Raw genomic sequence first — 57,671 nt, forward strand, 5'->3', positions numbered from 1 at the left:
CTAGATGAGATCAATACCAATAGTAATACTGAGCTAACGATTGCTCAAAGGTTGAATGTAAAAGGAACTTTACAACTGGGACATGATGAGACACATACCAAAAATGTAAGAGTGAATGGAGACGTTTTTGTAGATGGTACAATTGAAAAAGGTGCTTTTACTAAAAATGCAAGATTGTATCAGAAGTTGCCTTTGCTGCATAATTCAGGTAAGGGAACAGGAAACATTGATGTGTTGACCTACAAATATTTTGGTGCTGATTATGATACAGCCTATTTAAAGGTAGATCAGCAAAGCATACAAACTGAAGAACACTTTTTTATTAAGTCTGATAATAAAGTGGTTGCTGATATTCTAGAAAATACTAATGTGAGTGTGGGAAAACATTTCGCCCTGACAGGAAGTGCTATCAATTGGTTAGACCCAGATGCACAAGCAGAAGTAAATATTTACGGAGATATAACGGCGTTGAATGTCAACTTATTAACGCTTAATACTGATACCAGTAAACCAAGCGTATTGCGTTTAAAGTCTGGAGGACAGTTATCTGTTGACCAAGTGAATCAGCAAAGTCAGACAACATTGAATGGTGCAGCTACCTTTACTTTTGAAATAGAAAACGGAGGAATGTTTAATACCTCAAGTGCTACATTACATCCTTCAACGATTGTGGGGTATGATCCGAACTTTATTTTTACAGAGAGCAGTAATGCTAGATTAATTGACGATATCAGCTTGGATATCGCTCAACCAAGAGTCTTTTTACCAGAACGCTCGAATATGTTGCATATAGAAAATATAACAGATTCCTCAATGGATATCTTCTTATATGATATGAACGGACAATTGGTGTTCTCTAAAGAAGGGATTGATAATTCCCAGAAAATACCATTACAAATGAATAAGGGTATCTATCTGATCAGGTATACACACGATGACCAAGAGAAGGTAGTGAAGGTGTTACTGTAAAAAGAAAATGGATATAGAGGTCTTCTTCGGAAGGCCTTTTTTTTATATACTATTGTAAATGAGTGGAATAGGCAATTGAAATATGTAATTAATGGACTTTAAACTTATTGATGAATAATTAAAAGCGATTCGAAATTATGGTAGTTGGTTTAAAATCTGTTCAAAAGAGGTTGACTAACTAACTCAATAGACTCACTGTGATATACTTAGCCAAAATCCTTTTATACATTTGAAACACCAGCAATTATTACTGACAAGCTGTTCAAGGAACACATTCTTCAAATGTTTAAATCATAGTGAGTCATGAAACGAAATTTTATACTATTACTTATTTTTCTTTCAACTTGTGCAAATCTTACTTTTGCTCAAAAGAAAATCAAGAAGGTACCCAAGGCCAAAGACGAACAGATCAAGGGATGGATCGATGATTATTCGGGTTTTATTACGTTGTCTTTGGAACAGCGTACAGCTATCTACGATTTATACAAAGACCGATATCTAAAGAAAGACAGCATCCATAATAAAGTAAAAAATGATGAGTCGTTATCATTGAATGAAAAGGTGCAATTGAAGAAAAGAGTAGATAAAGCAATTGATGCTAAATTATTTGATCTTCTTTCAGTAGAGGATTACCTCAACATCAAGTGTTATCATCAGGTGGTTACCCGTTTAGTCAAGATAGAATTTATTGCCCCATTAAGCGAGGTACAACGCCAACGCCTAATGATGGCAATGAGAGAAATGCGTTTTAAGAACGTTATTTTAGTAAATACCTACGGAAACAGTTCAGCTTCTGCAAAGCATCAAATGGAAGAAAATAGAGCCATATGTTCAGCGGTAGAAAAAGATATATTTACAGAGGAAATGTACAATCATCTCTACAAACTGAATTTCTTAACAGTGGTGGATTGGTCAAAAAGAAATACACATTCCGATGAAGAAGAAATGTCCAACCTTTTGGATGGTTATAACTTGCTAGAACCAACCAAAAACCTTAATTAATCCCGTTTTTAGGTGATTTTGAAAGGATTTCAACCTTTCTGAATAGCTTTTAAACCCTACTACTTTAGAATATTTTCTACCTTAGTTTTATCAAAAAACGCAACAAACAGAATGAAATGAAAACATTATTCGCACTACTATTAACAGCATTATTATCTCTTCCTGTAGCGGCCCAGGAGTGGATGTATAAACCGATGAAAGAAATTTCGAATACTGGCTTTGAAAAACAAGCTGGACCCATAAAACCTATTTCAACTTTTCCGGGAAAAGGTAAAAAAGGAGTTGAAGGTTGGTATGTAAAGTTCTCGAGTTCGTTTGTAAAAGAGTCGTTGAAAGTAACCAACAAAGAAGCATTTAAAGGTGATTATTCATTACAAGCAAAAACAAACGGACAGGCAAAAGAACTATACAAGGGTTTATTAACGCATAATCCAATAAAAGTAAAAAGCCCTGGGAGATACAGAGTGTCCTTTTGGATGAAGTCATCTGATCCTAATGCAAGGGTTAAAATCAATGTTTTGTTGTCGAAAGATGAAAATGGACAAGTCACCAAAAAGAACAACCAAGGCAAGCCTTTTACTTTAGTGGATGCAAAGCCAAAAGCGGTAGATTATAAGTTAGGCGCTGATTGGAAAATGATTTCAAGACAGGTAGTCCTTACAAAAAAAGACATCGAAGCTGGTTATGAATACATTAATCCAGCATTATTATTAGGAGAAACACCTAACGTAACGTATTACATTGACGAATTTAATGTTGAATATGTAATGAAAAAACAAGCGAAGTAGAACCACTACTTTAATTACATTAATTATATACAGTCGGATAGAGCATTTACTTTTTAGAGATAAGATAAATATGAACTCAAAATTTTTTCAATACCTTTTAATTACCTCAATTATTGGTCTATGGGGTTGTTCAAAACTTCCTCATCAGGAGAAACAAAAAAGACCAAATATTATTTTCATCATGAGTGATGACCACGCCACTCAGGGTATCAGTGCATATGGAGGAATGTTGGCAGAAGCCTTTCCTGATCTAACTCCGAATATTGACCGTTTGGCCAAAGAAGGAATGATTATGAGAAATACGTTTTGTACCAATGCCATTTGTGGCCCTTCAAGAGCTGCAATTTTAACTGGTAAATTTTCACATGTGAATGGATTCTTTAAGAATGAGAAAGGTGGAGATTTTGATGGTTCACAACAGACATTCCCGAAATTATTACAGAATGCAGGTTACCAAACAGCAGTCGTTGGTAAGTGGCATTTAGGTTCAGCACCAACAGGTTTCGATTACTCGAAAGTAATGTTAAACCATGGTGGACAAGGTACTTATTTCAATACAGTATACTTAGAAAATGGTCAAGATACCGTACAGGAAAACCGTTACCATTCAACTCGTCAAGTTTGGGAAGATGCGAAGAAATGGTTAGAGAATGGTAGAGATAAAGAAAAGCCGTTTATGTTGATGTATCAATTTAAAGCACCTCATAGACCTTGGCAACCAGACCCTGAGTTTGCTCACGCTTTTGATAAAGTGAAAATTCCTGAGCCAGAGACTTTTCATGACAATTACGAAGGACGTCAGGCGGCAGAAGATGCTTGGCAAAGAATTGATAGAAACTTAAACAGAGAAGATTTAAAAGTACATCCTCAACAAGAAGGTTTATCAAAAAATGAACTTAAGAAATGGTACAACGCAGGAAATAACAATGATGTGATATGGACGCCAGACCAAGAGTTACAAGGTAAAGCACTTAAAGAATGGAAGTACCAAAAGTATATGCAAGATTACCTTGGTTGTGTAAAAGGAGTGGATCATTACATTGGTAAAATGTTAGATTATTTAGATCAAAATGACTTAGCAGAAAATACGATCGTTATTTACACTTCAGACCAAGGATTCTATTTAGGTGAGCATGGGTGGTTTGATAAGCGTTTTATGTATGAAGAATCATTGCGTATGCCGTTCTTAATTAGATACCCGAACCATATCGCACCAAATACTGAATCGGATAAAATTACCATGAACGTTGACTTTGCACCCACTATCTTAGATTATGCAGGTGTTGAAGTTCCAGAAGATATTCAAGGTGAATCTTTCAAAGATATTGCAGAAGGAAACGAAAATGTAGAATGGAGAGATGCTATGTACTACCATTATTACGAGTTTCCTTGGTGGCACCATGTTCAACCACATTACGGTGTAAGAACAGACCGCTACAAGTTAATTCACTTCTACTATAACCCTGAAGTAGCAAAAGGAAAAGTGCAAAACGAATGGGAGTTATTTGACCTTAAAGAAGATCCGAATGAGTTAAACAACTTATATGGTGAAGCAGGTTATGAAGAATTAACGGCATCATTACAAGATAAAATGTTGGAACTTCAGAGAGAATACAAAGAAGACAACATGCAAGAAATGATGTATAAAACAGACGCCAGAATAAAAAGAAAATACAAGAAAGGATTTTAAGAGAGAAAATAATGTGGACTACTTAAAGTTATTATTATTCATCGAAAGCCTACAGCAATATTGTTGTAGGTTTTTTATAGAAATTAATTCAAGAATTTAATTAGAGTCTCTTCTAATAAGGTTATATTCAGTACATAAATTAAAACATAAACTACCCCTTGTAGTTGTATTAAAAATAAATGTAACCTTATCCTAAATAGACCCTACATACTATGAAAAAAGCCATTTGGAACGGAACAGTTTTAGCTGAAAGTAATGATACCATCGAAGTAGAAGGAAATGCTTATTTTCCTCCTTCCTCAATTAAGAAAGAGTATTTTACTGAAACATCTACCAATACGACCTGCCCTTGGAAAGGAACGGCATCCTATTATACTATCGAGATTGATGGTCAGAAAAATGTAGACGCTGCATGGTTCTACAAACAACCAAGTGCCAAAGCCAGTCAGATAAAAGATTACGTCGCCTTTTGGAAAGGTGTAGAAGTGGTATAGTCCATCTCACTAGAGCTACATTTGTAGCTCTTTCTTTATTAGAAATTCTTCTTGGTTTGTGATTGATGTTAAGTGTAGTATCATTTTTCTTAAAAAGTGAAATACCCCACTGTTCTAAGTGTTAAACGCAGTGTCACTTAGAACTATACCATTGAATAAGTTTCCTAACTTATTACTATTGATCCCTAACATTGATCATAATAGAAAAGTCGATTTTTTTAAACTGGTATTAAACGTGGTTTTACCTTAGACTTCAACAGCAAAAAGTACTTACCGAAGACTAAAAGAATTACTCTAAACTTTGTTATTTAATAAATTTTGGAATAACAAAGAACACCGTATTCGAAGAAGCAATAAACATTTTAATATTAACGGTAGAAAGCTATCTTTATGTAATACAAATAAACTAATACTCGGTGTTGACTGATTAATAAAGCAAACTTCTATCATGATAAAATATTATCTCCCTCTGTTCTTTGTACTTCTAGTATTTGGCTGTACTCCAAGTAGTGGTGTATACGAATCTCAAGTGACACCTACTACGACCTATCAGATAGGATATGGTCTTGGTGAGTATAATGTCACAAACAATTTAAGCAGCTTGGAAATCGAAGAAGATATTGTATCTGTCTTAACGGTTTCTCACTTCAGTGAACATTATGCTTATGGTGAAAGGAAGGTTCTTATTTTAAGAACAAACACAAGAGGAAGAGTGGTATGGTCTAAGTTACTTTCTGTGGCCTCAAAAGGTGGGTTAACTGCCTACAAATTGTTATCTAGCTCGGATGGATCTTTTATTGTATTAGGTTCGACTAATGATGGGGCTGTAGTGATCAAACTTTCTACAGAAGGTCAGGTTATTTCAACCAGACAATTTGAGAGAGATGGAAATGATTGGTACTCTTTCTACGACATTCAAGATTTAAATGATGAATTTATATTAATAGGCAGTTATGGATTCCATTATAACCGTCAACCATTTATAGCCTCATTAGATGCTGAATTAATACCTGTCTCTTTAGGTAAATTAGGCACAAGTTATACTCATATAGCTACTCAGTCTAATTCAATCTTTCTTACCAAAATTCAGAATAATAATGAAATTCATCTTATTAAAGTGAATGATCAGCAAGAACCTATATGGAAGAAAGGGTTTGAGTTTAACAGAGCTATGGATGGATTAAGAAAAGTGGTGGTAACTGATAATTATATTTACATTGTTGGTTATGGCAACCATTTAAATGCCACTTATTTATTTGTTTTAGATCATACTGGAAAAGTATTGAATGGTCTTGGTCTTGAACATCCCTATGGAGATTTGATTGCGGATCAGAATTCAGACAATGTTTTATTATTAATAGGAGGGAAAAATGGAGGAAGTAAGCTCTTTAAAGTTTCACCGGATCTCCAATTTATAGATGAGAAATATATAGCTCGACTTACGGGTAAGCATGGTGATGGTATCACAGGAAAACTTAATTTTGGTGCTAAAACTTTAAATTATCAAACGGACCGCACTAATCAAGATCCACTCTTTGGAAACCGAGGGTTTCATATTGCAAGAATCATAAAAGGGGATTGGTATTCTAACTGTGAGATTTACCAAAACGATGGTGATATTACCAGATATGAATTGGATGTCAAATCTTCTGATTTAGAGTTAAACCATTCTTTTGAAATTGTAGAAGAGTCGAGCCAAAGCATCCTTATACAAGAAGATTCTTTAGATATTAACTTACATACTATTTGTGATTAAATATGTTGGTGTTGTGGGGATTCCTTTTCTATCTGATTCTAATTTCTGATGATGTCATCTATATTATTCAACCAATTATTAAAGTATGGTATTTCGTATAGAACACTAGGTTCATGTATACTTATAGTAGAATTATTATCAGAGAATTTTCCACAAATTACTCTTAGTTTATCTTTGTATATATCAGCCAATAATACGTCTCTATTTAGAGATAGGTTTATAGTTTCTTGTCCTTGATTATCGAAGGTATAGATACTGTTGTTTTTATAACCTATAAATACATTTTTATCTTTTATGTATTTTATATAATCAATAGCATTTACCTTATTGAGGAACTGTAATGAAAACTCATTTTGTTGCATTTGGAAGAAAAAGGTATTTTCTTGGTTGCTTACTACAAAGTATTTATCATCATAATATAATACTTCAAGTTCATCTTCTTTCTGAGTAAAGGGTAGCTTTATTTCTGCGATCGTAGTATCTTCTATATGATATTCCCAATCTTTTATTTCAGTAACAAAATCGGATATCTTTTTATTTTGTAATCTATACAACTTTAATGTATTACTATTAATCTTTTCTATATAGTAATTTTTATTGTTATGCAGTTCTATTGTAGTAATTTCTGGTAATAAAGATTTTTTTTCAAAATCTATTGTAAATAAAACATCATAGTACCTGAAATAATAATTGTCGTTCTTTTTATAAAGATGTAACTCATATTCATTGATCCAATTGGGTTGTGGGAATTTAACTTGAAGATGGTAGTTTTTGATTTTTTGAAAAATACTATCTCTTAAAGAGCAAGAAAATATCAACTGTAAATTTTCCGAGTTGTATACATCGAGTATAGAATCTTTTTCATAAATAAAGAAATGGTCATCATCTATATTTCTAAAAATTGGATCTTTATACTTATCACCTAATGATAGTCTTTTGTGGTTTTGTAGATTATAAATTCCCAAAGAGAAAAACACAGAGCCCTCTTCATCTGACGGGTTAATCACTTCATTGTAATATGAAATATTATTTTCTATTGTTGTATTCAATAAATTCATTTCTATTGAATCATTATTGTGGATATTATAAGTTGATACTTCCCAAGATTTATTAGTTATACTTATTAAACTATCATTAATAACATCACGAATGACAAAGAACTTATTAATATTTATAGGTTTATAATTAAAATGTTTTTTAAGCTTATTTGATAATGTAAAAAGATTCTTTTCGGTAGTGTCAAATTTATTAATCTTAGAATCATTGTTGAAAGATAAATATGGGTTATTATCTTCACTTTGTGTATTAATAAAAGTGTATTCTAGAGTATTTTCTTTATTAGTTATCGAAGTTTTTTTATTCAAATATGTATAGTTTAAGTCTATATCATACATCATGAATTCAATGATGTTTTCTTTAGGCTTAAATAAATGCTTCTTTATTTTGTTGAAGGTGTAGAGAGAGAGGTCTCCATTATATAAAATATCACAGGGTAATAATGGATACTTATAATCATACTCTGGTTTTATTGATAAAGTTGAAGTTTGTGTGATGAAAGTACTATCGTACCAAGACATTGACGGTGGAATAACTTTGATAGAATCAATTTCTACCCATTGATTATTATTTTTTTGAATGATTTTTTTTGTCAAATTATTGACAATGATAAAACTAGAAGAGTCTAATTTATACAAGTTGGCGTGGATATAACTTTCATCGTCTTTATAGAGATCCCATTTACCAAAATCATGTAAAATATTCCCTTTGTTATCGATTTCAAACACATAATTAGAGCTATCATTATTAATAAATGTTGACAGAATAAAGTTATTACCATCTACCTTTTCCAAACTATTGTAAGTTGATGAATAATCTTTTAAAATTTTTTCGTCAAAGATCTTAATTAGATCTCCTTTAGTGTTATACAACCTTATTCTATTCTCTAGTTGTCCAAATGTAGAGTCATAGTTTTTGACACCAAATACTAAAAATTGTTCCTCATTAATAAATTCTATTTGCCTTCTGGCCTTCTGTAGTTCATTATCTCTATACCAAAGTGGATCCGTTTGTATAAAAGCATTTTTGAAAGTGAGGTTTTCATCAAGAGTAGAGATAAAAAAGTACTTATAAAATATAGCTATTGTATTCCCCTTTGGACTAATTTTAAAATCTAAACCGACTTCTGGTAATCTGATAGATTTTATTTCATCACCATTTGAATTGTAATGAGTTATGATATTTCCAGTTAGTACGTAAAAAGTATCATCATTTGGACTTTTTATCATTTTCACAAAATCCTGTGTTTGCTTTCTTAATAAGATATCTTGATTATCGATAGTCTTAATACAAATATCATTTTTGTGGGCGATAGCAACGGTATTTTCATTTAAAAGTAAAAAATCAAGAGGATAAGGTGAATCATTAACTATATTTAAATGGTTTGGTTGATATTTACTTTCGATAATTCCACTAATATTTTTTAAGCGGATTTTGTCTTTTATAAGTAATATGTCTTCTTCTTCTATTGCTAAATGAAAAACATCATCTAAGATAGAATCATAATTGAAATTATATTCATCCATTTCTTCTGAAGAAAAAACCTCTTTCTCTGTGATAGTATTTATAACACTGCCATAATAAGTTTTATAATACTTTGATTTGAACTGCTGAATATTATCACTTTCTATTTCTTTTCCAGTTGTATTATAAGTTTCGTATTTATATAATCCTTGGTATAATGTCTTGATTTTTAAATGATTATTTGAGTCAATATATATTCTCTCAATGTAATCATTTGGTGCTTCCTTGATTTCTGTAATTAGTTTATCGTTATGGTAGTATTTATAGTTATCGTTTAAGGAGTCATAGAATAATACAGTAGATTCGTCTTTGGATATATCATTCAATCTATAATTTTTAGGTACATCATAATTTCCGATCTTTTTTAGGTTATCATCAAAGGCAATAAGTTTCCCTTGTAATTCTATAAAAATCTTGTCCTCCAAAAAATAGATATTCCATATTGGTTCATATTCTTTCAACTTAGTTTGATATGAACTTAAAATCTTTCCATAAAAATCAAGTTTTAGGATTTTAGTATCTTGTTGAGCAATGATAATTCTTTTCTGAAAGTCTACTTTTAGAATAGAATTAATTTTAATATCTAAAGATTCAGATTCCATAATTTCCACCTCTTCTAGTGGTATTGGAGCTTCACTTAAGATCTCTTCTAAATAAAATGAATCTTGCTCTAGCAACATCTTATAATAGAGTTCGTGTGTACTGTAATTAGTACTATCAAGATGGCTTGATGCAATGATCTTTTTAAATGCTTTTGTATAATTTTTATTATCATAAGCCTTTATCGCATCTTGCGTCAATAAAAGACTTTTAGCTTCTCTTTCTCTACGTTCTGCCTTTTCTTTTAACTCTTTCTCTTCTAATAATTTATTGACTAAAGTTGAGTTGTCCTGACTTTTTATACCACCGATGATAAACTCACTACCAGGTTGGTTATTACCAAAGAAACCATACATCGATTCTGTAATATTTAGTTGTGCCTGCTGATGTAACCAAGAAAGAGTAATCGGTAGTCCATTGGGATCACCACTTTCTAGAGCATCTAATAGGATATAACAAAAAGGAGAATGTTTCTCTTCGTAACCATCAGGAACTGGTTCAAGGGCACCTGAAGTGAGAAATAATCTTGAGGTTTTAGCTAATTTCTGATTAGCGTAACTTTGTGAACTTTTACCCTCATAAACTTTATTAGCGGATCTATAGGTGGCTACTTTGGTATTGAAAGTTCCACCAAAACAAACATCCAAGATTAGCCCAACATGTTTTGAAGGTAAAGCGTTCAATATTGCATTCAATTGATGATAACCTAAATACGTACTTCTCGCAAAATCTTCTGTATAGGGTTTAGAATCTTTGAATACCAAAAAACCATCATCATAGATGCTTTTATCATAATCTCCATGTCCAGCGATAAACACTAAAAAACGATCACTACTTTTTAGTTTTTGATGATAGGATATAATGGACTTTAAGGCTTCGTTTTTTGTCGGTGATAAGAGTATTTCTGTTTCAAAATTATATTTGACTTCAAGAATTTCTTTCATACTCTTAGCATCATACTCTGCATTTTTTAAATCTGACCACATGGGTTTTCCATCGTATCGATCAGACCCAATAACCAAGGCATACTTTTTACTTTGAACACTTTTGTCCAATTGATTTGTTTGCTTTACTACTAAACCTCTTGAATTTTCAGTTGTTGCTTGTCCAAAAAGTAAAAATGACAAAAAAGTAAAGAGTACTGTTAGGAAGCTAGAGATGTTTTTCATCAGGTAAATTTGGCATGTTTATCATATAAAGAAACATATTATTATTACCATTTTCAAAATTAAATCTTGTTAGTAGATATAGTATTTCTTAACCTATCAAGTTAACTAGTCTTTAATCAGTCAACGCTATATACTTTTAATGTTTATGGAGGAAAGCTATCTTTAGATATGAAAAATTATGAGGAGCAATTGCTTGGTATTAGTGCTAAGGAATTACCTAAACCAATGAGTATACTTCCTTATCAAGAACTAATAACATTAACTTCAATTCAGTCGTCCAAGGATTATGAGATAGAGTTTATTAAACTATCGGAGAAGTTACCTTTTAAGATATCGAAACTCCCGACTTTTGGTGGTTATAGTGAAGATTGGTTTAATGTTGAAGTGAATGGTTTTAAACATCAATTACAATATTGTGAGAGAGGTTCATTGGATATTCTAAAAGACTGTCAAAATCAATTGGAGCTGTTTTTTGAAATATTAAATGCTGTGATCCCTAGCTTCACATCGAGTGCAATTGAGATTGCCAATACTCTGGATGTAATAAAAGATCAAAGGTTACTGATCTGGTTAAGAATGAGTTCGAAAATTTATTTTATGTATCAGGTAAATCACTTTTTTGGAAAAAGTATGCTCACTCAAAATGTAACATGGATGTGTCAAGAATTGGTGCGTATGGGTGTTTTTGAAACAGAAAAGCAAGCTTTTAATAGTAAAGAACATATCATCAAAGGCCTTTGTCTTTGTGGAACACCTAACGATATGGCAGAATCCCTTTATCATGAACTAAAGTACTCGTAACTTTAAGGGCAAGCTATTTTTGATAATCGATGAACTAAGAAATCTGATATATAAAATCTGAACTTCGATATACTGATTACAAAAAAATACAATCTTAAGAATACCATAAAGCAAACAAAAAAGGATGAAAGAATATTTAAAAATTACTGGTCAAGAAGGATTGATCTACTTCAAAGAATTAAGAATCTCTGATATCATGATCACACCGACTTCAGCGGGGCAATTTCGCTTTGATTTAGATATAAAAACGTATGATGGACAATACCCAGAAGCTGAAATAACAGAATTTGAAAAGGAAATGGGTTTAGAAATCAATACTAATATTTCATATGTATGGCTAACAATAGAAAATAAACCTTTAGCAAAGGAAGAGGTATCATCGATTAGAAATTTTGATTTCGAAATTAAGAACGGAGGAGACGAAGATAGTGGGGAAGGTTTAGCTTTTGCCTATTTTGGGTAGGGAATCGAACTCTATAATAACAAGGTGAAGATTAGAGAGATCGAGAATGAACTTTGGCTTAACTGGACGGCCACTTCAGATGATGTTAATTTCTATGATGAAAGGGCAAAACCTACACAATATGAATTTAATGTAAGAGTTAACTTGCTTGAACTTACTAAAGAAGAAGACATCTCCACCAGATGGAAGAAGTTAACAAACAAAGGTGAGGTTTATTTTAAAGTCCTAAGAGATATGAGGAACGGACGATTATTTAATAACGATAAACGTATCTACGCTCCACTAGGAAGAGAAAGGACCTATTATGATGCGATTACGGCATGGAAGGAAGTACCGAGACTAATGTCTGAAAATGATTTTGAATTCAAGTTTTAGGAAGCGCATTCAATGAGCTTTATGCAAATCCACAGTCGGTGATATTTGAAGTAAATAGAATGTCAGTATTTGTATAGTTAATACTATTAACTCATGAAAAATTAATCACTAATGGCATCAATAATAAATTGATATTGAGCATCGTATAATTCAGTTAGCATTGGGAAGTTGTCATAATCTAAATAGAATTTCTCTTTTTTACCAGTCTCATTATGAGTATATATAAGTTCTAACCTTCTCAAGACTTTCCCCGAATTATAATTAATTATCTTATTGTTAAAAGTGAAGTTTTCGATAGGTAAAACTCTTAGTGTATTTCTATACTTTTTAAAAGGGGGTATTGTCTTATATAAGTACATATAGATTTTACCGTCTGCAATTTTAAACTTTGTGATTTTGTGATTATCAAATTTCACATCAGATATCAATGCTAATATGAATACGATTGACATTGTAGATAAAAATACCCTCCAAAATAAGGCATAATAAATATTTAATCCTGATACTATATAAAACCAGAAAGTTATTGGGACAACCATACCAAATGTGACTGCAATAGATATGTATCTATTGGTTCTTTGATCGTCAATATATTTCAAAAATAATGATCTTGGCATTTTAACTTCCATACTAGGTTTTCTTTTTTGATAGCAAATTGAGTTCTGTACTATCAAATATATTTTGAGAGTAAGATCAGGTCAAGTATTGCGATTTTTGATGTAAATAGAGTGTCTATATATGTATAGTTAATACTATTATCTCATGACAAATCAATCTTTAATCACAAATAGCATCACCTGAATCAGTTAGCATTTGGAAATTGTCATAGTCTAAATAAAATTCTCATACTGGTTGTAGTGTTAGGTGCAAGCGTCATTTCAAACTATAAAATGGATGAAATACGAATCTTTTAAATAAATATGCATATTATTTGTGTGTTGTAATAAGTTCCAGACTTATACATTAGTTAGTTCTTAGTGACGACTTTCGTCTTAACACTAAGAACTGCAAAAGAGAAGTAATGAAAAAAACACAAACTTTTATATTACTGACACTACTATTATTTGGATTAGTGTCAGTAATAAAAACTGAAATAATGATGAGTAATTCTTCAATTAGATATTCAATTGGTAGTATTGAAAAGGTAAATTTACCTCATATTAAATATTCTTATTCATATCAAAATAAAATATTCTCAAGAGTTGTAAGGAAATATAAGAATGATATCCAATTAAATGATAAGTTTCTTATCAAAATCTATGTAGATGACCCTTCTGTATCAGATATATATTTAGGTGAAAAGATAAGTCAAGATAAAATAATTAATATACCATCTGAAGGCTGGAAAGAGATCCCCTCTTTTTTTTCAAAGAAAAAAAATCTTGACTTTATCTAAAACCCTCACTGTTTCTAATGTTAAGCGGAAGCGTCATTACAAACTATAATATTGTTTGAGTTTCCGAACTTAAAACAACAAAACTCTATTTCAAGTACAACTGACGATTTTAATATAAATACATACTATATTGGAATAGATATTGGTAAAATGTTGGACTCCTAAAAAATTTGAATCACCTATTAATCTAAATTATAATGAAGGCAAAACAGAGTAAATTTGATATTGTTCTTGTTGTAATAATTATTGTTTTGGCAATAAGTTTCACCTTTATTATCAGTCCTTATTTAGATAGAGAAAAAGAGCGAAGCTACAACCAAATACAATTCAAAGAAGATACATTTTTATTAATAAATTCTATAATAAAAAATGATAGAGGTTGACTTATATTTAAAAATAAATCAGATTTATATTTGATATATTTAAATAAAAATAATAGACCTTTAGTTAATGCTGGAGATTCTTTATATCATTGTGCTAATTCAGATTCCCTATATTTAGTTACAAAGAATGGAATTTTATCTAATGAAATTATTTATTATGATCCAACTTCATGGTTACATGAATTATTGGGAGATACGTTAGATATTGAGGGTAGATATGGTAAAAAGCCATGGAGACAATAATAATCCCCAACTGGTCGTAATGTTAGGCGCAAGCTTCCACTGTTCGTAATGTTAGGAGTTAACGTCATTTCAAACTATAAAAAAACTCCACTGTTCGTAATGTTAAGCGCAAGCGTCATTACGAACTACTATATTGTATAAGTTTTCAACTTATAACTAATACAAACTCAGCACTCCCTTATTGGCCTGATAAGTTTCATTCGTTATCGTTTTTACTATCACCTGTTAAACATCTTCTCGAATAATATCCACTTTTGCATTGAAAGTAACTTGCCCAGTTATTAGATTACTTTTTAGAGTAAGAATTCAACTTTTCTAGCCCTTCAATTCTGTAGGACATTTAACTGTACTTCCTATTCATAAACAATATTTCCCACCAGTGTTTCAGAATGTAAATTAACGACACACAATTGTACACTTGACGTTTGCTTAACTATAACATTTAATCATTCAATCTGAACACTATATTATTATGAAAAATTTATTTATCTCAATCGCTTTTACTACTGTTACAATGTTAGCTTTTACTAGCTGTAACCACGATAACGAACCACAACCCATTCATCGCACAACTCATATTCATCAACCTGTTCAAACTCATAAACATGTAGATGTTGATTCAGTTGTCACTAATGAACATAAAGACAAAATCGTTAAAACTCGCAGAGTAATAGATGAGGCAGAAACAGTTAATTACACAACAATTAACAGCAACAAAAATAAAAATGGTTTTGTCGAAGGCGTGGGTGCTGGTATGCATCAAGACATGACAATCAAAGACAAAAACAGTAATGAAGTTACACCAATCACTGATAGTGATGTTTTGCTTGACCAAGAAGGTGTTGGTGAAGGATTACATGAAGAGGTAAACTATAATGTTACGTATGCTGATCGTGTTAACGAGGTCATGTTTAAAGCATTGATCCTAGACAAAGCACAAATAGCTAATGTGTTTTACACAACAATAGAACATGGCAAGGTCAATATCACAATTAATTATTCAGATGGTACTACTGAGCAAGAAAATGATGTGAAACATTATGAGTATGCTGGTTATACTGACTTTGAAGTTAAAGGGGAATTCTATCGCGTAAACAACTAAAACTAAATATTTAAGTAAGCGACACATTCTTTTAGGGTGTGTCGCTTTATTCATTATTTATCAACGACATTTAATCATGAAATTTATTCCTTCACTTTCGCTATGTTAAGCACTTGTACCATTACTAACTAGTATTTCGAGTAAGTTCCTAACTTATCATTTTGAATCAACTAACTTCTCAAAGCAGTTTTTTGCCGCGATAATTGCACCTTCCATATAGCCTGAATATATAGGGCTTACCTCCGTTCCCCCAAAGAATAGTTTACGGTTCATATACTGATGTTGAAGTAGTAGATGCCCATTATTCTGATGAGGATATTCAAGGGCTGGATTTCCATCGAGAATAAATTCGTCTGTCCAGATTTTGTCTTCGTAGAGTAAAGGTTGAGTTGCTTTCTGACCTAAAATTTCTTCCAATTGTTGTAATACAAATTTTTTCCTTTCTTCTTGAGTATAAGCCTTGGCTCCGGGATTTAAAAAACCAGTAAACCCAAACTTTGTCTTGTCGATATTAGTATGATCATACATCTCAGCAATAATTCCAGAATTACTGTAGAACATACCCGAAAAGCCATTCTCTCTCCAGAAAGGACGTTCATATTCTATCACATATTTAATTGATCCACCCATCCATGTTTGAACAGTAGGAAAGAGGGCTGTCAATTCTTGAGGGAGACTTGGAGAAAAAGAAATCTGTGATCCCACCAATTGAGGAGGCAAACACAACACTACTTTATTGGCCTGATAAGTTTCATTCGTTACTGTTTCTACTATCAATTTATGCCCATCTTCTCGAATAGCATTCACTTTTGCATTGAGGATAACTTGCTCAGGTTTTAGTTTACTTTTTAGAGTGTGAATTAAATTTTCCGATCCCCCTTCAATTCTATAAGAAGATGCTTCATTTTGTGGTACAAAAAACTCTTGGATTGGGGAATATTGATTGGGTTGAAACAAGGATTTACCTTCTGAAAATTGTTGGAATTTCTGAATACCTAATGCTTTCAATGTAGATATTATATGGGTATGCACTCCTTGTAACCATGTGGCTCCCAGTTCAAGAGGTGTATTATTTTTTCCTTGAAGTGTCTGCATCCTGCCTCCAATTCTTGGAGAAGCTTCTAAAATGGTAGCTTTAATATTTTTTTCTAATAGTAAACTAGCTAACATTAACCCACTTAAACCACCGCCAACAATAATAATTTCTTCGTCTTGTTTCATTTATCTTTAAAAGCGTATTTCTTCCCAGTTATTCTACATTATGTGATGACGAATCTACATAGAATGTTGATCATCTTTATCTAAACTATTAAAAATTTGTATTGTTTTTCATAACTGTTGAAATAAAAAAAGCACCCCTAAATGGGATGCTCTATATTTTGAATTATAATATCTCAGATAACTTTTCTTTCGTTGCTTTTTTAAGTTCGTCTACTTTCTGTTCAGCAACGTACTCCCCAACTTTTAAACCTCCTTTGGCTAACGTTTTATCAGAGATACCTACCGAATTAGCTGCTTTTCTTACTGTTTTTGCAATCTTTACTTTTGTCTTTAATTTCATATTTCCTAAAAATTATTTGTTTGATGAGTAAACGATGTATCACTATAACATTGTTGCTCTATCTAACAATCGTTATACATTTATATAGGGAGATATGAACGGACTTTTTCAAAGCTTTATCTTCACTAAACTTCCTCCTTTATGACTTCCTGAGTTTTTTCTTTTAATGATTTAAGATTAAAAATATATCCTATGATCATTAAACCGATACCCAAGAATGCTAAAGCTGTTGGTGGTTTCCCTTCAGAGTTAAAACGAACAATAAGGTTTGCATATATTGAAGTAAAACTGATAAATAGTCCCATAAATAACAATAATGGTGGGATCCATGCAGATTTTGTCGATGAAAATTTATATTGAAGAACACCTATACCAACTGCTACTGTAATAAAGCCTCCGGCTACAGCTCGCATCAGTGCTAAGATAAGTGTCTGAAAATTCTTACTCACCTGATTCCACTCAAGCATTAAAGCTTCACTATGATAAGGCATAAAACTATTTTTGAAGAGGTAGATTACACCCATCACTAGAAGTATGAAGGCTGCTATATACGTTGTGATATTACCAATTTTTGAATTCATAAAAAGTAGTTGATTCTTAATCTGTTAATTTTAGTATTGAAATAAATTTTACTCTTCAAAAATCAAGCGAACATTATCAATACCCTATGAAAAGTAGAAATGTGTACCCCAAATAGTGCTATTAGTAAGAAAAAGGGCATTTGATATAAATTCAATAGTTGTTGTCAGAAGTGCATTATTTATAAAAGTTGATGACGAGGTTAACTTATTAAGAATTGAGATGTAGTCACTATTCGTAACAACCATAAGATCTATTGAGCAAAGTGTATTCTCCCTTCCAATTAAATAGTACAGTTTTAGTCGCTGACCATCCAGTTATGCCTCTGTTTATACCGCCCAATTCTCTTTCCCCTATTTTCAATCTTGACCATCGTTCTTTCTTAGTTGGTTTTTGATAGACACGATCTCCAATCGCGTATCCTAAACAATCTCTAATTCTGTTCTTATCATTTTCTGACCTGTTTTTTCTCTTTAAATGAGAGGTATAATCTTCATAATAATAGAGTATTATATCACCATAAAAATCTTCAATTGTTGGAGTGATATCATTACGTCTTTTATAAATATCTTCTATTTGAGCAGAAATATACCATTTTTCTCCACCTAAGGTGTCGGGATAAATACTTATCTCTATGATTCCTTTATTGTTTACAAATAAATCATTTTGAACAAATTCATTGATTGTCTTCCTTATCAACTTCCGTTTAATAGTATCATCTTGAGCTAATGTTACTTCATCACAATGTTTTAAAATTTCACTATTATTTGGTGATTCTATACATGAAAAACCTATCATAGTAAGAAGGAAATAAATATAGCCATATTCAACTTTCATTTTCTTCTGCATAATATTTAGATACTTTATTCTCAGAAAACTTTTCTCAATCGTATTCTCATCTTCTTCAATACTGTTATAAGTATTCACTTTTTTAGGTTTTAAAAGACATATCTTTTATTAATTGTAGGATGATTGTCATTTTGTAGTTTATAAAAGTGAAGTAAGCACTACTTATTATCCTTTTCTTCGGGCTTATTCTATTTATGCATAGAACTAAAAGTCTAAATAAACATACCACCTCAAAACTATTGTTCAACCTTAACTTTTTGTGATGACCAACTTCGGGTATTGTGATTGGTCTTATATAAACGTTCCATCTTATTTTTTCAGTAGAGTCGGAGGTTATCAGTGGTTATGGTTTTTGTTCCCCCTTTGCTAAAATCTGTTCTGATCATATTTTGAACCTAAAGAATTGTGGATACTATCGAAGTTGGACAGGTAAACTATTGTTGTTTAACCCTATTGAACTACCTAATTTTTAATCAATAAGAAGAGGTAAAAGTAGAGTTTTCGTTCGTCTTTGATATAAATAGTGGAAGCTAAAAAATGGCTTATTTAGTATAGGGTGCGAATGTAACGGTTTTACAGTGTTTCGTGGTCTGATAACAAACGCTGTAACTGACCATATCGCATCGGTTAATTATTATTACAAAGGTTTAAAGTCAGTTCAAAAAGGGTTGAATAACTAACCCAATGACCAGTTGTCGATATTCTAGGGTGAAATCTTTTTATACATTTGAAGTGCCAGCATTTTTTAAATAATATAGTTATCAAGGGGCTTTCCATAAAGCTCAAAAATTAATTTACAATGAAAAGAAGTTTTATAGTTCTAGTTCTTATCCTGATTTTTGCAGGTCCAGATTTCGCCCAAAATTCAAAGATTCTTGACAAAAAAATCAAAGAGATTCATCAAAGAATTGATGATTACCAAGGTTTCCTCACGCTCTCTAAAGAAGAGGTAGATACTATTTACGACCTTTATTTAAATCGATACTTAAAGAAGGATAGTATTCACCGAGCAGTTCTCAATGATGAATCGTTGAGTAAGTATGAGAAGATAAAAATGAAGAAAAGAGTCGATAAAGAAACAGATCTGAAATTGATGAACTTGCTTTCATTTGAAGAATATATTCAAATCAAATGTCATCATCAGACAATAATTCGTTTAGGTCAGATTCAGTTTATTAACCCTTTAAACGAAAACGATTATCAACGTATACTTGTTGCAATGAGGGAGATGCGTTATCATAATATTTTGGTAGCAAAAGAGTTTGGAAAATCGTCGCCTATTGCAAAAGAAAAAATGATGGAAAATCGCTCGAAATGTGCAGCGATAGAAAAAGAAATATTTACAGAAGACATGTATACTCATCTAAAAAAGCTTAACCTACTTACAATTGTAGATTGGGGAAAAGATACTCATTTATCGGATGCAGATGAGATGTCGAGTATATTGGATGGATATAATATTCTAGAACCTGTGGGAACTTATAGATAAGTGAGGTGTTTAGAAGATATCCAACCTTTATGAATAGGAATTAAACCTTATTTTTATACATCTATCTCTATATTTGATGTATCAATAACATAACAGTCAAAGTGAAATGAAAACTCTATTTACATTAGTAGTTACCTTATTTTTTAGTGCTGCATTGATGGCTCAGGATTGGAAATATATTCCAATTAAAGGGACGACAAATGCAGGATTTGAGAAACAATCTGGACCCGTTAAACCAATTTCAACTTTACCAGGAAAAGGAAAAAAAGGCGTTGAAGGTTGGTACCTTCCTTTTACAGGTTCTTTAGTAAAAGAATCTATCGTAGTAACAAACAAAGAAGCTTACAATGGGGATTATTCTTTACAAATAAAGACCAACCCTAATGCAAGTGTATTGTATAAAGGGTTATTAAAGCACAATCCTATTAAGATAAAAAGCCCAGGAAGATATAAAATTTCATTTTGGGTGAAGGCATCAGATACCAATGCAAAAATCAAAATCGGTTCAATGATCTCTAAAGATGCTTTAGAGCAAACACTGAAAATGAACAAGCAAGGTAAGCCATTTAATTTGGGTGATACCAAACCAAAAGTGGTAGATCTTACCTTAAGTAAAGATTGGAAACAGATTTCTCGTCAGGTTGTGGTTACTAAGAAAGATATTGAAGCAGGTTATGAGTATATCATTCCTACTTTATTAATGGGAGGTACTCCAAATGTCACTTTCTACATCGATGAATTTAGATTAGAATATGTAATGAAGAGCACTTCGAAATAGATTCTTCTTTTCGTTAGCTATCAAATAAAGAGTGTCGCCTATATTGAAAATGTCTCATAGAATAATTAATTCTGTGAGACATTTTTATTTTCTTTTTAATCTAAGAGAAAGGTGACTGAAATTTAAGCAGTAAGACCTGATATTGAAGTGATTGTAACGGATAGTCAACCTGTATTTCAAAAGAGAAAACTAACTTTTAAGTGTGTGACATTATTATAACTTTTTATCTAACAATTAATGAAATGAAATATTTAAACATTCGATCAATGATATACTTCAGTATCTTATTGATGGCAATCCCTGCGTTCAGTGCTAAAGCACAAGACAGACCGAACGTCTTATTCTTAACTTCCGATGATTTGAATTTTGATTCGGTAGGGGCCTATGGTTCAAAGGTAAAAAACACTACACCTAACATTGATAAACTATCGGCACAAGGTATGATGTTTGAAAATGCCTATGTTCAGGTTGCCAGTTGCTGCCCCTCTAGGAATGTATTCCATACAGGCCATTATTCTCACAATAGTGGAGTGGAAGGATTTTTTAGCGTTGACTTTCCTCAAGCCACACTTCCAGAGGCATTAAGAGAAAATGGATATTTTACAGGAATTATTCAGAAAGTATTAGACTCTAGTCCTACAAACAATAAAGCTAAATACTGGGATTACGTAGCAAGTTTTACAAACCCAGAATCTAGAACAGCGAATAAGTATAAAACAGCTTTTGAGGAATTATTAGTAGAAGCAAAAGCATCCAACAAGCCATTTTATGCATCTGTAAATGTTCAAGATCCACATCTACCGTTTTATAGAGGTGAAGATACCAAAGAAGGGTTTGACCAAAACCCTCCTTCTTTGTTATATGATGAAGACGAGATTCCCATTCATCCAGTATTGCCACAATCTGATAATTTCAAAGAAGAAATGACAGATTACTATAATACCGTAAGAAGAGGAGACGATTGTATCGGTGATATTCTTCAAGTGTTAGAAGATGCAGGATTGATGTCGACAACATTAATCGTTTATATCTCTGACCATGGTATGTCTTTTCCGTTTGTAAAATCGAATCTTTACCCTCAAAGTGTGAAGACGCCATGGGTTGTTGTTTGGCCGGGAGAAATTTCGGGAGGTCAAATAGATACGTCACATATGATTTCTGCTATTGATATGATGCCGACCATTCTTGAAGTTACAAATACTGAGGCGCCAGGCCCTTTAGCTGGTCGATCATTGTTGGGTATCTTAAAAGGAGATATAGAAGAAGACAGAGAATATGTTTTTGTGGAACAAAACGAAGGCCCTACAGCAGAACCTCGACCGATGAGGGCAGTACACTCCAAAGAGTTTGTCTATATTTTTAATGCCTGGGGTACCGGTGATTATGAGGCGATTATGGAGTGCCGTTGGTATAGATCTTATGCAACTTTTTCTGCCTTATCTAAAGAGGATGAGCAGATTAAAGAGAGGTTCGATTTTCTTAATTATCGTACGGTTGAGGAATTATATGATACAAAAAATGACCCCTATTCATTGAATAATCTGATCAATGATCCTGAGTATGCAGAAGTATTGGAAGATCTAAGAACGAGATTGGAGAATTGGATGAGAACAACCAATGATTTTGCTTTAGAGGGATATTTAGTGAAAGATGATAAGGAAAAATTGAAAGAGTTTATGGAGCAAAGGATCGCGATTTCACAAGAAAGAGCCACACGATTAGAATGGAAAAGAGCGATTAAAAATGACAATAGACCGGAAGGTAAATTAACAGAACTTGGGGAGTCTAATATTGTTATCCCACCTACACCTGAAGTACCTGAAGAAGAAGAGAAAGAAGTAGAAAACGAAGAGGAAGAAGAGAAAAATACAGATGCTGAGGAAGAAGTAACTACACCCATAACGAGTATTGAAGGGAATAGGGAAACCACTTTCTTTTATCCTAACCCTGTAAAAAATGGGGAGCTAATTAAGCTAGCAACAGAAGACATAGTAGCAGTGAAAATCTATGATCAAGCTGGACGGTTAGTTTTTGCAAAAGATAACGTTGTCCAATCATTTGTATTCGATAGCTTAATAAAAGGATTGTACTTTATTCATATTATTAAAGCAGGTGAGAAGGTATATGTTGGAGAGATAATTGTCAATGACTAGATAATAGATTTACATCTGACACTAATGAAAAGGCACTTTTATTTTCTAAATAGAAGTGCTTTTTTTAGGATTGATATTTCCTTAGTAGAAGGTGATTCGAATATTTTGAAGTGCTAAGTAGGTAAGTTGTACAATATAATATTCATAGTAGTCCCGCTTAAAATTACAATCGCCTAAACTACTATGACCACAAATAAACGAATCATTATCTATGATACTTATTGTAGGTTTTATGCTACTGAAGTAGTGTGATATTCTTCATATTTGGAATAAAAGAAATTGAAATGAAGAGAAATACACTAACACTGATTTTTACTGCTTTACTATTAAGCATAAATACATTTGCACAGGAGACCACTCCAAAATGGAGATTTATTAATATTCCAGATTACCATAATGCTGAAGGGTTCACAAGAATTTGGAATAAGAGTAAAGATCCTGCTTTTAAAAATGCAAGAGAAGAGCGTATTGCATCACAAATGACTTCTTTTAGAGAGATGAAAAATGCTCATGGGGGAGAGTTGGTTATTCTTCCGGGAGATACCAACGGAGGACATTGGTACAAAGCTAAATACCTAAATGCTTTTAAATCATACCCAGCATATGCCGATTATTCGGAAAAGGATGTAATTATTGAGTCTTCTCTTTTATGTTATCAAGGACTGAAAGATATCGTATATGGAGTGGGTTACCAAGAATTTCTAGTGGCTGTAGGTGATCATGAACTGGGAGATAATCCTTGGAGAAAAAATTCAAAAGTGGTCAAAAATTTACCTCATTTCAGAGAAGGCTTTGCTAGAGTTTTTACTTTAGATGAGAAAGGAAATTCTCGTTTCACTAAAAAAATTGGTAAGGCGGACGCCAGACCGATTGGAACTAAATATGAACACACTTCTAATGCGATCCAATACAAAAATATCTTATTTGTAACCATTGATATGTTTAGATTCGATGGTGCGGATATCAATTTAGGAGATGAAGGAACAGTGGAGGGAGATATTACAGGAGAACATCTAAAGTGGTTCGAAGCTGTACTTAGTGAAGCCCAAAAAGAGAAGAGTATTAAGCACATTATCGTACAATCTCATTTACCGATTATTTATCCAGTAAGAAAGTATGCGAGTAGTGGTATGTTGGTGTCAAGACATGCCGAAGAGAAGGTTTTAAATCTCTTACGAAAGTATCATGTTGATCTGTATTTAGCAGGAGAAGTGCATATGAATACAGTCACAAAAGACGATAAGTCTGATCTTATCCAATTTGTAGGAAGAGGTAATGATTTAAGTAATTTAACCACTGTAGACGTAGAAGATAACAAGTTAAGCTTAGTCGCTTATCATAAAAATGGAGATCAGCTAGGAACATTGACGATTGATAAATCAAATGCAAATACAACAGTTGCCTCATCAGGTTTACTTGCTCCTATCTCACCTCAAAAAATACAAATCCATTGGAGTTTTGATAAAAAGATTCCTGCGGATAAATTTAAATTTAGTGTTACTGGCAATTATCCAAATCAAGCAAAGGATAAAGTGCATTTCAAAGGCATTACTTCACCTGTTGCCTACCTAAATGACGGTGATTTTGAGTATGATTATTCATTGCTAGGAGCTCCTTCTAAAATAGAAAAAGGCATCATTGATAATGCGATTAGAATTGATGAAAATTCAAAGCTATTTGTGTTGCCAATTGGCCCTATAGCAAAAGGGTACGAGCGAACTATTTCTTTATGGTTAAAAACAAATGCAGACGGCAGAAGAATTATTTTCAATAGTAATTCCTATTGGGGAAAAGGGCAGTTCTACAATATTTCTATCAACGACGGACAACTAGAACTCGCTCTTAAGTCAGATATTTATACGGTAACCACCAATCAAAAAATTAATGATGGAAAATGGCATCATGTAGCGGTAGTAGTACCTCAATATGGGGCAACACTCAATGATAATTTGCTGTATGTGGATGGTAAATTAATTTCGGAAAGAAATACCCAAGGAGGAAATAGTAAGGTGAATACCAGCCAAGCCAATTGGATGTCTATTGCTACTCAAATGAAGAAGCATAAATCAAACCTAAGAGAAACTATGAACATGCAAAATTTCAAAGGACTTTTGGATGATGTTTCGATGTGGACTAGAGCCCTAAACCATGAAGAGATCCAGCAGATATATCAATCAGGTTTGGAAGGTGTTAGTGCACTAGAACTTGATAAAAAACTCGCGCAATAAGACTTTCAGTACATGTTTTAGTTCTTTAGCTTTACTTATGCTGAATACTAAAAAAGAGTTGGGGTTATTATCAAAAGTGATAATAACCCCAACTCTTTTTTATGACTACCAATTGATAGTTGGATTACGTTCTGTACATGAAATTTACTTTCTTTCCTTTCCATCCCGTTTCATCTAACCAATTTTGTAGTGCGTTCTCTAAATCAAGAATTTGATTGATGTATTTTCTATCATCGATGATGTTTTTAGATTCCCCCGGATCGTTCTTTAGATCATAGAAAAAACTATCACCATCAGGGTAAATAACTAATTTGTATTGTTCGTCACGTACCATAAATGAACCTTTGGCATCTGCCAGTACTTCTCGTCCGCCTTTTGGATGTGCCTTAATTCTTTCACAGAATGAATATTTAGGAGCCAATGATTTATCCTTTTCACCTGTTAGGAACGGAATAATATTCACCCCTGCTACTTCTTCTTTATAGTCTGTATCTGTAATAGACAATATTGTTGGCTTAATGTCTACTAAACTAACGGGAATATCTGTAACACCAGGTTTTAAAAGTTTTGGATAACGGATCATAAATGGAATGGCCGCGATATCATCATAAAACGATTCATTTACTTTCCATACCATACCATGTTCACCCATCATATCACCATGGTCGGCAGTAAAGATGATCAAAGTTTCATCAAGAATACCTTGTTCTTCCAACTCACCCAAGATTCTGCCTACCCTGTCATCTAGATATTTTACAGCACCATAGTAGATTCTTAAAAACTCTCTAAGCCCTTCATCACCGTAACCTTTTACCATTCTTCTAGACCAAGATTTGTCGAACTTTGTTTCTGGCACTTGAGTTAATGGCATTTGCAATGAATCAGGATTGAAAAGACCATAGTATGGATCAGGTACAAAATTGGGATCATGTGGCCAGATAAAAGAGGTAGTAATGAAAAATGGAGCATCTACAGAAGAAGCATTTTCGATAGAGGCCACTGTTTTATTAGCTAAGATATCATCAATCCAATCTTCTTGTTTCAATCTTAAACGACCCATTTTAATAACGAAGTCCTTGTGTTTAACATCTTCCCAAACATTTTCAAGGTGACTTCTTTTATTAGCCATAGAAGGACTTACCTCCACAGGCCAGAATTGATTGTAGAAATTCATCCAATCTTGCCCATCATCTTTACGAACAGTAATTTGTCTATCAGCCATTTCTTGTTTGTACTGATAGGCATAATCATATTGATCTTTATAGTATGGTAAATAGTTTAGGGAATCGCTTTCTACATGCCATTTACCATATTGGTGCGTAGCATAACCCTCGCTATTTAATAATTTACCTGTTGTTTCATCTGTAATATCGATACCATCTTTTTGTTTCGAACCCAAGTTGTGGACTACACCATGTTGATGCGGATAAAGTCCCGTAACAATGGAAGCTCTAGAAGGTGAACAAAATGGGGTTGCACTATACGCTCTATTAAACTTAACTCCTTCGTTGGCAATTCTGTCGATATTGGGAGTGGGTACAGGGCCTCCATAGCAACTAAGAGCCTTGTAGTTCAATTGGTCACACATAATAACCAATACATTGGGTTGTTTCTTTACCTTTTTATTTAAAGTGGGCTTACAACCTATGCTTAATATAAGTAGGAAAAGACCTACATATACATTGTTAATTTTATAATTCATACATTCCTAATTAAAAAGATTACGAAAAGGTGTGTTTTAGCGACATCATAAAATTACAATTCAGCTACATCAATATAATCCAATTTTAAGTCAAAATAGTTTTATAACCAACCATTCAAAATTAGTCGATTTTTTTGACTATCCTATTTAGTATTTAGAGCTTGAAAATACCCTTTCGCTTATTTTTCTTTATCACTAGCCTTATGAGTATACCATGATTTTCTGACTAATGATATCTAGGTTAGAAGTTGGTTGCTTTGTTAATATAATAAGTGATACACAAAAACTACTATCGATGTTATTATTAGGTATGATTTGAATTTTCTTGGTGTAACATTCCGAGTTCTAGATAAAGAGTAAACGATTATTTTAGGGTGATGATATTATAGGTGGTACTAGCCAAAGTTCCCTCCATGAACATTCACTTCTTGGATAAGATGGAGAGCGATGATGTGATGAAAAGTAAGTGTTACAGTAAAGAGTAGGACTAAAATCCTTTATTGAAGTAATACAAATAATTGGGGACTTAAAAAGCATCGTTTAAATTATAGGAGCGAAAGGTTTTGATATAGTCCATCAAAGGTTCAATATTAGGTCAAAAGTTTGAAATCAGATCACAAAACCGCATTTTTACTACTGTCATGAATGATTGAAATGAAATACGATAGTGATCAGTAATTCTACTATATAAGAATGAACATTGCGCAAGATGAGATTTATTTTACTCTTTATTATCATTCATTTAATAGTATAATTATATTCGTTAAACAGATCAGCATGAAAAAGAGATTCATACCATTATCTATTTAACGGCAATTTTTTACCAGAATGAAAACATACTTACTATACTTAAAAACTACGATACTAATACTTTTATTTTCTGTGTCTATTCAAGCAGAAGATATCGTTCATTTAGAAACAGAAAAAGGTTTGGTCAACGGTACTGTAACAAGTATGGTTGAAGATTCTTTAGGTTACATGTGGGTAGGCACAAAATCTGGCCTATATAGGTATTCTGGAGAAAGATATTTATCCTATCAAATCTCGGAAAAAGAAACCAATCAATTTATCACCGCTTTGATAAAAAAGGATGGCGATATTTACGCCATTAGTAGAAAGGGAGTAATTAGTAAGTACGACTATATTCATGATTCGTTTGAACTTATTGCAAAGGCTGAAAAGTATACTTTTACTAGTGCAAAATTTGTCAATGATAACGAAATCCTTTTAGGTTTAAGGAATGGAGTAACCATCTATAATATGGAGTCGAAGACTTTTGCTAAAAAGGTGTCGCCATCTAAATTATTATTGTGTAGAGATATTATCAAATACAACGGTAAAATTTATGTAGGTGGAGCGAAAGGTCTGTTTGAACTGGTGAAAGGAATTGATAACAAGTACTCTATCAAAGAGGAGTTGGTAAAAGATATCGATATCCTCACATTTAATATCGACTCCAAAGGTAGATTTTGGATTACCACCAATAGTTCAGAACTATTCTTATATGATTATGGTAAGTTGACACCGTTGAAGTTGAATGGTTTTAAAAATGGTAAGAGTACAATAAGAGAGATCTTTTTTGATAACAACGATAATGCTTTACTTGGTGTAGATGGAGACGGTTTATTTGTGGTAGATCAGCATTTTAATGTGATTGCTCATTATAACCATAACCCAGATGATCCATCTTCTTTACGACAAAATGACCTTGAAACAATATATGTAGATAAGAACAATGTTTATTGGTTAGGTCACAAAGAAATGGGTGTAGATATCTTATTCACAGAAGACAACCCATTTACTAATTACCAACATATTCTAAACTTAAAAAATAGCCTTTCAGATAATTTTATCCGATCGATCTTAAGAGACGATAATGGAAATATTTGGTTTGGTACAGAGTCGGGTATTGATGTATTGTCGCCTAACGGACAATGGCAAAAACTAAACACATTAATCAATACTCCTGTACTTACTTTAAACAAGTACAAAGGAGAAATTTTAGTGGGAACATATGGTAAAGGTTCTTTCTTGGTCGATCCGAAAACTTACAAGGCGAGAAAAGCATTCGAAGCTCCAGAAAGAGAAAATATTTTTGTTTTTACCACTCAAATCATTGGAGATGATGTTTGGGTAGGTGGAAATAACGCTCCTTTATCACTATTCACCAATGATAAATACCAAAGGAACTATAAAATAGGCTATGTGAAAAGCATTGTAGCAAGGTCAGAAAACCTATACATTGTGGCTAGTTTGGATGGTGCACACCTGTTAAACAAAACGACGGGTGAGATAAAGAAATTAGAAGGAAAGTCTAGTGCTATCAAAACAGCCAATGCTTTTGCTTTGTTAATCGACAATGAAAGAGAGAAAGTATGGATTGGTGGGGGTGAAGGCTTACAAAGCTACAATTTTAAAACTGATAAGCTCATAACACACTTTACAAACGGTGATGTTGGTATCATTTACGGTTTGAACTTTGATCAAAATGGGAACCTTTGGTTAAGTAGTAGCCAAGGTTTGTACAAATACAATATGACGGACAATCATCTAAGAAGGTTTGGTAAAAAAGATGGTGTAGAGATCAGTAATTTTGGATTTGGTGCAAGTCTTAAACTTCAAGATGGTTCCTTAATGTTTGGTGGTGCAGAAGGTGCGATTAAGTTCAACCCAAGTAACATCAAAAAGAATTATCAGAAGAAGAATGTTATCGTTGATGAATTTAAAATCAACGGTCAACAGGTAGATTACCGTTTTGTCGATAACCTTAATTTTAATCATGAGCTAACATTAAATCATGATCAAAATACGGTGATGTTCAGTATCATTGTTCCTGATTTATACGGGAAGAACCAAAACATTATTAAGTATCAGTTAGAAGGATATGATGATAAACCGATTATTCTTATTAATGGCGGACAGATATCCTACACAAAATTACCTGCAGGAGATTATAAATTAGTGGTAGATGTCATCAACTCTGATGGTGTGGTATCCGATAATGTATATGAATTAAATTTAGACATTAAAGACCCATGGTGGTTGTCTCCAATTGCTTTTTTAATGTATATGATCATAACATTGGGGATTTTCTTCTTGATTATGCAAGTGCAGAAAGCAAAACATCAACAGAACTTCTCGGATGAGAAAATTAAGTTCTTTGTGAATGTTGCACATGATATCCGAACTCCCGTTTCTTTAATTCAATTGTCTGCAGACCAACTGGCTAAAGGAGAGAATGGTGAAAATGCAATCAGTTTAATTCGAAGAAATACAAAGCATCTAAATGAATACGTAACTCAATTATTGGATTTCCAAAAAGCGGAAAGAAACCAGCTGGAGTTGAAAGTGCAGGAGATTGATTTGAAATCGCTTATGGAAGAAGTACTTCTTGATTTTAAACCAATGATTGAGAATAAGGAATTAACGTTCAACTTTTCTATGGCATCCATCAATGTTTGGTTTGATAAAGAAAAGATGGTTCGAGTTTTCAATAACTTAATTTCCAATGCCATCAAATACTCTCACCAAGGAGGCACAGTGAAGATCAATATTGAAGAAGAGAAAGGTAAAGTATTGATCAACTTTATCGATAATGGTATCGGTATTCCTGAGAATCAACAGAAAAAGATATTTACCCGTTTTGTTAGAGCAAACAACGCTGCAGAATCCAACATTGCCGGTAGCGGTATTGGTCTTTTATTAGCGAAGAAAATTGTTGAACTGCATAGAGGAACGCTCGAATTTGAGAGTAAGGTAGATTTAGGTACGAAGTTTACTATTTCATTAAGTCTTGGAAAAGGGCACTTTATGGAGGAAGAAATCCTTAAAGTGATTGTAGAGGAAGAGGAACATTTACCTACTTTAAATATCAATGAAGAGAAAACAATCTTGGTAGTAGAAGATAATGACGATATCAGAAAAACACTGGTAGAAGAATTATCGAAAGACTATAAGATATTAGAAGCTCCAAACGGCAAAGAAGCCTTGGTAATTGCGTTAGAGAAAAGGCCTGATTTGGTTATCACTGATGTAATGATGCCATTAATGAGTGGTAAAGAACTTTGCCATATCCTTAAGAATAATTACAAAACGAGCCATATACCTGTGGTGATGTTAACGGCTTTAAGTAGAGTAGAAGACAAGATAGAAGGTCTGGAATTGGGTGCAGATGCTTATGTTGAAAAGCCATTTAGAATGGAAATGTTGAGAATAACTATCAACAACCTTCTAAAATCTAGACATTTGATCAAGAAATTGATGACTGACCAAGAGGAAGAAGAAACGGAACCGGTATCAGCAGAGCAAGATTTCTTATCGAAAGTGGTAGAGGAAATCAAGTCTAATGTAACGAACAAAGAATTCAATATTGTGACCCTTTGTGAAAACTTAGGATATAGTCGATCAAACTTATTTAGAAAGTTGAAAAAACATTCGGGTATGTCGCCATCTGATTTGATCATAAAGATTAGAATTAACCATGCTATCGAATTGTTCAAGACAAGAAAAGATCTAAGAGTAGCTGATGTTGCCTATGAATCAGGGTTCAATGATCCGAAGTACTTCAGTACTACCTTCAAGAAACACATCGGTAAGACGCCAAAAGAGTATATCGAATCAATAAGAGAAGAGATAATTTTCTAATTGTAAGAAGTAGGTAGTTTTTATCTACTTCTTATTCGAATCCTTCCAAAAACTAGGCGTAAAGGCCTGTAGGTTGAATATTCAACTCTCTTGGATAGATAACAAACCTCATTTTACCATCAAATTTAGACATTAGCGTTAGACAAATAAACTCAGATGTTAGTTTTAAGATTTAATGAAATGAAGGAATTAAAAAAATTATGGATATCGATGTTTGTGTTTTTTCCATTCTTAGTAATGGCACAAACAAGCACTGTAAAGGTTGAGGTACCCACTCCAGAACCATTGGAGAATTATAACTTTGTTTTAGGTACTCAAGGCATTGGAGGAAAGTATAAATTTACGAAAGACTCTTACTTGGTAGAACAAGCAAAGCAAATCAGAGGGTTAGGTTCTAATATCCTAAAGATCTCTGTAAGTAAACAATACCATAAAATCTACCCGGACCAATTTAAGGATCCTAACATTAAGACAACACTAGATCTAGTTAAAATCAAGCAAGATTTTAGAGAAGTGTTGGACATGGATTTTAAGTATATTTTTATGTGGGTACATACCCTGACTAACGCAAAATGGAATGACGGCATAACTGAAACCGAAAAGAAAGCATTTTACAATGAGATGTATGACTACACTACTTACTTACTAAAGCGTTACAACAAATCGGGTAAGACTTTCCTAATTGGAAACTGGGAAGGCGATTGGTTACTACATGGTATGGGTAACAAAAAGCTAGTTCCTTCTGAAACGAAAATTGCTGGGATGACAGAATGGTTCCAAATCCGCCAGCAAGCAATTGATGATGCTAAGCGAGATACGAAGCATAAGAATGTCGAAGTATACCATTACATCGAGGTGAATTTGGCACTAAAAGGTATGAAAGGAGAGAAGTGTATCTCAGAATCTATTCTGCCCAATGTAGATGTTGACTTTGTTTCTTACTCAAGCTATGAGATCAGTAAGAGAAGCCAAGGTTACGAAAACGTATACAAAGATGTAGCTCCGGTTATGGACTATATAGAATCTAAGCTTCAACCTAAAGAAGGTTTACCTTTTTCTAGAAGAGTTTGGATTGGTGAGTATGGCTTTAAAGTGGTAAAAGGTAATTTTGAAGAGCAAGCTGGACGTTCTAAAGATGTGATGTTAGCTTCTATTCAGATGAAACTACCTTTCTGCTTGCACTGGGAAATGTATAACAATGAATATGAAAAGAATGGAGAATCTAAGGACATGTCGCTAATCTCTGCCGAAGGTGAGAAAAAGCCGATTTACTTTATCCATAATGATTACTTCATTCAAATGAATAACTACCTGAAGGCTTACAAAAAAGCGAATAAAAAATACCCTACAAACGATGAGTTCTATACAAAAGCCTTTGATGTGCTTAAGACGATAGAGTTCAATAACTAATGATTGCTATAAATAACTAATGATTTGAAATGAAATGTTTTTTACGAAATATATTACTACTTCTATTTTTTAAACTTACATTATCTATTAACGCATTGGCACAAAACGAGGTGAGTGCTATTTCTGGAGGGCATTGGTCTGATCCTACTATTTGGAGTAACCAAAAAGTCCCAACAAAACTAGATAATGTTGACTTAAAAGATTATACGGTATTCTTGATTTTACCTCAAGGAGTGGACACACTTTTTGTTTGTAACAACTTGAATATTGATCAAGCAGGAAACTTGCTGATTGGTCATGATGAAGAAGCAGAAAAATGGATTGGAATAAATGGTAATATCCACTGTGATGGTACCATTGCTCAGGGTAGAGGAGAGAGTTCCATGGAATCGGAGTCTTTCCTTCACCCTTACAATAGTAACTTGATCATCAATACCAACACAGCAACTTCTATCACTGGAGAGGGATATATCAATCCAAAAAATTTGGTGTTATCGGGTACTGAATCTTCAACGCTTACTATTGATCATTACAATATGGTGGTTGATGGAGATTTCAATATCATCAATACTTCAACACAAGAAGTGGACTTCACTTCATATACATTTCTGAAAGTATACGGCAGCTTAGGAATAAGCGGAGGTAGAGATCAAAAATGGTTGAACAAAACTCCTATCGTTTTTACTACAGAAGGGGTTATTGTTTGTGAGAACCTTGATCTATATTCTAAAAATGGAAGTATTCAATCATCCATCTACATTAAAAATGGAGGTAGTATTTCTACAAAAACCGTTAACCATACCAATGAATGGGTGGAGAGTGGAAACAAAGGTTTTCAACTTAAAATTGCAAGAACAGGTTTACTACGTTTGGGTGAAGATGCTTTACACCCAGAAACGATACAGAACGAGGAAGAGTTGTTCCAAGTGTTGAACTATGGTGAGATTCGTACTCACTTCAAAAATCATATTGAATCTTATGACTCTATGATGGTTCAAATTGAGCCTTATAAGCCAGAAAATTATGAAAATGCTTCAGAATACAAACATGTGATTGGAGCATCTCATATAGGAGGTTGGTATAACTTTACTGAAAAACCCTACTTAATTGAAGGGTTGGACATGTTCAAAGAGTTTGGTTCAACAGCTTTTAAAACATCTCTTACCTGTGGATGGCAAAAGATGCATGCTCATTATCCTTTTAATCATGATTGGCCTAACCAATTCAACACTATGACGGGGTTAGCCAAATATCATTTGATGGATACGTTGTTTTCTGATGAAGAAATTAAAACCCATGCAGTTTGGGCTAACCCTAATTTTGGAGATTATTACAAAGAAGGTCCTGATAAAAACAACGATATCTATGCTCAAGAAGAGGAACAGTTTTTTCAATTAACAGTGCACCTACTAGAAATGTATGGAGACATGGACAAGCGTTTTGTACTTCAGAATTGGGAAGGAGATTGGATGTTGAGAGGTTCTACAAGAAATTGGGAGAAAGAACCAGAAACGATTCCTGTTGATATTCGATGGAGAGTAGATGGTATGGGACGAATGTTCCGTTCAAGAATGAGAGGTGTAGAAAAAGCAAGAGCTTTATATCCTGAGGCGAATGCAGAGGTTCTTTTTAGTGTAGAATTCAATAAACTTTTCTATAGAAAGGATGGAGAATACACGAATATGATCGAATTAGAAGTTCCGAATTTGATCGAACAAGTGATCCCACAAATGAGATTGGATATTAGTTCATGGTCATCGTATGATGGGAGATGGTTACAAGAGATTGAAGTTTTTCCTTATGGTTTCTTAAATGGTATTCGAATTGCAGAGTACTTTACAACTTCTGCCCATTTTGTTAATGAAGGTACACCGGTAATGCTAGGAGAATTTGGCATGAACGAGAATGAACCTTATATCCCAAAACAATACGAAAGAGAAGAATTACCAGAAATGTTTTCAGATCTGCTTGGCTTGGTGAAATACACTGGAGTACAACAGGTATACCTTTGGAATTTTTTCAGTTCTGGTGATCAAGCTTTCGATTTTGAGAAAGGAGAACAATACGAATTAGATACTTTATACAAGTATTTGGATGGAAAATGGGTAGTAGAGCCAGACCAATCTTATGGTACTGTAGGTGCGTATTTGGAAGAGATTTTTAATGATGATGAGATAAAAGACCCTACTTCAACAGAAGATAATTTTGTAAAAACATCGATTTTTCCGAACCCAGCTGAAGGAGAAATATATATCACAAGCGAAGCCTTGATAGAAGAAGTTTTAATCTATTCAACAACAGGAATTCTTTACAGTAGGCAAGCTTTAGATAATACCAATAAAATTAATGTGAGTCAACTGCCTCCTGGGCATTTTTTAATACGAATTATCACAAACAAAGGTCAATCTACACATCAACTAATTAAGAAATAGGACAATATAAATATGAAACAATTATTACTTATACTGATTACTTGCCTCGCGGTATCGGCTTTCGCACAAGACCGAACTGTTAAAGGTACAGTATACTCTGATGAGGAAAATCTGCCACTTCCAGGTGTAAGTGTTGTCATCAAGGATGGAGATACTTCTAGAGGAATGATTACCGATATGGATGGTAGATTTACAATTAAAGTAAAAGAATCTGACATCTTGGTCTTCTCTTTTATAGGAATGGTAACTCAAGAAATTGCCGTAAACAATAGATCGGAAATTGATGTGCGTTTAGGTTATGATATTGAAGAGTTGGATGAAGTCGTAGTGAGTTCAGGTTACTTTGATATCAAAAAAGGAGATGTTGTTGGTGCGGTTGGAACAATTGGAAGTGATGAATTAGAACAAACAAGATCTGTAAATGTTGAAAACATGATTGTTGGTAGAGTGGCCGGCGTGATTGTATCAGGTAATGGTCAGCCAGGTGGTGGAGTTGGTATCCAGATTCGTGGTACGAACTCTATGCAAGGTGGTACTCAACCATTATATGTAATTGATGGTATTCCGATGGATCCATTGACAGATGCACAAGGAAATGCAGGTAGTGGAGATTCTCAATCTGCTCTAAACTTTATTAATCCAAGTGATATCGAAAGCATCAATATTCTGAAAGATGCCAATGCAACAGCCATCTATGGAGCAAGAGGAGCCAACGGTGTAGTCGTAATCACAACGAAAGAAGCAGATGGCGGAAAAAGCTATGACAAACTAACAGCAACAGTAGAATTCGGTATTTCTGAAATCAATAATAAAATTGGTGTATTGGACGGTCCTCAATTTGAAGAGTACATGAACCAAAGAGTGCTCAATAACTTTTACAAAGTGATCACTAACCCAGCCAGAGAAGGTATGGTGTTCGATGGAACGCAACCATTAACTCCGGAGAATTTTCCAGAAGTCGCAGAGCTTCCAGGTAGAATGCCTTTCCCTGAAACGACGGGTGTCAATACCGATTGGCAGGATATTACTTACCAACAGGCGATCACTCAGAATTATAACTTAGCCTACAGAGGGGGGAATAAGAAAGGGAACATGTCTTTAAGCTTCGGCCTAACTGATAATCAAGGAGTTATCCTTAACTCTGATTATACAAGAGCTACCCTAAACATGAACATCAATAGACAAACTTTTGATGGGAAAGTGACCTTGAATTCTAGAACCAATGGATCTTATGGTACAGGTAGAGCAACATCTGCAGGTAACGGTGAAATGTTTAATGAGAAAGGTATCGTAACGAATACTTTAACCTTCCAACCCATTTATGAAGTATTAAATGATGGTCAATCGGATGATATTTATGCGCCATTAAACGAAGGATATTTGTTATCGAATCCGTATACGATGGCAACTCAAGTACAGGATATTAAAGATGCCTATACATTTAACCAAGCATTTACGTTATCTACCAACTTTACAGATAACTTAAGTGCTACGGCAAAAGGTGCAGTGAACGTACAAAGTAGCTATAGAAACTCTTACTATCCTTCATCTACTTCAAGAGGTAGAAGAAACAATGGTGAAGCGGCAAGATCTTCTCTTTTGAATACAAAGTTATACGGTGAGTTAAACTTACGTTACCAAAAATCATGGGACGACCACAACTTGGATTTTATCGGATTGGGTACTATTGAAAAAAGAACGGTTCAATCTGAGTTCCAAAGAGCATTAGGTTTCCCTACAGATGCAACAGGGTATTATACTTTTGAAAATGCAACAGATGTATTAGTTCCTATCAATAATTATTTTACGACAGACTTAGTATCCGGTTTATTTAGAGCAGCTTATAATTTTAGACACAAATACTATGTAGATGTAAATGCTAGGATTGATGCTTCATCGAAATTTGCCGACAACAATAAGAGTGCAATTTTCCCCTCTGCAGCAGTGGCATGGGCCATCTCAGAAGAAAACTTTTTAAAGTCATCTGAGAAAATCAATAATTTGAAATTGAGAGCATCCTATGGTAAGACAGGTAACAATGCCATTAATGCTTACCAATCGATGGCTTTAATGGAGCCGGTGAGATACAATTATGATGGATCGGTAGCGGTAGGTTATATAGAAACCAATTTGGCAAATGATAACCTAACTTGGGAAACGACAGATCAGTTTAACGTAGGTCTTGATATCGGATTGTTTAGGAATCGTTTAACAGCTTCTGCAGATGTTTACTACAAGAAAACATACGACTTACTTCAGAAAGTGAATTTACCAGCCTCAAATGGTTTTGTATCTAAAATCGACAATTTTGGTGAGGTAGAAAACAGAGGTATTGAAGTAACAATGGGTTATGATATCATCAAAAAGAAAAACTTCAACTGGAATGTAACAGGTACTTTTGCCTTGAATAGAAATATGCTTGTTTCATTGAACAACAATATTGATTACCAATTAGGGCCATCAGTAGGACCGGATAGAGTTTATCCAAATATCTTTATGGAAGGTCAACCTTTGGGTATTTTCTGGGGTGCTGAAACAGATGGAATATACAAAGATTGGGATGAAGCCAATGCAAGTGGTATCGTTGGAGCTGCTCCAGGTGAGATTAAATATGTAAACCACCATGTAGAATACGATGCAGATGGGAATCCACTACCTAACCAACAAATTAATTTTGATGATTATGTGAAAATTGGTGACCCGAACCCTGATTTTGTGTTCTCATTAAGCAGTTCATTTAAATACAAAAACTGGGATGTGAGTTTCTTAATCACAGGCCAAAAAGGTGGAGATATTCTTTGGGTAGAGTCTTGGCCATTGGTAAATATGAGTAAGACTACCAATGTCTCTGAAGAGGCTTACAACAATTCATGGAAAGCACCAATCGATTACAATTACGAAACTGGGGAGGTGGTTTATAATCCATCTACAGGTAATATAGATAACCCTGAACATCCTGCACCAATGACAGTTACAGGGCAGAGAGCAATCAGTTCGGACCGTCAGATTTATGATGCTTCTTATTTAAGATTGAAAAATGTAAACTTAGGGTATACGTTCCGTTTCAGAAGTAAACGATCAATGAGATTGTATGCATCAGGTCATAACTTATTTACACTTACGAACTATCCTGGATACGATCCTGAGGTAACCACTTACAGTCAGAATCCTCAAAGAAGAGGTATCGACTTTGGTTCTTACCCTGGTGTGAAAACGTATATCATGGGCATTAAATTCAATTACTAACACATAGATGAAATTTAAAATGAAAAAATCAGTAATCATATTGCTTGTTTTAGTAGGTCTTATTTCATCATGTAGCCTACTTAAGGAAGAACCAAAAGTTCAAATCACGACAGATGACTTTTATAAAACGGAAGCAGATGCTATAGCCGCAATCAACGGGGCTTATGCTTCAATGAAACAGACAAACGCCTATTATAGACAGCTGTATATTTCTAATATGTATGCTTCTTCTGATCAAGGAACAAGTAGTTTCAAACATACAGACTATTACAACGGTATATTATCGTCTACTCATTCTACCTTAACGGATGCTTGGAATGCCATTTATACTTCCATTAAAGATGCGAATAATGTAATTGCAAGAGTTCCGGCAATAGAAATGAATGATGCACTTAAGAATAGAATTATTGGTGAGGCCAGATTTTTAAGAGGATTGCATTATTTCAACTTGGTAAGAAGCTTTGGAGAGGTGCCATTGAGAACAACTCCGGCAGAACAAGGGGAAGATGAGATAGGCTTACCTACTTCTACAGTGGACGTGGTGTACAGACAAATCATCAGTGATCTAAAGTTTGCTTCAGAAAACTGTTGGGGCTTAGAAGAGACTGTTGAAGGGAAAGTCAATGAAATAGGAAGAGTAACCAATGCGGCAGCTGAAGGCTTGTTGGCTAAAGTATATCTTCATATGGCATCATCTACAAGAAATGCATTAATCGGAAATGAAGGTTTAAAAATATACGAATCAATAGGAAGCAACTATGGTCAATATTATGACTCTGCTTATGTATATGCTGATAAAGCATTAAATCGACCTAAATATGCGTTGGTAACTAACGCTAATGATTATCAATTTATTTTCCATTCTACGAATGGTAACAACAGGGAGATGCTTTTTGAGATTCAGAATGCACCGGTCTCTGGGCAAGGATCTGCGATAACTAACTTATTTACTCCTCAAGGTTCTGGCTTAAGTGCTGGAACTTGGGGGGGAACTAACAGTATCAAATCTGGATTTATCAACAAAAATATTGACAAGACAGATCAAAGATACTTGTTATCTATTATTCAAGAATATACAGCGAATGGCAGAACCTATGTGATCAATGCAGGTAAGGCAGGGTATGATATCTATGAAGGAGAAGAAAGAGTAGGTGTACTTTATCAGGTTTATACTTCTAAATATGTAGATAGAGAAGCAACTTCGGATGCAACGGCTCAACAGAATTGGCATGTATTGCGTTTGGCAGATGTGCATCTGATTAGAGCAGAGGCGGCTGCCGAAAAATTGAAAGATCCATCAATGGCAGAGTATGATATCAATATCTTAAGAGAGCGAGTAGAGATGGATGAATTCTTCCAAGGAAGTGGTATGTCAATGAATGACTTCAGAACTTTTATCATGAGAGAAAGAGGAGTTGAATTAATGGCGGAAGGTAACCGTTGGTTCGATTTAACTAGAATGGGTATGTTAGAGGAACTAGTGAAATCGGCCTTCGATCCTAATAACCAAGGTTTAATTCAAGGTGTCCGAGGACCAGAAGACTATCAATGGCCTATTCCTGAAACAGAAAAAGCAGCCAACGAAAATATTAATTAAAGTAACAAATAAAGAGTAAGTAGATAGAGTGGTTAACATTTTACTACTTACTCTTCTTGATCAAAAAGAAATTACTAGCAACATCATGAGAAGACTACATATTTTATTTTTAGCCTGTTTCTTAGTCCCTATCATGGGAACACAGGCACAAAAAAAGAAGAAAAATAAAAAGCCGAATGTATTGTTTATCATTTCAGATCAACATAAACAGACATTTTCAGGTGCTTACGGTCACGACATTATCAAAACCCCCAACATAGATGCATTAGCAAAAAATGGGGTAACTTTCGAAAACGCCTATGCTCCGGCTCCAGTTTGTGCACCCACAAGAGCTGCAATTGTTACAGGAATGTACCCTTATGCTAACGGAGCTATCTATCATAAAGCACCCGTTATTAATGCCAACGGTAAAGAGGTAAGAAAGGGATCAGGATTTTTGAGATCCACAGGCTATCATGATGATATTAAAACAATCGCTGAGGTATTTAAGAAAGATGGGTACATCACAGCATCACCAGGTAAGATGCATGTTCATGGTGAGCTACAAAAAAATGTAGACCCAGCACATCCAGAAGGAAACGATATGGGTTGGGATGTAGTCAATACAAGATATTATACTCACTTTCCTGGTGGCCATTATGAAGATGAAGTAGGAAAAGATGCCTACCATAGATACCGTCAGATCTTAGAATACAAGAAATATGGCGGAAGCCAAGACCTTAATCCACAGTTAAAGCCTTCATTGGTAGAAGATCATGAAGATAACTTCGATATGGTCGTAGCAAGAAAAGCTGTAGAGTTTATTGACGAGAGAGGAAAAGACGACGAAAGTTTCTTCTTACATGTAGGTTTCGAAAAGCCTCACCTTCCGCTGACTACTCTACATGAATATTATGATTTATACGATCAAAACGATTTTGAATTTCCTGAAACTGTAAACGATTGGTATAAATCAGGGAAATACCCTTGGGTGCAAAATTGGGTACACCATGGTCTACCAAAGAACAAACCAGAACAAGCAAAAAGAGTAATGGCTGCTTATGCAGCATGTATCACAGAAATGGATGAGATGATTGGTCGTATTGTCACTGCCTTAGAAAAGAATGGTTTAGCAGATAATACAATTATCATTTATACTTCTGATCATGGTGAGCACATGTGGGAACATGGATTAAGAGGAAAACATAATATGTACGATGCAGCGATTAAAGTACCATTTATTGTTTCTTATCCAAAAGCATTGCCTCAAGGAACAAGAAACGAAACATTGGTTAGTTTAGTAGATGTAATGCCTACCGTTGCTGAATTAATTGGTGCTGATGTTCCTGAAGAAGTTCAAGGAGTTTCATTAGTATCCACTTCAAAAAATGGAAAAACAATAAAAAACAGAACAGTATTCGCAGAGTATAGAGCAGGCGATTACAAAGCATTTCCAAAGCAAAAAGATTTGCCATCAAGAATGATGAGAAAAGGAAATATGAAATACATCTATACACACGGGGTAATCGATCAGTTATATGATGTTGAGAAAGATCCTAATGAAAGAGAAAACTTAGCATTAAATCCAGCATACCAATCTTTATTGGAAGAAATGAAATTCCAGACACTGGTAGAATGGAGGTTTGATAAGTATTCTGAAATGAAAGTTGACCGTAAAGGGAATACGTTACAATGGGATGCTTGTGATTATACAGAAGATTACACCATTTTCTATGCAAAAAATAATAATCCTTTAGAAGCAAAAGTGATCAAGAAAGACTTAGCGGATTTGTCTTTCGAAGTAGAACAAAAAGGCTACTATTGGGTGATGGCTCAGCCAAAACTAACAAGAACGACTCCTCATTATGGAGAAAAAGTTCCGGTTTGGATTGCAGCACATACTTTTGATTTACCAATCTCTAATGCAGTTGAGGTAAAGAAAAATTTATCAAAATAGAGATAATACTAAGGATTGACCGAAAAAATCTAAGTAAATATTTATAAATTGAGGCTTGATAGAAATATCAAGCCTTTTTTGTAATTATATCCATGTAAAATCTGTTATACTTATAAATAAACCGTTTTAGACTTCCTGTGATATATCTCAAATTGAATATCACTTTTTTGAAACCTTTTGATAACTGTTCAAAACATTACGAATACGTCTTTATATAGGCCTATGGTCAGTTTTTTAAGCATTATGACCAAATCGCCTACCTACAAAAAATAAATAGATATCTACTTTTATAGTGTAAAAATCACACAACAAAACTAACAGTAGAAGAAATGAAAAGAATTTTTACCGTTATAATAACATGTTTACTTTGCCATTTAGCTATGGGGCAAAGCGTGAAAATTGGAGCGCAGGACTACGCCTCTATTAATGCTGCTATAACAGCGGCTAACGAAAATGATGTTATTGAGATTCGCGGACAACACAATCTTACTGCAGTAGTTGCTTTAAATAAAACAGTAACATTGCAAGGGGAAGATCCAACAACTGATATTATTAGTAATAATGGTTCAACTAGAGTAATTAACGTTACTGCTACCAACACTATTATTAAGAACTTAACAATCCAAGGAGGTACAACAAGTAGCTCAACTGGAGGTGGTATCTATGCAAATAATGTATCAAGTATTACGCTGGATAACCTAATTGTCAAAAACAATAAAGCCAAACAAGGCGGGGGGCTTGCTTTAGGAGGAACTGATGCTACGATTACTAATTGTAAAATTTTAGATAACGAAGCTACTGTTGGAGTAGGTGGTGGCCTATTTGTTATCAATAGAAATGCTGGTGGAAAAGATATTTCAGTAGATATTGAAAATACGTCTATTTCATCTAACATTGCAAAAACCAATGGTGGAGCTATTGGCTTCGATCATAATGGAGATGGTGACTACTATGTAGCTATCAATCTTGTGAACTCGACTTTAAATGAAAATGAAGCGGGTAATGAAGGCGGAGCAATTTTTACTAAATCTATTGCTCATACTACAAATACATCTACTTCAGTAATTGGTGTTGAATTGTACCATACTACAATTGTTCATAATACATTGGGTTCAGGAAGTAGCGGTTCTCGTTATGGTATATATTATTATAAAAATGGAAGTAGTGTGCCATCAGGTAGATTGAATATTTACAATTCAATCATTGCCTTAAATGCGATTTCATCGGGTACTGATGTGAACTTTGGTAATACAGATACAGAAAACTTGTACAACTCTATTTTAGGTAGAGTAGCCAATGAGAGTGGTAACATTACAAATTCTGATAACTATGAAACAGCAATAACTAATGCAGAACTTCTTTTATCAGCATCCCTAGAAACAAAAGAAGGTTCAACTAATGAAACTTACACTTTTACAGGATCTAGCATTGCTAAAGATTACTTCAAGGCAACAGCGAAAGATTTAGTAACAGAAGATGCGTTAGGTCAAACAAGAGATGCATTACCAGATGCAGGTGCTTTTGAATTTGTTCCGGCACCTTTTGATCCTGTCAATACAGTATTCAATACAACGACATCAACACAATATTATACGATTCAAGAAGCGATTGATGATGCATCTGCCGAAGATGTAATTACTATCAATGGTACGCATAAAGAACAAATTGCAATCACAAAATCGTTGACGCTTCAAGGCGATGATGCTTCGGAAGATATTTTAGAAGGTTTAGCCAATCAGGTGATTAATAATGGCTCAGTGATCCAAGTTTCAGGCGGTGATATAGACGTTAATTTTAATCATTTCACTGTAACAGGTGGAGACGCATCTGGAAACGGTGGTGGAGTAAATATCATAGATGTTACAGGTTTGATATCTTTTTCTGATATGACGATTAGTGGTAATACAACATCAACAGGTCATGGTGGCGGTATTTCAGCTGTGGGTAGTGATGTAGAGATTGTAAATACGACAATTGAAAACAATACAACACAAGCTACCACCGAAAGATTTGGCGGTGGTCTTTTTATCGCACCAGGTTTAAGCTTAGCAGAAGGAGCTACTGTAACAGTAAAGAAAACGACATTTAATAATAATACATCAGCAAAATCAGGTGGAGCCATTGGTATTGAAGGAAGATACAAAAATGGTAATCCGGTAGCTTTAGTGTTAGAAAACGTAACGATCTTTGGGAACACAGCAGGTAATGGTGGAGCGATCTTCACAAAAGCCGCAGATTTAGCCACTGATAATACACAATCGAATATCTCATTAGTCGTAGATCATAGTACAATCGTTGGAAATACAGCTACGAATATAATTGTGAATACAACGACAGGATCTAAGAACCCAATAGCACTAACATTAAGCAACTCTATTTTAGATGCAAATGGTTCAGTATCTAACTTCGATATCGACTTTACTAATTCAGCAGCTGTAGTATCGAACACATTCTTAGGTAAAGTAAATGCCTTACCAACAGAGAATATTACGAACAGTAAAGACCTGACTAACGATGTTTATGATCTTCAGTTATCATCAGAATTAGTAGATTTGGCTGGCGCTGTAAAGGTTCTAACAATTGGAGACAGAAGTGCCGCATTAGATTTTGCAGTAGGGAGTACAATCAGTGAAGATGCTTTAGGATTACCAAGAAAAGAGACGCCAGATGCAGGTGCTTACGAAGGAGAGAAGAAAGCTTTTGATCCAATCAATACAGTATTCAATACAACGACATCAACACAGTATTATACAATACAAGAAGCGATTGATGATGCATCTGCCGAAGATGTAATTACTATCAATGGTACGCATAAAGAACAAATTGCAATCACAAAATCGTTGACGCTTCAAGGCGATGATGCTTCGGAAGATATTTTAGAAGGTTTAGCCAATCAGGTGATTAATAATGGCTCAGTGATCCAAGTTTCAGGCGGTGATATAGACGTTAATTTTAATCATTTCACTGTAACAGGTGGAGACGCATCTGGAAACGGTGGTGGAGTAAATATCATAGATGTTACAGGTTTGATATCTTTTTCTGATATGACGATTAGTGGTAATACAACATCAACAGGTCATGGTGGCGGTATTTCAGCTGTGGGTAGTGATGTAGAGATTGTAAATACGACAATTGAAAACAATACAACACAAGCTACCACCGAAAGATTTGGCGGTGGTCTTTTTATCGCACCAGGTTTAAGCTTAGCAGAAGGAGCTACTGTAACAGTAAAGAAAACGACATTTAATAATAATACATCAGCAAAATCAGGTGGAGCCATTGGTATTGAAGGAAGATACAAAAATGGTAATCCGGTAGCTTTAGTGTTAGAAAACGTAACGATCTTTGGGAACACAGCAGGTAATGGTGGAGCGATCTTCACAAAAGCCGCAGATTTAGCCACTGATAATACACAATCGAATATCTCATTAGTCGTAGATCATAGTACAATCGTTGGAAATACAGCTACGAATATAATTGTGAATACAACGACAGGATCTAAGAACCCAATAGCACTAACATTAAGCAACTCTATTTTAGATGCAAATGGTTCAGCATCTAACTTCGATATCGACTTTACTAATTCAGCAGCTGTAGTATCGAACACATTCTTAGGTAAAGTAAATGCCTTACCAACAGAGCATATTACGAACAGTAAAGACCTGACTAACGATGTTTATGATCTTCAATTATCATCAGAATTAGTAGATTTGACTGGAGCTGTAAAGGTTCTAACAATTGGAGACAGAAGTGCCGCATTAGATTTTGCAGTAGGAAGTACAATCAGTGAAGATGCTTTAGGATTACCAAGAAAAGAGACGCCAGATGCAGGTGCTTATGAGGGAGAGAAGAAAGCTTTTGATCCAATCAATACAGTATTTAATACAACGACATCAACACAATATTATACTGTACAGGAAGCTGTTAATGATGCATCTTCTGGAGATGTGATTACATTTAATGGCCTTCATAAAGAGCAAATTACAATTGCAAAATCATTGACACTTCAAGGTGATAATGCGACTGAGGATATTTTAGAAGGTTTAAAAGACCAAGATATCAATGGAGGTTCTGTTGTAACTATTCCATCAGGTGATATTGAAGTGACATTTAATCACTTTACAATTACTGGAGGAGAAACATTGACCGAAGGAGTTGATGGAGGTGGTGTAAAAATCACTGATGTTACAGGTTTAGTAAGTTTCTCTAATATGATCATTAAAAACAATCACTCTGCCGGTAGAGGTGGTGGTATCTCTTCAATTGGAGGTAACCTGAATATCAATAATTCAGTGATTGAGGATAACTCAACAACAGTTTCTAAAGAATTCTATGGTGGAGGTATCTCTATTGCACCAAGCAAAACGATATTGGAGGCAACTGTTGCTGTAATCAAAAATTCTACAATTAGTAATAACACTACAGCAAAAGCAGGGGGTGGTATTGGTATCGATGGACGTTATAGAAATGGAAATCCATTAGAAGTAACCATAGAAAATGTGACTGTTTTTGGTAATACTTCGACTACGAATGCAGGAGCAGGATTGTTTGTCAGAACGGATGATTTAGCATCAAACTCAACAGAAGCTAGTGTAAAGGTAACGGTTGACCATTCAACAATTGCATATAATGTTGGTAAGGGAATCAACTTTGCTAAAGCAGGAGATCAATTGGTTGATTTTACATTATCGAACTCTATTGTTTCTGAAAGTGGTACTTCATCTCAGGCAGATATTGAATTTAATAATGCGAATGCGACAGTGACCAATACCTTTATGGGTAAAATCGCCGGAACTCCAGTTGTAAACAATAACAGTAAGGACATTGACAGCAATACTTATTTCTTGGAATTATCTGATGAGTTAGAAGGTGGTGGTCTTGTTAAGGTGTTGACTATCTCAGAGTTAAGTAGTGCGGTAGACTTCGCAGAGGGTAGTACTTCTACTGCCGATGCATTAGGTCTTCCTCGCCAAGGAACTCCAGATGCAGGTGCTTTTGAAGGTGGTGAAATCACTTTTGATGATGAGAATACGGTTGTTTTAAATGGTAAGCAATATAGATCTGTTGCTGAAGCGATGAACTATGTATCAAAAAATGATACCATTCATATCAGAGGTGTTCATACGGTATCTATAATACTTACACAAGGAGTCACTTTCTTAGGTGAAGACCCGACAAAAGATATTCTTCAAGCATCAGATGTGTATGGGGAGTCAACTGAAAGGTTAATTTATTTTGGTAATTCTGCCGATACAGTCAACATTGAACACTTAGGTTTAAGACATGGTCACTCTACAGAAGACACAGGTGGAGCGATTAAGACAGAAACAGTATCGGGATTATTATCTTTAAAAGATGTTCATATCTATAAAAATACATCAGACAAGAATGGTGGTGCAATTAGTGCAGGTGGAGCGAATCTAAAACTGGAGAACGTAGATGTGTACGATAATAGCTCTAGTGGTAACGGTGGGGGATTATTTATTTTCTCAAAAAATTCTTCGACACAGAATATGATGGTAGAAATTAATAATTCTGTGATCTCAAGAAATACAGCCACTGGACACTCTGGAGGTATCGCGGTGGATGGAAATGCTCAGTATGGTTTAAACAACCGAGTAATGGTAGAAATTAATAACACAATCATTGCTGAAAATGCAGCGAATGAATCTGGAGCGATGCAAATCAAAGGTTCATTACACCTTGACGGAGAAAGTTCTAACATTACTGTTAAGTTTAATCACAACACTATTGCTTATAACACATCAAACGGTAATAAATATGGAGTTTCTTTTGTGGGAACAGAACTTGGAATGCCTTACTTCTATTGCTACAATTCATTGATTGGACAAAATGGTACGTTTGATAATAATGATATCAATTTTGCCAATAGTAACTCTAAAGAGGTCTTTAACAATGTATTTGGTAAAGTTTATCAGTTGACAAAATGGACAGAGAGTGAATCTGATAACCATATCAATAAAGATATTGATGGAACTCAAATCGGAAAGGAAACAGCAGAAGATGGTACAAGCATGTATCCGATTAATGGTGGTAGTTTAGCTATCGATCATGCATTGTCTTCCAACTCGTTATCAACAGACCATACAGGTTATGCAAGAAAATATACTGCAGATGCAGGGGCTTACGAATACCGTTCATTAGTATGGTTGGGTGTAAACAGTAGTGATGGAAATATTGCTACCAACTGGAACGAACAACGAGTACCTGGACAAGATGAGTACGTTTATATTAGTAAGCATGCCAATAACCAACTTTCAGTAAGTACATCGAATGTAACTTTAGGAAATGTTGAAATCCAAGAAGGAGCAGAGGTAATGATCAGCGATGATTATTCATTGATCGTAAATTCAGATTTACAACACAAAGGAACGATTACGATGGCCTCAGGTGGTAGTTTAATTGTGAATGGAACAATGGAACAATCAGAAGTAGCGGTAGTCTCACAAGAGACGGTGAACCTAAGATTGGTTGGACCAATGGTTTCAGAAGGATTACCAGAAGAAGACATTACATTCAACTCTTTTGATCCAACATTAGTTGCGGAAAATGGTTTGAGAAGTGCTTTTATCACTGAAAAATCTTCAGTACTACAAAGTGGAGAAGGATATTTGGCAACAGAAGCTTCAACATTCACATTCTCAGGTGCGGCAATTTCAGAAGACCTTAAAATGGAACGTTCTGTAAGTGAAACAAGTTACCATACATTCTCCAATCCTTTTAACGCATATATCGATTATAATGACTTGATGTTTGCGAATGAAAATAGTTTAGGCGCGGTGTATTTATGGGAAGTAAATGCAGAAGGAGAGGATGAATTACTAACAGTAACACAATTGGGAGCTGTAGGTAATCACCTAAAAACATGGGATGGTAGTATCGCTGCAGGAGAAGGTTTCTTTGCTCAATTACATGATAACGATCTAACATTCTCAAAAGAAATGAGGATTGAAAGTATCAGAGCATATAGAGCTACAGAGGCTACAGAATCAGAAATTCCATTAGTGAAAATCAATCTGAAGAGTAGTGGAACAAATGCACAAAACGAAACACTAGTTGGTTTTGCTGATACAGCAACTCAAGGTTTCGATCAAGGATTTGATGCTTACAAGCATGACGGAAACAATGGAGTAAGACTTTATTCTAAGATGAATGAAGCAGCTGAAATGGCGATTAATTTCCTGCCATTTAATGACGGTGAAGTAACAACTCCATTATTTATAGATGTAAACGAGAAGGAAGAATATTCACTAACATTCTCTGATTTAAAAGCTCTAAGTGATTATTATGTAGTACTTGAGGATACGGAATTTAATACATTCACAGAACTTTCAGAGGGCGATGTATACTCATTTATTTCTGATGAAGTATCGAACTCAAATAGATTTAATCTAATACTTTCTAAGTCGAAAGTAATCACTTCTGTTGATGATGTTACTTCATTAATACAGTTACAAGTAACACCAAATGCTGTAACAGTTAAGAGTGATTATATTACGCAGAATGGTGGTGAGATCTTGATTTATAATGAATTAGGTAGTGTTTTGTTGCAAGAAGAATTAGATAGAGGAAATGCTTCTTCAACAGTAGCGTATCAATTCTCAAAACAAAGGATTTATATCATACATATAAAGACATCTAACGGTATTAAAACACACAAAGTGATGTTTTAATATAGTACAGAAGTAATCGTTTATTTTAAAAAAGCCTAGGATGAATTTCCTAGGCTTTTTTTATCAAATAATCAATTCACTTTTTTCTCCTCAAGAAAGGAAAGTACTGTGGCATTAAATCGATCTGGATTTTTTATAGGTTCTTCATGTGTTCCATCAATAAAAACAACGAGTTGAGCATTATTAATTTTTTCAGCAATGAGTCGAGTATGACTTTTAAAGAAGTAATCGTTTTCCCCTACCATAACTAAGGTAGGGCAATCGATTTTTGTTAAGTCCTCAGGGTTAATATTGGGTTCATCTCTTAATAAATAAAGCAAACGTCCTTCGAATGTATCCGCTAAGTTCTTTTTCTCTATTGCTTTGATTCTTTTTCTTAATTGACTGTTGATTTCTGGTAATACAGAGGTCTTATCATTATAAAGATTAGCCCCCATAATGGCGAGTTTACTGATTTTTTCAGGTGCCTTCATCGCCATGATCAATGCTGTATTACCGCCATCACTCCAACCAAGTACATTCACTTTTTCTATCTTTAAATGGTCAATAAATGCCAACATATCTTCGGCGAAAAGATCATAGGAAAGGGGAGTGCCATCTTCAGTAGATTTACCATGACCTCTTGTATCTACAGCTATTACCTTATATTTTTTAGCCAAGACGGGAATTTGGGCAGCATAGTCTTTAATGGATTGTGCATTTCCATGAAGTAGTAATAAAGGTTCTCCTTCACCATAAGTTTCATAATAGAACGTTACATTTCTACATGATAAATACTTTCCGACTTGATCATTAAAACCATGGATAATGATTTGACTAGCATCAACAACCAGTGGTTTTGTTTTATCAGCAATTTCTTGAACTGAAACCGTACATTGTTCGGGTAAGGTGAATCTCTGTGAAGGATGATTTTTTTGATTTACTCCAAAATCAGAATTGGGGAGATTAAAATCTTTCCAAGGCCCATTCTTGGTTCTGACCTTTAACACGAAATCATCAAAAAAGTATTTCCCTTGAAACAAACACTGTCCGCCCACTAAGATAGAAGTTGCCTTTTTATTGATTTTTCCACGAATAGAATACGTTTCCCATTGGTGTTTTTGAATAGGAGTTTCACTTCCTTGATAAGATAATAGATTATCCTTCTCTCCATCCATCCGCACATAAAGATAAGACCCAGCATGAGGTGATAATGTATCTGATTTAGCTCGTGCTGTAAATTGGTATTCCCCTCCTTGATATGCTGAGATATCCATTTTATAGAAAAAACCGGATATATAGTCTTTAGGGTTTTGTGCTAAGGAATACTGTACGAATAGAATTCCAGTAATTAGTAGAGCGATAGAGTAGTTCATTTACAAATGGGATGATTATGCTTTAGGTAATTTGTTACATATACTTAAACACATTACAACCTCTATTCGTTGGAATTTCTCATCAACCTAACATAAATTCTTAGGTTGATGAGAAAGTTATTCTAAAACTTCTATCACTTGATTACATATTCTTGATTTCTCCAGAGTCTTCTATAACAATGGTTTTTGCGTCTCTACCGTTAGCTAAAACTTCTCCATTGTTTGAATAGTCGTGGACTTTTCCAGCTACCTTTAAAGAAACAACGCCGTTTCCTTCCGTTCTTATTCCTTCTTCAATATGTAATTTTTGTATAGTACCTTTTGGTAGTACACTAATTCCATCAGCAGAGAGCTCAAAAATTTGTCCTTTAACAAGTGTTTTTCCTTTTGAACCCAATGTTGTTAATGATTTATCTATCCTAATTTCACCTACTGGTTTAGATACTTGAATACCAATGGCTCCATCTCCATGCGTAATGATTTCATTAAATTGGGCTTTGTCAATCGTTCCTTCATATTGATTAAAACCTCTAGCTCCCAAGCCAAAAGTTTCGATCTTCCTTTTTGATACAAAGTTTTCAACAACTCCAAAGTTTACAAAACCAATACCACTTGGGCCATAAGAGATAATATTATCCTTAGCAATCCAATTGCTTACTTTTCCCCAGTTGTCGAGGACCATTCCATTTACTCCGTAAGTAACCAACTCTTTAGAATTTACTATTTGCTCTACTTCTACACCCGCCATAATAAATAAGCTACCAGAAATAATATTATTGACTCCCAGCGGAAGCATTCCATTAGAATATATCGCATTGGTGTTGATTAAGTCAGCGACTACTTTTCCTCCAGTTATCCCATATCCAGAGATTAGAACACCACTACCTAATACTGGTGCTTCTTTACGACCAATGGAAATACCATCAATTTCTAATTGAATCTCACTTTTATTATCTGTGCAGAAATTAAAAACGGTAAGTGCCCCTTGAACTACCTCAACACCAAAATAGGATTGGGTTTCCTTTCTTTGACGAACATCTGCAGATACAATATCGATAGCATTTATTTTAAGTTGTAATTGTTGGGTAGTCTCTCTAGTAATTAATTGGATTTGCCCAGTGACATTTAAATTTTGAAGTGTCACCTTCCCAAGATTCTCATGAATACTACTAATAAATAATGCTCTATTTACAGGAGATACCTGAACAGTTAGGTTTTGAACTGTATTGCTTTCTGTTAAACCGATACCGTCTCCATCACCAAAGAATAAACCAGACTGTTCTTTATTGATCCCTTCTAATATTAAGCCTTTGGGCAAGCGAATACTCTGAGGAACATAAATTGTATCTGTGATAGTAATTTGTTGAATGGATGGTGTATCTAATGCAACCATTAATTCTGCATAGTTCTGAACTTTCATAATTATTTGTTTAAAGTGTGAAACTTTAATAACGACATGATCATTCTACTGAATTTTAAATAGTTACTGAAAAATATAAATTTCGGATTGAAAGTGTTCTAATAGGTGTGGTAGGTGTATAAAAAAGGCCTGAAGTTTTAGCTTCAGACCTAAGGATTACGTAGTTATCGACAGTTTATTTTCTTAATACAATTGTAGTGATTAACCTAAATTCACCTTTTGCTACATGGTCAGGTCTTACAACATTATGATAATATTGAGCACCTATATTCATAGGTATTTTTCCACCAAGGAATACAAGCTTATTGAAACCACCACCTAATGGTACTGTCCATTGTTGTCCTTTTTCTGCACTCCAGTTGGCTGTTATAGTAGGAAAAGTATTAATTACCCAGCCATTACCAATTCCATAAGCTGCAAGGGCTTGGCAGACAAAGTTCTGAACATCATCTCTTTGAGAATCCCCACCAAACGAGAATGTTTGTCTTACTACCATATCAAATGTCCATTTTGGTGTTTGATAAACCATTACCACCGCAGCACCTGCTCCCCATTTTCCAGTACCTAACATTTCATTCGATGCAGTTGGAATATCAATGGAAGGACCAATACCCCAAGCGAGTTTCTTTACCTTCTTAGGAGATAAGAAGAAAGAATAGTTGAGGTCACTTACTCCTACAATACTTTCTTTTTCATGGGTTGGAGGTAGATAAGACATTGCAAAAACACCTCTGTGAACCAAATTAAAGTGTTTATGCTCATTGGCTATTATCGGTTGAAGTGACATAGAATATGTTGAACCATTATAATTTGGTGAACCTACACCAATATTGTGTTGTATTGGTAAGGCCACAATATTCGCCAAAGGGTTTTGTAATTTTGCTGCTAGCTCATCTTTTTGAGCAAAAGATTTTTGAATAAATAAGATAAATATAAAAGGTAGAAGTAGAATAGAATTTTTCATTTTTGTAGAGTTTTTTCTTGATTGATTACTCTACAAAGGTGGAGTTTTATGACTTCTGAAAATTGTACATAATAACACTCTACTTGTAAAAAATAACAGCTTACTATGTAAGCTTTAATAAAATGAAAGCTATTGTTACACAACAAGATATGATGTATAACAATAGCTCATGTCTCCATCAATAACTTTAAGAATGTTCTATATCCTTTTCTTGAATGTTTGAACTTAGATCTTTTATTTCAACAACGTTAGTATCTTCTGCTTCAACAGAAATTTCTCTCTTTAATTTTCTAAATTCTAAGCCAAGTGCTGAACTATAAACTCCAGAAATAACTAAAGTCATACCCGTTGAAAACAAAATTGTGAAACCAGCAAAAAAGGGGTTAACAATTAGCATTGTCGAAATAATAATTCCAGTGACGCCAATTCCAATAAGTGCATGACCAGCACCTGTTTCTTTGTGAATAGAGATCGCTAATGAAATTCCAATAATAGATTTAGTTAAGAAAAGAATACCATAATACAACGGCATAGTATTCACAGAAATATGCGGATTCAGAATTAAGATGACTCCAATAATAATAGAAAATAGACCATAGAGCAATGTCCAGCCCCAACCTTTCATTTTCTTTCGATTTACAATTGAAAAGATAACTTCTGAGATGCCTTCTATGACGAAGAAATAGGCAAATAGTATCGCTATCGTTATATATGTAGCTAATGGAAAGGTAAAGGTAATTATCCCTCCTCCGATTAATAAGAGACCTAAAAGAATAAATAAATACCAATATTTAACGGATGAATCTAAAGTTTTAATCATGTTTTTTTATTTAATGATAATGTTATAAATAATAGCCTATTGAATAGGTGCTTTTTCTTTTAATGCCTTGATTTTATTCTTATGATTTCTTTTACTTTCTTTCCACTCTTTACCTTTTAAAACATAGTTGTAATTCACAGTTTTCATCTGTCCAACTGCTTGAGATGTGGGTAATGGAGCCACCAATAAAAACCAAGGGTTAGCGACTAGGCCAACTGTCCATGCACCAATAGCAAAAGTTTGCGATGTTCGAGAACTTCTATGTCTTTTGGTGTGGTAATACTTTAATATATCCTCATCAAGGTCATGAATTTCTGCATACTCAACCATAAAATCTGCAGTCTTTTCATAAGTATCTAACGATTCGTAATGTATGTACTCAATTTGATTTTGATGAATCTTATGATATTCCTTTTTTCGTTTGTAAACGAAAGTATCCTCTGTAGAATATTTTTTACCTCTTCTCCATTCTGCTTTTGTGATGGAAATAATCTCGCCGTTAAATAGATGGATATTGATATTTTCTGCTTCTGTAGGTATGCTTATAGCAGAAATTAGAGCTTGTGTAATTATAGCGATCATTGTACTAATTTTTATAGATTGTTGATTTTTTTGGTAGGGGATCAATCCTCCTCAAAATGAAGGTCTTTCACTCCTGTAGAAACCAGTTTATTGGTATATTTTATTCGGATTTCGTACTGTTTAAAATAATTTTTAGCATGGTATAGAACAGACTTTTGGCCAATTTCAATTTTATCTAACATGGCTTGATCAGTAAATAAACTAAAGATTTGGAGAGAAGATGAAGTATAAGGAGTATTGACAGGCTCTAGTTCAAAAATGATTGTATTCCGTTTATGGTAAACATCAATGTTCATTTTTCCTTCTTTGTCAAATGGAATTTCACTACGCAGATCTTCAACAAATAATTGTTTTTCTGATATACATGAAGTAGAAAATAAGAGACAAAACATTAGAATAGTAAATAGAAGATTTTTCATCGTTGAGAGTGTGATGAAGTGGTGAGAAGAACTCACCACTCTTAGATTAAATAGATAGGTAAATAAACTTGATCGTGATTATTTAGATTCTTGTGTCACTTTATTAATGCTAGGGAACTCTAACCCAATTATTGGTTCATATACTCTAAATACAGCATAAAATTTCTTTCCAGCATTTGGAATAGCGTTAACACCTTCTCCTTTAGGGTTTATTCTTACTGTTACCGTACCATCAGCATTTGGTTTTGCGGTATAAGAGTTCACTACGTAAGTATTATTTTTATTTGGAATAAGGTAACGATCCTCCATACTGTAAACAGTTACTGACCAATACCCTTTATCATTCTTCATTAATGCTGCAGTAGGAATAGTGATTTCATAATTATCTTGACCATTTAGCGACTCACCATATTGGTCTTTCAAGTATTGTTGATAGTCCACTATATAAGATTGTGTTCCTAATTGACCTAAGAAAACACCAGCAGCTCTATCTAAGTCACCGATTCCCTCGTATGTAGTTCCAAATAATTTTCTAGCATTGACCACTTTTGTAAGAGCATATTCTTGAATGATAGCATTGCCAGCTGCAACTTCTTCTTCAGAGAAATCAGGAACAATAAATGGAGCATCACCACCACCACCAGAGATAGTGATCTTTTTTGCTAATTCTACTACTTCAGATTCATTATTTACGACCACCTGTCTTGTAAAAATCAATCCTTGGTTTGTATTCAAAACAATTTCATTCGCATCTTCTATTGGACTTTTTTGATGTGGCAAGCGAACAACTACTGGCTTTTCTGGAGCCAAAACTACTTGACTAAAGTGATTCATATCAAAAATACTCATAGCAAAATATTTATCATATTCCGGCATCGTAATAACAACAGGTTTGTCAGTTATATTAAACCAAGAGTATCCATAATTCACATCAGCTTGTGGGGTAATTACTGTTCTATCATCTGAAGTAACTAAACCAGAGATTTGCCATTCTCCATATTTGTTCTTTTCCAACCATTGGTTTCTCATCTCTATTTGTTTTATGGCAGGGTACCATTTTATGTATTCTTGAATTCTATAAGAAGGAATATTATTCTGAGCTTTCACTGCATTTCCAAATACAATGGAAATGAATAATAAAGTGAACATAATCACAGCATATTTTTTCATTTTAGCATAGACTTTTACAATTGGATTCTGTTTCATTTTCTTTTAAATTATTTATAATAGATTGGTAAATGATTACATGACAAAAGTAGAAGTATTCATTCCCTTAAAATTGTACAAATCAACAGAGGGCTGGTAAAAAACAACAGACTTGTAATTTTTACTAGAACTTTTTCCCTTAATATTTCAGTTCAAATTCCTTCACTCTTAACTCACTACCAACACCACCTTTTAAGTTTGCTCCATCAAAACTTGAAGAATAAACAACAATTATATGTGTAGGAGAGGCTTGTGCTGAAGCAAACCCATGTTCTGGCATCATTTCATTGTCTTCTGCCGGAAGCATATAAGAGGCTAAGTCACTATGATTTCCATACAAGAAAGGTATATCAATAGTCTCGAAAGTTTCCATGTTCTTGTCAGATCTATACCAAGCAGTTGCTAATCGATATCGTTTTTCATTGTCTCCACTACCTTCTCTAACTTGTAGCAAAACATAGATGTCGCACATATCTAGTTCATTATTATATACCTCTGGTAAATATTGGATAGTAGAGGTGAAACGCTTAGGATTATCAGTAAAAGGAATACCAAAATCTGTTTTGACATCTCTTAAACCACTTCCTTTGATATCACCCACAAATAAAGACCCTGCAGCAACAACACCTAGGGTAGATGTCGTTTTTAAGGTAGTATATTCATAAGTTTCTTTATCAGGATAAGGATAAACGGTTCGGACACCAGTGGCGACTACTAAATCGGCAGCTCCGACATCACCTGTGCGCCATGGAGTAGTATCAAAGTCCTCACCAGGAATGTAAAACTTTCTATTGTT

General features: G+C 34.1%; 38 protein-coding genes (2 of these 38 running past the window's edge). 23 read left to right on the top strand and 15 right to left on the bottom strand.

Features of this window, described 5'->3' with window-relative positions; translation table 11 throughout:
• The 6 genes from QL232_RS02655 to QL232_RS02680 all read left to right on the top strand — a co-directional run.
• Window positions 1-969, top strand: the 3' portion of a protein-coding gene (locus tag QL232_RS02655; RefSeq protein ID WP_281612958.1) for a T9SS type A sorting domain-containing protein. Its footprint begins 2,250 nt before the window's first position; only the last 969 of its 3,219 coding nucleotides appear in the window; the start codon falls outside the window, past its left edge; the stop codon is at window positions 967-969.
• Window positions 970-1,272: 303 nt separating this feature from the next.
• Window positions 1,273-1,971, top strand: a complete 699-nt coding sequence (locus QL232_RS02660) for a hypothetical protein (RefSeq protein ID WP_281612959.1) — start codon at window positions 1,273-1,275, stop codon at window positions 1,969-1,971.
• 116 nt (window positions 1,972-2,087) lie between these two features.
• Complete coding sequence (locus QL232_RS02665) at window positions 2,088-2,759, top strand: carbohydrate binding domain-containing protein (protein ID WP_168882441.1); 672 nt, start codon at window positions 2,088-2,090, stop codon at window positions 2,757-2,759.
• 70 nt (window positions 2,760-2,829) lie between these two features.
• Window positions 2,830-4,449 (top strand): sulfatase, encoded by a 1,620-nt coding sequence (locus tag QL232_RS02670; RefSeq protein ID WP_281612960.1) that lies wholly within the window; start codon window positions 2,830-2,832, stop codon window positions 4,447-4,449.
• Window positions 4,450-4,661: 212 nt separating this feature from the next.
• On the top strand, window positions 4,662-4,943 hold the full coding sequence (locus QL232_RS02675; protein ID WP_168882443.1) for a DUF427 domain-containing protein: 282 nt from the start codon (window positions 4,662-4,664) through the stop codon (window positions 4,941-4,943).
• Between the two features lie 448 nt (window positions 4,944-5,391).
• Window positions 5,392-6,699 (top strand): hypothetical protein, encoded by a 1,308-nt coding sequence (locus QL232_RS02680; protein ID WP_281612961.1) that lies wholly within the window; start codon window positions 5,392-5,394, stop codon window positions 6,697-6,699.
• Window positions 6,700-6,737: 38 nt separating this feature from the next.
• Here the strand turns inward: QL232_RS02680 and QL232_RS02685 are convergent, their stop codons facing one another.
• Window positions 6,738-11,048 (bottom strand): caspase family protein, encoded by a 4,311-nt coding sequence (locus tag QL232_RS02685; RefSeq protein ID WP_281612962.1) that lies wholly within the window; start codon window positions 11,046-11,048, stop codon window positions 6,738-6,740.
• A 168-nt stretch (window positions 11,049-11,216) separates the two neighbouring features.
• Here QL232_RS02685 and QL232_RS02690 point away from each other — a divergent pair, with 168 nt between their 5' ends.
• The 3 genes from QL232_RS02690 to QL232_RS02700 all read left to right on the top strand — a co-directional run bounded on the left by QL232_RS02690 (window position 11,217) and on the right by QL232_RS02700 (window position 12,687).
• Window positions 11,217-11,849, top strand: coding sequence for a hypothetical protein (locus QL232_RS02690; RefSeq protein ID WP_281612963.1), 633 nt, complete (start codon window positions 11,217-11,219; stop codon window positions 11,847-11,849).
• 124 nt (window positions 11,850-11,973) lie between these two features.
• On the top strand, window positions 11,974-12,312 hold the full coding sequence (locus QL232_RS02695) for a hypothetical protein (RefSeq protein WP_281612964.1): 339 nt from the start codon (window positions 11,974-11,976) through the stop codon (window positions 12,310-12,312).
• 24 nt (window positions 12,313-12,336) lie between these two features.
• Window positions 12,337-12,687, top strand: a complete 351-nt coding sequence (locus tag QL232_RS02700) for a hypothetical protein (protein WP_281612965.1) — start codon at window positions 12,337-12,339, stop codon at window positions 12,685-12,687.
• Window positions 12,688-12,788: 101 nt separating this feature from the next.
• On the opposite strand, the gene QL232_RS02705 is transcribed toward QL232_RS02700, so the two are convergent.
• Complete coding sequence (locus tag QL232_RS02705; protein ID WP_281612966.1) at window positions 12,789-13,316, bottom strand: hypothetical protein; 528 nt, start codon at window positions 13,314-13,316, stop codon at window positions 12,789-12,791.
• Window positions 13,317-13,708: 392 nt separating this feature from the next.
• On the opposite strand from QL232_RS02705, the gene QL232_RS02710 reads away from it, so the two are divergent.
• The 3 genes from QL232_RS02710 to QL232_RS02720 all read left to right on the top strand — a co-directional run bounded on the left by QL232_RS02710 (window position 13,709) and on the right by QL232_RS02720 (window position 15,811).
• On the top strand, window positions 13,709-14,083 hold the full coding sequence (locus tag QL232_RS02710) for a hypothetical protein (RefSeq protein ID WP_281612967.1): 375 nt from the start codon (window positions 13,709-13,711) through the stop codon (window positions 14,081-14,083).
• A 197-nt stretch (window positions 14,084-14,280) separates the two neighbouring features.
• Window positions 14,281-14,466, top strand: coding sequence for a hypothetical protein (locus QL232_RS02715; RefSeq protein ID WP_281612968.1), 186 nt, complete (start codon window positions 14,281-14,283; stop codon window positions 14,464-14,466).
• 715 nt (window positions 14,467-15,181) lie between these two features.
• Window positions 15,182-15,811, top strand: a complete 630-nt coding sequence (locus QL232_RS02720) for a hypothetical protein (protein WP_281612969.1) — start codon at window positions 15,182-15,184, stop codon at window positions 15,809-15,811.
• A 156-nt stretch (window positions 15,812-15,967) separates the two neighbouring features.
• On the opposite strand, the gene QL232_RS02725 is transcribed toward QL232_RS02720, so the two are convergent.
• The 4 genes from QL232_RS02725 to QL232_RS02740 all read right to left on the bottom strand — a co-directional run bounded on the left by QL232_RS02725 (window position 15,968) and on the right by QL232_RS02740 (window position 18,878).
• Window positions 15,968-17,032, bottom strand: a complete 1,065-nt coding sequence (locus tag QL232_RS02725) for an NAD(P)/FAD-dependent oxidoreductase (RefSeq protein ID WP_281612970.1) — start codon at window positions 17,030-17,032, stop codon at window positions 15,968-15,970.
• 163 nt (window positions 17,033-17,195) lie between these two features.
• Window positions 17,196-17,372 carry a hypothetical protein gene (locus tag QL232_RS02730; protein ID WP_168882455.1) on the bottom strand — a complete coding sequence of 59 codons (177 nt, stop codon included), beginning with the start codon at window positions 17,370-17,372 and terminating at the stop codon, window positions 17,196-17,198.
• A 125-nt stretch (window positions 17,373-17,497) separates the two neighbouring features.
• Window positions 17,498-17,953: a hypothetical protein gene (locus tag QL232_RS02735; protein ID WP_281612971.1), complete on the bottom strand. Its 456-nt coding sequence runs from the start codon at window positions 17,951-17,953 to the stop codon at window positions 17,498-17,500.
• A 229-nt stretch (window positions 17,954-18,182) separates the two neighbouring features.
• Window positions 18,183-18,878, bottom strand: a complete 696-nt coding sequence (locus QL232_RS02740; RefSeq protein WP_281612972.1) for a hypothetical protein — start codon at window positions 18,876-18,878, stop codon at window positions 18,183-18,185.
• Window positions 18,879-19,599: 721 nt separating this feature from the next.
• Between QL232_RS02740 and QL232_RS02745 the strand changes: the two genes are divergently transcribed.
• The 4 genes from QL232_RS02745 (at window position 19,600) to QL232_RS02760 (ending at window position 25,448) form a co-directional block, all read left to right on the top strand.
• The gene (locus QL232_RS02745) at window positions 19,600-20,289 is read left to right on the top strand and encodes a hypothetical protein (RefSeq protein WP_281612973.1); all 690 of its coding nucleotides are present in this window, start codon (window positions 19,600-19,602) and stop codon (window positions 20,287-20,289) included.
• A gap of 106 nt (window positions 20,290-20,395) precedes the next feature.
• Complete coding sequence (locus QL232_RS02750; RefSeq protein WP_281612974.1) at window positions 20,396-21,067, top strand: carbohydrate binding domain-containing protein; 672 nt, start codon at window positions 20,396-20,398, stop codon at window positions 21,065-21,067.
• Between the two features lie 242 nt (window positions 21,068-21,309).
• Window positions 21,310-23,220 (top strand): sulfatase-like hydrolase/transferase, encoded by a 1,911-nt coding sequence (locus tag QL232_RS02755; RefSeq protein WP_281612975.1) that lies wholly within the window; start codon window positions 21,310-21,312, stop codon window positions 23,218-23,220.
• 284 nt (window positions 23,221-23,504) lie between these two features.
• Window positions 23,505-25,448: a LamG-like jellyroll fold domain-containing protein gene (locus QL232_RS02760; RefSeq protein ID WP_281612976.1), complete on the top strand. Its 1,944-nt coding sequence runs from the start codon at window positions 23,505-23,507 to the stop codon at window positions 25,446-25,448.
• A 124-nt stretch (window positions 25,449-25,572) separates the two neighbouring features.
• Here QL232_RS02760 and QL232_RS02765 read toward each other — a convergent pair whose 3' ends face one another.
• Window positions 25,573-27,150: a sulfatase-like hydrolase/transferase gene (locus tag QL232_RS02765; RefSeq protein ID WP_281612977.1), complete on the bottom strand. Its 1,578-nt coding sequence runs from the start codon at window positions 27,148-27,150 to the stop codon at window positions 25,573-25,575.
• Window positions 27,151-27,978: 828 nt separating this feature from the next.
• On the opposite strand from QL232_RS02765, the gene QL232_RS02770 reads away from it, so the two are divergent.
• From QL232_RS02770 to QL232_RS02800, 7 genes are all read left to right on the top strand, one after another.
• Window positions 27,979-31,794 (top strand): ATP-binding protein, encoded by a 3,816-nt coding sequence (locus tag QL232_RS02770; RefSeq protein WP_281612978.1) that lies wholly within the window; start codon window positions 27,979-27,981, stop codon window positions 31,792-31,794.
• Between the two features lie 180 nt (window positions 31,795-31,974).
• Entirely contained in the window at window positions 31,975-33,204 is a 1,230-nt protein-coding gene (locus tag QL232_RS02775) for a hypothetical protein (protein WP_168882467.1), read from the top strand.
• 29 nt (window positions 33,205-33,233) lie between these two features.
• Complete coding sequence (locus tag QL232_RS02780) at window positions 33,234-35,636, top strand: T9SS type A sorting domain-containing protein (protein WP_281612979.1); 2,403 nt, start codon at window positions 33,234-33,236, stop codon at window positions 35,634-35,636.
• A gap of 12 nt (window positions 35,637-35,648) precedes the next feature.
• Window positions 35,649-38,882 carry a TonB-dependent receptor gene (locus QL232_RS02785; RefSeq protein WP_281612980.1) on the top strand — a complete coding sequence of 1,078 codons (3,234 nt, stop codon included), beginning with the start codon at window positions 35,649-35,651 and terminating at the stop codon, window positions 38,880-38,882.
• A 19-nt stretch (window positions 38,883-38,901) separates the two neighbouring features.
• A complete protein-coding gene (locus QL232_RS02790; RefSeq protein WP_168882470.1) occupies window positions 38,902-40,479 on the top strand; it encodes a RagB/SusD family nutrient uptake outer membrane protein in 1,578 nt (525 codons plus the stop codon).
• Between the two features lie 85 nt (window positions 40,480-40,564).
• Window positions 40,565-42,415 (top strand): sulfatase-like hydrolase/transferase, encoded by a 1,851-nt coding sequence (locus QL232_RS02795; protein ID WP_281612981.1) that lies wholly within the window; start codon window positions 40,565-40,567, stop codon window positions 42,413-42,415.
• A gap of 329 nt (window positions 42,416-42,744) precedes the next feature.
• Complete coding sequence (locus QL232_RS02800; protein ID WP_281612982.1) at window positions 42,745-50,109, top strand: hypothetical protein; 7,365 nt, start codon at window positions 42,745-42,747, stop codon at window positions 50,107-50,109.
• A 71-nt stretch (window positions 50,110-50,180) separates the two neighbouring features.
• Here the strand turns inward: QL232_RS02800 and QL232_RS02805 are convergent, their stop codons facing one another.
• The 8 genes from QL232_RS02805 to QL232_RS02840 all read right to left on the bottom strand — a co-directional run.
• The gene (locus QL232_RS02805; RefSeq protein WP_281612983.1) at window positions 50,181-51,464 is read right to left on the bottom strand and encodes an alpha/beta hydrolase; all 1,284 of its coding nucleotides are present in this window, start codon (window positions 51,462-51,464) and stop codon (window positions 50,181-50,183) included.
• Between the two features lie 142 nt (window positions 51,465-51,606).
• On the bottom strand, window positions 51,607-52,884 hold the full coding sequence (locus QL232_RS02810; protein WP_281612984.1) for a hypothetical protein: 1,278 nt from the start codon (window positions 52,882-52,884) through the stop codon (window positions 51,607-51,609).
• Between the two features lie 175 nt (window positions 52,885-53,059).
• Window positions 53,060-53,848, bottom strand: a complete 789-nt coding sequence (locus QL232_RS02815) for a hypothetical protein (RefSeq protein WP_281612985.1) — start codon at window positions 53,846-53,848, stop codon at window positions 53,060-53,062.
• A gap of 187 nt (window positions 53,849-54,035) precedes the next feature.
• Window positions 54,036-54,668: a DUF308 domain-containing protein gene (locus QL232_RS02820; protein ID WP_281612986.1), complete on the bottom strand. Its 633-nt coding sequence runs from the start codon at window positions 54,666-54,668 to the stop codon at window positions 54,036-54,038.
• Window positions 54,669-54,704: 36 nt separating this feature from the next.
• On the bottom strand, window positions 54,705-55,250 hold the full coding sequence (locus tag QL232_RS02825) for a hypothetical protein (protein ID WP_281612987.1): 546 nt from the start codon (window positions 55,248-55,250) through the stop codon (window positions 54,705-54,707).
• 41 nt (window positions 55,251-55,291) lie between these two features.
• Complete coding sequence (locus tag QL232_RS02830; RefSeq protein ID WP_281612988.1) at window positions 55,292-55,669, bottom strand: hypothetical protein; 378 nt, start codon at window positions 55,667-55,669, stop codon at window positions 55,292-55,294.
• 78 nt (window positions 55,670-55,747) lie between these two features.
• Window positions 55,748-56,875 carry a DUF1214 domain-containing protein gene (locus QL232_RS02835; RefSeq protein ID WP_281612989.1) on the bottom strand — a complete coding sequence of 376 codons (1,128 nt, stop codon included), beginning with the start codon at window positions 56,873-56,875 and terminating at the stop codon, window positions 55,748-55,750.
• Between the two features lie 139 nt (window positions 56,876-57,014).
• Window positions 57,015-57,671: the 3' portion of a PCMD domain-containing protein gene (locus tag QL232_RS02840; RefSeq protein WP_281612990.1), read on the bottom strand. The gene runs 672 nt beyond the window's last position; only the last 657 of its 1,329 coding nucleotides appear in the window; the start codon falls outside the window, past its right edge — the gene reads right to left on this strand; the stop codon is at window positions 57,015-57,017.

This window comes from Flammeovirga sp. SubArs3 (assembly GCF_947387565.1).
GTDB lineage: Bacteria > Bacteroidota > Bacteroidia > Cytophagales > Flammeovirgaceae > Flammeovirga > Flammeovirga agarivorans.

What these genes read in the sequence shown, in the direction of transcription:
- QL232_RS02660 (WP_281612959.1), top strand. Translation starts at nt 1,273, where the DNA reads ATGAAACGAAATTTTATACTATTACTTATTTTTCTTTCAACTTGTGCA.
- QL232_RS02665 (WP_168882441.1), top strand. Translation starts at nt 2,088, where the DNA reads ATGAAAACATTATTCGCACTACTATTAACAGCATTATTATCTCTTCCT.
- QL232_RS02670 (WP_281612960.1), top strand. Translation starts at nt 2,830, where the DNA reads ATGAACTCAAAATTTTTTCAATACCTTTTAATTACCTCAATTATTGGT.
- QL232_RS02675 (WP_168882443.1), top strand. Translation starts at nt 4,662, where the DNA reads ATGAAAAAAGCCATTTGGAACGGAACAGTTTTAGCTGAAAGTAATGAT.
- QL232_RS02680 (WP_281612961.1), top strand. Translation starts at nt 5,392, where the DNA reads ATGATAAAATATTATCTCCCTCTGTTCTTTGTACTTCTAGTATTTGGC.
- QL232_RS02685 (WP_281612962.1), bottom strand. Translation starts at nt 11,048, where the DNA reads ATGAAAAACATCTCTAGCTTCCTAACAGTACTCTTTACTTTTTTGTCA.
- QL232_RS02690 (WP_281612963.1), top strand. Translation starts at nt 11,217, where the DNA reads ATGAAAAATTATGAGGAGCAATTGCTTGGTATTAGTGCTAAGGAATTA.
- QL232_RS02695 (WP_281612964.1), top strand. Translation starts at nt 11,974, where the DNA reads ATGAAAGAATATTTAAAAATTACTGGTCAAGAAGGATTGATCTACTTC.
- QL232_RS02705 (WP_281612966.1), bottom strand. Translation starts at nt 13,316, where the DNA reads ATGGAAGTTAAAATGCCAAGATCATTATTTTTGAAATATATTGACGAT.
- QL232_RS02710 (WP_281612967.1), top strand. Translation starts at nt 13,709, where the DNA reads ATGAAAAAAACACAAACTTTTATATTACTGACACTACTATTATTTGGA.
- QL232_RS02715 (WP_281612968.1), top strand. Translation starts at nt 14,281, where the DNA reads ATGAAGGCAAAACAGAGTAAATTTGATATTGTTCTTGTTGTAATAATT.
- QL232_RS02720 (WP_281612969.1), top strand. Translation starts at nt 15,182, where the DNA reads ATGAAAAATTTATTTATCTCAATCGCTTTTACTACTGTTACAATGTTA.
- QL232_RS02725 (WP_281612970.1), bottom strand. Translation starts at nt 17,032, where the DNA reads ATGAAACAAGACGAAGAAATTATTATTGTTGGCGGTGGTTTAAGTGGG.
- QL232_RS02730 (WP_168882455.1), bottom strand. Translation starts at nt 17,372, where the DNA reads ATGAAATTAAAGACAAAAGTAAAGATTGCAAAAACAGTAAGAAAAGCA.
- QL232_RS02735 (WP_281612971.1), bottom strand. Translation starts at nt 17,953, where the DNA reads ATGAATTCAAAAATTGGTAATATCACAACGTATATAGCAGCCTTCATA.
- QL232_RS02745 (WP_281612973.1), top strand. Translation starts at nt 19,600, where the DNA reads ATGAAAAGAAGTTTTATAGTTCTAGTTCTTATCCTGATTTTTGCAGGT.
- QL232_RS02750 (WP_281612974.1), top strand. Translation starts at nt 20,396, where the DNA reads ATGAAAACTCTATTTACATTAGTAGTTACCTTATTTTTTAGTGCTGCA.
- QL232_RS02755 (WP_281612975.1), top strand. Translation starts at nt 21,310, where the DNA reads ATGAAATATTTAAACATTCGATCAATGATATACTTCAGTATCTTATTG.
- QL232_RS02760 (WP_281612976.1), top strand. Translation starts at nt 23,505, where the DNA reads ATGAAGAGAAATACACTAACACTGATTTTTACTGCTTTACTATTAAGC.
- QL232_RS02765 (WP_281612977.1), bottom strand. Translation starts at nt 27,150, where the DNA reads ATGAATTATAAAATTAACAATGTATATGTAGGTCTTTTCCTACTTATA.
- QL232_RS02770 (WP_281612978.1), top strand. Translation starts at nt 27,979, where the DNA reads ATGAAAACATACTTACTATACTTAAAAACTACGATACTAATACTTTTA.
- QL232_RS02775 (WP_168882467.1), top strand. Translation starts at nt 31,975, where the DNA reads ATGAAGGAATTAAAAAAATTATGGATATCGATGTTTGTGTTTTTTCCA.
- QL232_RS02780 (WP_281612979.1), top strand. Translation starts at nt 33,234, where the DNA reads ATGAAATGTTTTTTACGAAATATATTACTACTTCTATTTTTTAAACTT.
- QL232_RS02785 (WP_281612980.1), top strand. Translation starts at nt 35,649, where the DNA reads ATGAAACAATTATTACTTATACTGATTACTTGCCTCGCGGTATCGGCT.
- QL232_RS02790 (WP_168882470.1), top strand. Translation starts at nt 38,902, where the DNA reads ATGAAAAAATCAGTAATCATATTGCTTGTTTTAGTAGGTCTTATTTCA.
- QL232_RS02795 (WP_281612981.1), top strand. Translation starts at nt 40,565, where the DNA reads ATGAGAAGACTACATATTTTATTTTTAGCCTGTTTCTTAGTCCCTATC.
- QL232_RS02800 (WP_281612982.1), top strand. Translation starts at nt 42,745, where the DNA reads ATGAAAAGAATTTTTACCGTTATAATAACATGTTTACTTTGCCATTTA.
- QL232_RS02805 (WP_281612983.1), bottom strand. Translation starts at nt 51,464, where the DNA reads ATGAACTACTCTATCGCTCTACTAATTACTGGAATTCTATTCGTACAG.
- QL232_RS02810 (WP_281612984.1), bottom strand. Translation starts at nt 52,884, where the DNA reads ATGAAAGTTCAGAACTATGCAGAATTAATGGTTGCATTAGATACACCA.
- QL232_RS02815 (WP_281612985.1), bottom strand. Translation starts at nt 53,848, where the DNA reads ATGAAAAATTCTATTCTACTTCTACCTTTTATATTTATCTTATTTATT.
- QL232_RS02820 (WP_281612986.1), bottom strand. Translation starts at nt 54,668, where the DNA reads ATGATTAAAACTTTAGATTCATCCGTTAAATATTGGTATTTATTTATT.
- QL232_RS02825 (WP_281612987.1), bottom strand. Translation starts at nt 55,250, where the DNA reads ATGATCGCTATAATTACACAAGCTCTAATTTCTGCTATAAGCATACCT.
- QL232_RS02830 (WP_281612988.1), bottom strand. Translation starts at nt 55,669, where the DNA reads ATGAAAAATCTTCTATTTACTATTCTAATGTTTTGTCTCTTATTTTCT.
- QL232_RS02835 (WP_281612989.1), bottom strand. Translation starts at nt 56,875, where the DNA reads ATGAAACAGAATCCAATTGTAAAAGTCTATGCTAAAATGAAAAAATAT.